Source organism: Kistimonas scapharcae, assembly GCF_039540975.1.
Lineage (GTDB): Bacteria > Pseudomonadota > Gammaproteobacteria > Pseudomonadales > Endozoicomonadaceae > Kistimonas > Kistimonas scapharcae.
The window spans coordinates 1-57,671 of sequence record NZ_BAABFL010000475.1; the positions used below are offsets into that span (position 1 = coordinate 1).

51 protein-coding genes (1 of these 51 running past the window's edge) are annotated in these 57,671 nt (G+C 52.0%); 19 read left to right on the top strand and 32 right to left on the bottom strand.

Annotated elements, in window-relative coordinates; translation table 11 throughout:
* Positions 1-158 precede the first annotated feature (158 nt).
* From ABD892_RS24685 to ABD892_RS24740, 12 genes are all read right to left on the bottom strand, one after another.
* Positions 159-935 (bottom strand): TatD family hydrolase, encoded by a 777-nt coding sequence (locus ABD892_RS24685; protein WP_345198958.1) that lies wholly within the window; start codon positions 933-935, stop codon positions 159-161.
* Between the two features lie 7 nt (positions 936-942).
* Entirely contained in the window at positions 943-1,320 is a 378-nt protein-coding gene (locus ABD892_RS24690; protein WP_425559355.1) for a PilZ domain-containing protein, read from the bottom strand.
* Positions 1,321-1,356: 36 nt separating this feature from the next.
* A complete protein-coding gene (locus ABD892_RS24695) occupies positions 1,357-2,367 on the bottom strand; it encodes a DNA polymerase III subunit delta' (RefSeq protein ID WP_345198959.1) in 1,011 nt (336 codons plus the stop codon).
* The gene (gene tmk / locus ABD892_RS24700) at positions 2,354-3,004 is read right to left on the bottom strand and encodes a dTMP kinase (protein ID WP_345198961.1); all 651 of its coding nucleotides are present in this window, start codon (positions 3,002-3,004) and stop codon (positions 2,354-2,356) included. Before tmk ends, ABD892_RS24695 begins: the two co-directional genes overlap by 14 nt.
* 9 nt (positions 3,005-3,013) lie before the next feature.
* Positions 3,014-4,075, bottom strand: coding sequence for an endolytic transglycosylase MltG (gene mltG, locus ABD892_RS24705; protein WP_345198962.1), 1,062 nt, complete (start codon positions 4,073-4,075; stop codon positions 3,014-3,016).
* On the bottom strand, positions 4,068-4,889 hold the full coding sequence (gene pabC / locus ABD892_RS24710; RefSeq protein ID WP_345198964.1) for an aminodeoxychorismate lyase: 822 nt from the start codon (positions 4,887-4,889) through the stop codon (positions 4,068-4,070). The genes mltG and pabC overlap by 8 nt, the downstream gene beginning before the upstream one ends.
* Positions 4,890-5,059: 170 nt before the next feature.
* Positions 5,060-5,293, bottom strand: coding sequence for an acyl carrier protein (gene acpP, locus ABD892_RS24715; protein ID WP_211830445.1), 234 nt, complete (start codon positions 5,291-5,293; stop codon positions 5,060-5,062).
* A 152-nt stretch (positions 5,294-5,445) separates the two neighbouring features.
* Positions 5,446-6,189 (bottom strand): 3-oxoacyl-ACP reductase FabG, encoded by a 744-nt coding sequence (gene fabG / locus ABD892_RS24720; protein WP_345198965.1) that lies wholly within the window; start codon positions 6,187-6,189, stop codon positions 5,446-5,448.
* Between the two features lie 31 nt (positions 6,190-6,220).
* Positions 6,221-7,153: an ACP S-malonyltransferase gene (gene fabD / locus ABD892_RS24725; RefSeq protein WP_345198966.1), complete on the bottom strand. Its 933-nt coding sequence runs from the start codon at positions 7,151-7,153 to the stop codon at positions 6,221-6,223.
* 136 nt (positions 7,154-7,289) lie between these two features.
* On the bottom strand, positions 7,290-8,303 hold the full coding sequence (gene plsX, locus ABD892_RS24730) for a phosphate acyltransferase PlsX (protein WP_345198967.1): 1,014 nt from the start codon (positions 8,301-8,303) through the stop codon (positions 7,290-7,292).
* A gap of 6 nt (positions 8,304-8,309) precedes the next feature.
* Complete coding sequence (gene rpmF, locus ABD892_RS24735) at positions 8,310-8,492, bottom strand: 50S ribosomal protein L32 (RefSeq protein WP_211830453.1); 183 nt, start codon at positions 8,490-8,492, stop codon at positions 8,310-8,312.
* A gap of 21 nt (positions 8,493-8,513) precedes the next feature.
* Positions 8,514-9,050, bottom strand: coding sequence for a YceD family protein (locus ABD892_RS24740; protein ID WP_345198969.1), 537 nt, complete (start codon positions 9,048-9,050; stop codon positions 8,514-8,516).
* Positions 9,051-9,193: 143 nt separating this feature from the next.
* On the opposite strand from ABD892_RS24740, the gene ABD892_RS24745 reads away from it, so the two are divergent.
* Positions 9,194-9,784 carry a Maf family protein gene (locus tag ABD892_RS24745; RefSeq protein ID WP_345198971.1) on the top strand — a complete coding sequence of 197 codons (591 nt, stop codon included), beginning with the start codon at positions 9,194-9,196 and terminating at the stop codon, positions 9,782-9,784.
* Positions 9,785-9,832: 48 nt separating this feature from the next.
* Here the strand turns inward: ABD892_RS24745 and ABD892_RS24750 are convergent, their stop codons facing one another.
* The 3 genes from ABD892_RS24750 to rluC form a co-directional block, all read right to left on the bottom strand.
* Positions 9,833-10,807 carry a S49 family peptidase gene (locus ABD892_RS24750; protein WP_345198972.1) on the bottom strand — a complete coding sequence of 325 codons (975 nt, stop codon included), beginning with the start codon at positions 10,805-10,807 and terminating at the stop codon, positions 9,833-9,835.
* Between the two features lie 79 nt (positions 10,808-10,886).
* Positions 10,887-11,540 carry an HAD family hydrolase gene (locus ABD892_RS24755; RefSeq protein WP_345198974.1) on the bottom strand — a complete coding sequence of 218 codons (654 nt, stop codon included), beginning with the start codon at positions 11,538-11,540 and terminating at the stop codon, positions 10,887-10,889.
* A gap of 72 nt (positions 11,541-11,612) precedes the next feature.
* Positions 11,613-12,575 (bottom strand): 23S rRNA pseudouridine(955/2504/2580) synthase RluC, encoded by a 963-nt coding sequence (rluC, locus tag ABD892_RS24760; RefSeq protein WP_345198975.1) that lies wholly within the window; start codon positions 12,573-12,575, stop codon positions 11,613-11,615.
* A 548-nt stretch (positions 12,576-13,123) separates the two neighbouring features.
* Here rluC and rne point away from each other — a divergent pair.
* The gene (gene rne / locus ABD892_RS24765) at positions 13,124-16,180 is read left to right on the top strand and encodes a ribonuclease E (RefSeq protein WP_425559357.1); all 3,057 of its coding nucleotides are present in this window, start codon (positions 13,124-13,126) and stop codon (positions 16,178-16,180) included.
* 55 nt (positions 16,181-16,235) lie between these two features.
* On the opposite strand, the gene murB is transcribed toward rne, so the two are convergent.
* From murB to ABD892_RS24805, 8 genes are all read right to left on the bottom strand, one after another.
* Entirely contained in the window at positions 16,236-17,264 is a 1,029-nt protein-coding gene (gene murB, locus ABD892_RS24770) for a UDP-N-acetylmuramate dehydrogenase (RefSeq protein WP_345198978.1), read from the bottom strand.
* The gene (locus tag ABD892_RS24775; protein ID WP_345198979.1) at positions 17,261-17,740 is read right to left on the bottom strand and encodes a low molecular weight protein-tyrosine-phosphatase; all 480 of its coding nucleotides are present in this window, start codon (positions 17,738-17,740) and stop codon (positions 17,261-17,263) included. Before ABD892_RS24775 ends, murB begins: the two co-directional genes overlap by 4 nt.
* Positions 17,737-18,519: a 3-deoxy-manno-octulosonate cytidylyltransferase gene (gene kdsB, locus ABD892_RS24780; RefSeq protein ID WP_345198980.1), complete on the bottom strand. Its 783-nt coding sequence runs from the start codon at positions 18,517-18,519 to the stop codon at positions 17,737-17,739. Before kdsB ends, ABD892_RS24775 begins: the two co-directional genes overlap by 4 nt.
* A gap of 6 nt (positions 18,520-18,525) precedes the next feature.
* Positions 18,526-18,705, bottom strand: coding sequence for a Trm112 family protein (locus ABD892_RS24785; protein WP_345198981.1), 180 nt, complete (start codon positions 18,703-18,705; stop codon positions 18,526-18,528).
* Positions 18,698-19,741, bottom strand: a complete 1,044-nt coding sequence (gene lpxK / locus ABD892_RS24790) for a tetraacyldisaccharide 4'-kinase (RefSeq protein ID WP_345198982.1) — start codon at positions 19,739-19,741, stop codon at positions 18,698-18,700. The genes ABD892_RS24785 and lpxK overlap by 8 nt, the downstream gene beginning before the upstream one ends.
* Positions 19,738-20,157 (bottom strand): ExbD/TolR family protein, encoded by a 420-nt coding sequence (locus ABD892_RS24795; protein ID WP_345198983.1) that lies wholly within the window; start codon positions 20,155-20,157, stop codon positions 19,738-19,740. Before ABD892_RS24795 ends, lpxK begins: the two co-directional genes overlap by 4 nt.
* A gap of 100 nt (positions 20,158-20,257) precedes the next feature.
* The gene (locus ABD892_RS24800) at positions 20,258-20,884 is read right to left on the bottom strand and encodes a MotA/TolQ/ExbB proton channel family protein (RefSeq protein ID WP_345198984.1); all 627 of its coding nucleotides are present in this window, start codon (positions 20,882-20,884) and stop codon (positions 20,258-20,260) included.
* Positions 20,885-20,956: 72 nt separating this feature from the next.
* Positions 20,957-23,194, bottom strand: coding sequence for a DNA internalization-related competence protein ComEC/Rec2 (locus tag ABD892_RS24805; protein WP_345198986.1), 2,238 nt, complete (start codon positions 23,192-23,194; stop codon positions 20,957-20,959).
* Positions 23,195-23,338: 144 nt separating this feature from the next.
* On the opposite strand from ABD892_RS24805, the gene ABD892_RS24810 reads away from it, so the two are divergent.
* Together ABD892_RS24810 and ABD892_RS24815 are read left to right on the top strand one after the other, a co-directional pair.
* Positions 23,339-23,866, top strand: coding sequence for a DUF2062 domain-containing protein (locus ABD892_RS24810; RefSeq protein ID WP_345198987.1), 528 nt, complete (start codon positions 23,339-23,341; stop codon positions 23,864-23,866).
* Positions 23,867-23,950: 84 nt separating this feature from the next.
* Complete coding sequence (locus tag ABD892_RS24815; protein ID WP_345198988.1) at positions 23,951-24,253, top strand: hypothetical protein; 303 nt, start codon at positions 23,951-23,953, stop codon at positions 24,251-24,253.
* 68 nt (positions 24,254-24,321) lie between these two features.
* Here the strand turns inward: ABD892_RS24815 and ABD892_RS24820 are convergent, their stop codons facing one another.
* The 4 genes from ABD892_RS24820 to rlmKL form a co-directional block, all read right to left on the bottom strand.
* A complete protein-coding gene (locus ABD892_RS24820) occupies positions 24,322-25,026 on the bottom strand; it encodes an ABC transporter ATP-binding protein (protein ID WP_345198990.1) in 705 nt (234 codons plus the stop codon).
* Positions 25,019-26,263, bottom strand: coding sequence for a lipoprotein-releasing ABC transporter permease subunit (locus ABD892_RS24825; RefSeq protein WP_211830479.1), 1,245 nt, complete (start codon positions 26,261-26,263; stop codon positions 25,019-25,021). Before ABD892_RS24825 ends, ABD892_RS24820 begins: the two co-directional genes overlap by 8 nt.
* A gap of 282 nt (positions 26,264-26,545) precedes the next feature.
* Positions 26,546-27,754, bottom strand: a complete 1,209-nt coding sequence (locus ABD892_RS24830) for an ammonium transporter (RefSeq protein ID WP_345198993.1) — start codon at positions 27,752-27,754, stop codon at positions 26,546-26,548.
* Positions 27,755-28,249: 495 nt separating this feature from the next.
* On the bottom strand, positions 28,250-30,418 hold the full coding sequence (rlmKL, locus tag ABD892_RS24835) for a bifunctional 23S rRNA (guanine(2069)-N(7))-methyltransferase RlmK/23S rRNA (guanine(2445)-N(2))-methyltransferase RlmL (RefSeq protein ID WP_345198994.1): 2,169 nt from the start codon (positions 30,416-30,418) through the stop codon (positions 28,250-28,252).
* 501 nt (positions 30,419-30,919) lie between these two features.
* On the opposite strand from rlmKL, the gene rmf reads away from it, so the two are divergent.
* Positions 30,920-31,129: a ribosome modulation factor gene (gene rmf, locus ABD892_RS24840; protein WP_345198996.1), complete on the top strand. Its 210-nt coding sequence runs from the start codon at positions 30,920-30,922 to the stop codon at positions 31,127-31,129.
* An 81-nt stretch (positions 31,130-31,210) separates the two neighbouring features.
* On the opposite strand, the gene ABD892_RS24845 is transcribed toward rmf, so the two are convergent.
* Positions 31,211-32,230 carry a quinone-dependent dihydroorotate dehydrogenase gene (locus ABD892_RS24845; RefSeq protein ID WP_345198997.1) on the bottom strand — a complete coding sequence of 340 codons (1,020 nt, stop codon included), beginning with the start codon at positions 32,228-32,230 and terminating at the stop codon, positions 31,211-31,213.
* Positions 32,231-32,542: 312 nt separating this feature from the next.
* Here ABD892_RS24845 and ABD892_RS24850 point away from each other — a divergent pair, with 312 nt between their 5' ends.
* Positions 32,543-33,487, top strand: a complete 945-nt coding sequence (locus tag ABD892_RS24850; RefSeq protein ID WP_345198998.1) for a DMT family transporter — start codon at positions 32,543-32,545, stop codon at positions 33,485-33,487.
* Positions 33,488-33,635: 148 nt separating this feature from the next.
* Positions 33,636-35,471 carry an aminopeptidase P family protein gene (locus ABD892_RS24855; protein WP_345198999.1) on the top strand — a complete coding sequence of 612 codons (1,836 nt, stop codon included), beginning with the start codon at positions 33,636-33,638 and terminating at the stop codon, positions 35,469-35,471.
* A gap of 68 nt (positions 35,472-35,539) precedes the next feature.
* Here the strand turns inward: ABD892_RS24855 and ABD892_RS24860 are convergent, their stop codons facing one another.
* Complete coding sequence (locus tag ABD892_RS24860; RefSeq protein WP_345199000.1) at positions 35,540-40,387, bottom strand: NAD-glutamate dehydrogenase; 4,848 nt, start codon at positions 40,385-40,387, stop codon at positions 35,540-35,542.
* Positions 40,388-40,605: 218 nt separating this feature from the next.
* On the opposite strand from ABD892_RS24860, the gene ABD892_RS24865 reads away from it, so the two are divergent.
* From ABD892_RS24865 to ABD892_RS24905, 9 genes are all read left to right on the top strand, one after another.
* Positions 40,606-41,565: an AAA family ATPase gene (locus ABD892_RS24865; protein ID WP_345199002.1), complete on the top strand. Its 960-nt coding sequence runs from the start codon at positions 40,606-40,608 to the stop codon at positions 41,563-41,565.
* A gap of 14 nt (positions 41,566-41,579) precedes the next feature.
* Complete coding sequence (locus ABD892_RS24870) at positions 41,580-42,530, top strand: DUF58 domain-containing protein (RefSeq protein WP_345199004.1); 951 nt, start codon at positions 41,580-41,582, stop codon at positions 42,528-42,530.
* A complete protein-coding gene (locus ABD892_RS24875; RefSeq protein WP_345199005.1) occupies positions 42,527-43,027 on the top strand; it encodes a DUF4381 domain-containing protein in 501 nt (166 codons plus the stop codon). The genes ABD892_RS24870 and ABD892_RS24875 overlap by 4 nt, the downstream gene beginning before the upstream one ends.
* On the top strand, positions 43,020-44,039 hold the full coding sequence (locus tag ABD892_RS24880) for a vWA domain-containing protein (RefSeq protein ID WP_345199007.1): 1,020 nt from the start codon (positions 43,020-43,022) through the stop codon (positions 44,037-44,039). Before ABD892_RS24875 ends, ABD892_RS24880 begins: the two co-directional genes overlap by 8 nt.
* Positions 44,040-45,902 (top strand): vWA domain-containing protein, encoded by a 1,863-nt coding sequence (locus ABD892_RS24885; RefSeq protein WP_345199008.1) that lies wholly within the window; start codon positions 44,040-44,042, stop codon positions 45,900-45,902.
* A complete protein-coding gene (locus ABD892_RS24890; protein ID WP_345199009.1) occupies positions 45,896-47,659 on the top strand; it encodes a BatD family protein in 1,764 nt (587 codons plus the stop codon). The genes ABD892_RS24885 and ABD892_RS24890 overlap by 7 nt, the downstream gene beginning before the upstream one ends.
* A gap of 205 nt (positions 47,660-47,864) precedes the next feature.
* Positions 47,865-48,764: a 3-hydroxyisobutyrate dehydrogenase gene (gene mmsB / locus ABD892_RS24895; protein WP_345199010.1), complete on the top strand. Its 900-nt coding sequence runs from the start codon at positions 47,865-47,867 to the stop codon at positions 48,762-48,764.
* 114 nt (positions 48,765-48,878) lie between these two features.
* Positions 48,879-49,646, top strand: a complete 768-nt coding sequence (locus tag ABD892_RS24900; protein ID WP_345199011.1) for an SDR family oxidoreductase — start codon at positions 48,879-48,881, stop codon at positions 49,644-49,646.
* 217 nt (positions 49,647-49,863) lie between these two features.
* Positions 49,864-50,289, top strand: a complete 426-nt coding sequence (locus tag ABD892_RS24905; RefSeq protein ID WP_345199012.1) for a hypothetical protein — start codon at positions 49,864-49,866, stop codon at positions 50,287-50,289.
* Between the two features lie 87 nt (positions 50,290-50,376).
* On the opposite strand, the gene ABD892_RS24910 is transcribed toward ABD892_RS24905, so the two are convergent.
* Positions 50,377-52,107 (bottom strand): amidohydrolase, encoded by a 1,731-nt coding sequence (locus ABD892_RS24910; RefSeq protein ID WP_345199013.1) that lies wholly within the window; start codon positions 52,105-52,107, stop codon positions 50,377-50,379.
* A 297-nt stretch (positions 52,108-52,404) separates the two neighbouring features.
* On the opposite strand from ABD892_RS24910, the gene ABD892_RS24915 reads away from it, so the two are divergent.
* From ABD892_RS24915 to ABD892_RS24925, 3 genes are all read left to right on the top strand, one after another.
* On the top strand, positions 52,405-54,579 hold the full coding sequence (locus ABD892_RS24915; RefSeq protein ID WP_345199014.1) for a ricin-type beta-trefoil lectin domain protein: 2,175 nt from the start codon (positions 52,405-52,407) through the stop codon (positions 54,577-54,579).
* 402 nt (positions 54,580-54,981) lie between these two features.
* Complete coding sequence (locus ABD892_RS24920) at positions 54,982-55,716, top strand: DUF2927 domain-containing protein (protein ID WP_345199015.1); 735 nt, start codon at positions 54,982-54,984, stop codon at positions 55,714-55,716.
* A 147-nt stretch (positions 55,717-55,863) separates the two neighbouring features.
* On the top strand, positions 55,864-56,160 hold the full coding sequence (locus ABD892_RS24925) for a cold-shock protein (protein WP_211830515.1): 297 nt from the start codon (positions 55,864-55,866) through the stop codon (positions 56,158-56,160).
* A gap of 723 nt (positions 56,161-56,883) precedes the next feature.
* On the opposite strand, the gene ABD892_RS24930 is transcribed toward ABD892_RS24925, so the two are convergent.
* Both ABD892_RS24930 and purT read right to left on the bottom strand, forming a co-directional pair.
* On the bottom strand, positions 56,884-57,081 hold the full coding sequence (locus ABD892_RS24930) for a hypothetical protein (RefSeq protein WP_345199016.1): 198 nt from the start codon (positions 57,079-57,081) through the stop codon (positions 56,884-56,886).
* Between the two features lie 568 nt (positions 57,082-57,649).
* Positions 57,650-57,671, bottom strand: the 3' portion of a protein-coding gene (gene purT, locus ABD892_RS24935) for a formate-dependent phosphoribosylglycinamide formyltransferase (protein WP_345199017.1). 1,160 nt of this gene lie beyond the right edge of the window; only the last 22 of its 1,182 coding nucleotides appear in the window; its start codon lies off the right edge, out of view; its stop codon occupies positions 57,650-57,652.

Below are 57,671 nucleotides of genomic sequence, written 5' to 3' on the forward strand. Positions count from 1 at the left end.
GCTCGTTTCATCCTGTGGATAATTCGGCGTTTGACGACCGGGTCGCTGGGAAGCTGACCGCAACAGGAGGCGCATTATAGGGAACAGAGATGCATTCACAATAGGTATGAACACGCAGAACGGAATTTAAAGCAATGTCTTAAATGAAATAAAGCAGCTTATTGAGCTGCTTTATTAAAGAGGGTAAAGAAGTTATTTGTCGTATGCTCGGCCAGAGTTTCGACTGAGACGCCTTTCAAATCGGCTATAAACTTTCCAACTTCCGGCACATATTTCGGCTCATTGGATTTACCGCGAAAAGGAACCGGTGCAAGGTAAGGAGAATCTGTTTCAACCAATATCCGATCCAGCGGTACTTTACGGGCAACCTCTCGTAGCTCATCAGCATTCTTGAATGTCACAATACCTGAAAACGAGATGTAGAAATTCATGTCAATGGCTTTTTTAGCCATATCCCAACTTTCCGTAAAGCAATGCATGACGCCTGCAGACTCTCTCGAACCATGAGAAGCAATCAGACTCAGCGTATCTTCACGGGCATCACGGGTATGAACAATGATCGGTAACTGCTGTTCAGCAGCGGCGGTCAACTGCACGGCAAACCACTCCTGCTGCTGTTGCTTGCGATCTTTAATGTAGTAATAGTCCAGCCCTGTTTCACCAATCGCCACGACCTTGGGATGATCAGACAGCTGCTTTAATGTCTCAACAGTCGGCGCCTGACCATCCAGATCCAGCGGATGAACGCCCACTGACGCCCAGACATTATCAAAACGGGTCATATCGAGCACAGACTGAAAATGTTCCAGATCGATACAAACGGACAGTATTCCACTGACCCCGTTAGCAAAGGCAATCTCAACAGCTTTGCTGACATCGCCTTCGTAAGGATCAAGCTTGAGACGATCAAGATGACAATGTGAATCTATAAACATACCTGAACTACATCGTACTGGTGGGGCGATCCGACGTTACCGAACCGGCCAGATAGGCTTCTATCTTGGTTCGCGCCACCTCATTAGCTTCTGTGAATTGGACACCAATACCGGGGTTACGGTTCCCCTGGGAACCTGGCGGTGTAATCCAGACCACCTTACCCGGCACAGGAATCTTCTCCGTCTCATCCATCAGGGAAAGACGGAGGAAAACCTCGGCCCCCATCGGATATTTCTTGTTGGTCGGAATAAACAGGCCACCATTCACCAGGAATGGCATGTAGGACTCGTATAAGACTGCTTTATCCTTGATCGAAACCGACAGAATACTGCCTTTAGCCATACCTACCATAATGCCCCCTCTCCCCTGCTCCGGCGTATTCATCTGAAAACTACCGAAACTCGCGCGTGATTATTCTTGTCATCCCTGTTTCATTGTAAGCTGCAACCAGCGAAATAGCACCGCTTCCATGAGCAGCTGCCGATTCAGATTGACCTGTCCACTTAAACGGCTTTTCTGCTGCAACAACCAGGCATGAAACACCAGCAACCGCTTGGCTCCGGCCTTTTTTGCAATATAGGACAGCATTTTGGCCATAGATTGAGAACGGATACAGGCATCATCCGATGTTGATACATAACCGGCCATTTCCGCAGACCAACCTGCCAACCATTCCAGCACAATGACGGGCTCAAAATCCTGCCATGCCAGCGCGACTTCGACAGGCGCTACCTCTCCACGTGTTACAGCGCCAAGGTCTTTCTGCATGCGTGCGAGCTGCTTTTCCAGACCATCCTCAAGATAAGTACGCGCGCCAAGAGGGCAACCACCGGATAGCGTCAAGAGATTTTGCGCCTGCTCTGCATCATCACATAACGGCATAAGCCAATTTAGGGCATCCTGCTCATCAGGCTTATCAAATGCCAGCAACTGGCAACGGCTACGGATTGTAGGAAGAATCGCTGAGATCTGATGGCTGACCAACATCAAGAGCGTGTTGTCACCCGGCTCTTCCAGGCATTTCAATAATGCATTCGCCGCATTGGTATTCATGCTTTCAGCGGGACTGAGTACCACTACCCTATAACCGCCCTGCTGAGCCGTCTTGGCTGAGAACTCAATCAATGCGCGAATCTGATCAACCCGTATCCCCTTTCCTGAGGATTCAGGCTCTATCAGCAGAAAATCCGGATGCGTTCCCGCAAGATTCAACTGGCAACTACGACAATGGCCACAAGACCGACCATCAGCCTTATCCTGGCATAGCACATAACGCCCAAACGCCTGGGCGAAATCCAGCTTTCCGATACCAGCAGCTCCTCGCATCAGGTAGGCGTGTGCCAGCCTTCCGTCAGCGAAACGCTCGGTCATCTGACGCCACTGAACATCCTGCCAGGCATAAGGCTCGAATAGCGATTTATTCTCCTGCATAGGCCGACAACCTGTTCTGAAGAATCACACCAATATCTGCCTGAACGCCCTCCAAGGACTGCGAGGCATCGACGATTGCATATTGATTCTCAAACATTGCTGCTCTTTCCAGATAACCTTCACGAACACGCTCAAAAAACGTCATGGCTTCCTGCTCAAAACGATCCAAATCACCCCGCTGATTAACCCTTGCCATACCAGCTGCTACGGGCAGGTCCAGCAATAGCGTAAGATCCGGCCGCAATGAGCCCTGCACCAAACCTTCAAGCGTGGCAATATCGGTTTTATTGAGCCCTCGCCCAGCCCCTTGATAGGCATAGGTTGCATCCGTGAAACGGTCACATAACACCACCTTGCCCGCCTGCAGTGCAGGAATAATCACCTGATCCAGATGCTGAGCCCTTGCCGCAAACACCAATAAAAGCTCTGCCTTTTCCGCAATGGCCTCATCCGTTTTAGCCAATAATAGTTCTCGGATGTTTTCCGCTAATGGCGTACCACCCGGTTCACGGGTATGGACAAACTCAACGTTGTGCGTCGTTAACCATTCCTTGATGTAGGCGATATTCGTCGTTTTACCGGCGCCTTCACCACCTTCAACGGTCATGAAAAAACCGGGATATTGTCTGTCAGACATGCTTGCACCTTACTCCGTGGTGACCAGGGGCGAGCTGCGATACCCCTTGCGTCGTGTTAACTGGTACTTCTTGACTGCCGCATTATGCTCAGCCAGTGTTCTGGAGAATTTGTGAGAGCCATCGCCACGGGCAACGAAATAGAACGTATTGCCCGCCTCCGGATGCAATGCGGCACGAATCGACTCACGCCCCGCCAAAGCGATAGGAGTAGGCGGCAGCCCCTTAATTCTGTAGGTGTTATAAGGCGAATAGGTTCTCAAATGCTTCCGGGTCAGGTTCCCCTGGTAGGCTTCACCCAAACCATAGATCACTGACGGATCCGTCTGCAATCGCATCCCCTTCTGCAAACGACGAACAAAGACACCGGCAATCTGCCCTCTTTCTTCGGGAACGCCGGTTTCACGTTCTATCAATGATGCCATGATTAACGCCTCATACGGCGACTGATAAGGCAGATCCGATGCTTTTCTGGCCCACTCTTTGGCCAACACTTCCTGCATACGCAAATAAGCACGTCGTAGTATAGAAGTATCAGTATCACCGGCTTCAAAATAGTAGGTATCAGGGAAGAACATGCCTTCCGCCGAAGCATCTGAAAACTCCAGTTTTTTCAGTATTTCCTGGCCATTCAGACCGGTCAGCTCAAACACCAGTTTTTTGTTCTCTGACAGCATGGCCAGATTTTCTGCCAGTGTTCGCCCTTCGATCAGGGTTGCACTATGGAGTATGACCCGTCCGGACGTTAACAGTTCCAGCAGCCCGGCGACCGTAGTTTCGGGTTTAACCAGATACTCACCGGCTCTCAATCCGGTATCTTCACCTATCACCCGGGCATAGAGCCTGAAAACATCCGGCAGACGCAAAATACCCCGCTCTTCGAGCCGACGACTGACCCGGCTGAACGATTCCCCGGCATTCACCACAAAGACCGTGCCTTCTTCCAGCGTATTCACGGGCTCATCCAGATAAGCCTGCAACCAGCGCCATGATAGAAGCACCAACAAAGCGGCTGCCAGCAGCATCAGCAGTACATAAAACAAAGGCTTTCGAGGCACATTATTTTCAGACATTCAACATCCCAGAAACGGCAGACTGCACACGCCGTGTAACAGGCCCTGGCGCCCACCGCATATCAGCATAAGCGACAACAGGCCACACACCATTCACACTATTACAGACAAATACCTCGGACACTTGATGCAATGCATCCGGCACGATATCACAAACCTGCGTTTTGATTCCGTATTGAGGCATATTATCCAGAATCCATTGCCTCATGACACCTGCCACGCCGGACATTTTCAAATCCGGCGTAGATAACCCCTCTGACGTCACCAGAAACAGGTTCGTCATCGTTCCTTCAATCAGGTTGCCATTCAGATCCTTTAGAAGCCCTTCGGCATAGCGAGAATCGTCCCACTCCGATCGCGCCACCACCTGCTCCAGACGATTGAGATGCTTGATGCCCGCCAGTGATGGCTGCAAACCAAGCTCCGTCGCACAGGCATAGAGCGTAATCCCGTCTTGCCAATACGCAGCTGGATATTCAGGAAGATCATGCCATGAAAGAATACATCGACTGCGACAACCTTTCGGGCTGTAGCCGCGCCCACCACTTCCTCTAGTGACAATCATTTTGAGGATGCCCGACGCTCGTTCTGCAAGAAAACGTGAAACAGTCTGCTGCAAAAATACAATATCAGTATCGATTCCAAGCCGATGACAGGAGTCCTGCAAGCGATTCCAATGATAGTCATCCAAGGTCATTTGACCGGACACAACTTTCACTGTTTCAAAAACCCCGTCACCGTATGCGAGACCACGATCACCCGATGGAACGACTGAACAAGGCTCACCATCAACCCATACATTAGCCGTGATCATGAACGATTCTCCCTGCCAATCATGACGGATTGATACCACAAATTGACTGAAGAGTGGACTGGACGTCTTTCAGCAGCACAGAAATAAACACGCAAAAGAAAAAAGGCAGATATAGAAAAGCCGCACTCACAAGATTGCCAGTGCGGCTTTTTCAGAAATTCTTACAGGAATTACTGGTGGGAAACGACGTAGTCGATAGCTTCCTGCACGGTAGTAATCTTTTCTGCTTCCTCGTCAGGAATTTCAGTCTCGAACTCTTCCTCGAGCGCCATGACGAGTTCTACAGTGTCCAAAGAATCCGCGCCCAGATCTTCGACGAAGGACGCATCATTGGTCACTTCCTCTTCTTTCACGCCAAGCTGTTCGCAAACAATCTTTTTGACGCGCTCTTCAATGGTACTCATGCCTTGTTGTGCTCCTGTTAACATTCCATGCAGCCTCAGCTGCGAAAAGTAAGTTTATATAAACGATTGCGAGAATTTCAAGGCCACTCAACGAGTATTTATCGCAATCAGACCGACCACTGACCGCAGTCGTCGGTATCAATCAGTGGGCATTAGCCCATATACATGCCACCGTTGACATGTATGGTTTCACCTGTGATGTAGCCACCTGCATCACCGGCAAGGAAAGCAACCACACCGGCAATCTCTTCCGGCTGCCCCAGGCGCGCCAGGGGAACCTGAGTCAACAGCATGTCACGCTGCTCGTCCGGCAGGGAACGTGTCATGTCGGTATCAATAAATCCTGGAGCCACAGCGTTGACTGTAATCTGTCGACTGCCCAACTCACGCGCCAGTGAACGTGAAAAACCTTCCAACCCCGCTTTCGCGGCGGCATAGTTCGACTGGCCCGCATTACCCATGGAACCGACCACGGAACTGATATTGATGATCCGACCCTCACGGGCTTTGGTCATACCACGAACACAGGCCTTGCTGAGACGATAAATGGATCCGAGATTGGTGTTAATGACGGAATCCCATTCGTCGTCCTTCATTCGCATAAGGATGTTATCACGAGTAATGCCGGCATTATTAACCAGAATTATCGGAGCACCAAATTCTTCAGTCACCGCTTTGACGACAGCCGTCACTGAATCATTGTCTGCCACATCCAGACATAAGCCACGACCACGGATACCCGCTTCTGCCAGTGCCTGAGAAATTGCCTCGGCACCAGCCTCGGTAGTCGCCGTACCGACAACAATGGCACCTTCAGCACCGAGCCGCATAGCGATAGCACGGCCGATTCCACGACTCGCGCCGGTCACCAGCGCCACTTTATCCGTTAAAGCCATATAAACCTCTTGGTCCCGAATTTATCCATGATCAGGAAGACAGTTCAGCATAAGCGGCAGCTGATTCAAGTGAAGTGTATGCCTGTGAACGCTCAATACGCTTACCCAGACCGGACAGCACATTACCCGGACCACACTCATACAAACGGGTAACCCCGGAGTCCGCCATCAGGCGAATGGTCTCAACCCAGCGCACAGGGCTATAAAGCTGGCGTACCAGGTTCTCACGAATCAGCTCAACATCATCGACAACCTGCGCCGTCACGTTTTGAACAACAGGAACGATTGGCGCACTGAAAGTCACATCTGCCAAATCTTCTGACAGCCGTTCTGCAGCAGGCTTCATCAACGCGCAATGAGAAGGAACACTGACCGGCAAGGGTATCACCTTACGCGCACCCGCTTCAGAAAAAGCAGCGACGGACTGCTCAACGGCCACCTTGCTGCCTGCAACAACGACCTGACCGGGCGCGTTGAAATTCACAGCTTCAAGGACTTCACCGGTCTGTGCTGCGACCTCGCTGCAGACTCGCACCACCTCTTCATCCGCCAAACCAAGGACTGCCGCCATGCCACCGATACCAGCAGGCACAGCTTCCTGCATATAGCGTCCACGGTTGCGAACCAGTTTCAAAGCATCAGCAAAGGAGATCACCCCGGCACAAACCAGTGCAGAATATTCGCCCAGACTGTGTCCTGCCATCATGGCTGGCACACCTTCCCGCTCGGCCCAAAGGCGCCATAGTGCAACACTGGACGCCAGCAAGGCAGGCTGCGTATGCTCCGTCTGATTCAGCATGTCGGCAGGACCTTCGGCAATCATTTGCCCCAGATCGTAACCAAGCACCTCAGACGCTTCAGAGAAGGTAGCGTTAATCACATCACTGCTGGCAGCCACTTCCGCCAACATCCCTACCTTTTGCGATCCCTGGCCGGGAAAAACCACCGCGAACTTGTCACTCATTATTGCTTACGCCACTCTGCCTCATGGACACCTGTCGAATTGGGCCATTATAAGGAATGATTTCCATCCAACCGTTAAAATATGTTGCACAACCATTACCGGCTGGTAACAACAGTCAAAAATATGACCGAAGCGATCAGAAATAGGATTCAAGCTTGTCATTAATGCGGTAGATGGCATTACGCTCAACTTCCATGACCGCTCGCTCCAGGGCATAGCCAAACTCGCGCTGATCAGCGCCACCATGACTTTTCACAACCACACCCTGCAACCCCAGGAAACTGGCGCCATTAAAACGACTGGGATCAATCTGTCGCACCATATGGCGAACAAACGGTAACGCCAGGTAGCTATAGAGTTTACGCCAGCCGGTCAAGCCAGTACCCTGCCGCATCACATGACTGATATAAGAAGATGCACCTTCTCCAGCCTTCAGGGCCACATTGCCGGGGAATCCGTCACAGACCACCAGATCCACAGTGCCGCGGAAAATATCATGCCCTTCGACAAAACCCTGATAATTCAGTCCGGGATTTGCAAGTATCAATTCCTGCGCCAATCTGACGCGTTCATCACCCTTGATATCTTCCTGCCCGACATTTAACAGCCCGATCGTCGGCGCAGTGATACCGATGACTTCCGACAACATCAGCGAACCCAGCACCGCAAACTGATACAGATGCTCGGAGTTGCAATCCACATTGGCACCGAGATCCAACATGAACGTATCACGACCAATAGAAGGTATCTGACCAATAATGGCGGGACGATCAATGCCCGGGTGCGTCTTCAGAAGGAAGCGTCCCATCGCCATTAAAGCGCCAGTATTGCCGGCACTTACACAGGCCTGAGCAACGCCCATAGACACTTGCTCCAGCGCACGCCACATGGAAGAATTTTGTTTCCTGCGTAACGCCAGGGAAGGACGATCATCCATGGTGACCACCTGGTCAGCATGAACCACGGTGATACGTGAACGCAGCTCTGTCGCGCTGCCAGTAAGAGAATCTCGGATAAAGTGTCGGTCGCCGACAAGAATGAAGTGGAGACCTGGATGGATGGACAAACAATCCAGCGCTGCAGCAATACGAAAGCGGGGACTTCTGTCCCCGCTCATCACATCCAGCGCAATCGTCTTTTGCTGGCTCAAGACGACTTATTCGTCGTTCTTGCCGGCAACGACTTTCTTGCCACGGTAGAAACCGTCTGCAGTCACGTGGTGACGACGGTGGGTTTCGCCGCTGGCTGCATCAACGGACAGGGCGGAAGTGCCCAGCGCGTCGTGAGAACGACGCATATCGCGCCGTGAACGGGTTTTGCGGTTCTGCTGAACTGCCATGAGTTAACTCTCCTGAATGGATTAATCGCCAGTCTTTAACTGTGCCAGCACACTGAACGGGTTAGGCTTGTCCTGCGTTTCTTCAGCAACGTCTTCACTGTAATCAGGATCCGTACTGAAGACCTGCCCGGCATGACACTGCGCATTCTCGTGATAAGCCACCAGGGGAACACTCAGCAGCAGCTCGTCTTCAACCAGCTGACGCAGATCCGTGGTGTCATCCTCAAGAATTAACGGGTCAACATCCTTCGGCAGGGCCTTCGCCTGCTCTTCGGACCAGACAACCGCCAGATTAAGTCCAGTCCGAATTTTAACATTTACAACATCAAGGCATCGCTGGCAGAGCATCGGCAACTCGGCCTCCAGTTCACCGGCAATCCTGGGACGACGATTCTCATCCAGGGAAAACGCCAGTGACAAGGCCACCTCCGCGTCCTCGCCAGCCAGCATATCCGCCAGCCGGTCAAGTTCTCTGACCGCAATGCGACCGGCAAGTTCCGTCTCATTCTGAGCAAACTTGCGCGGTGTGATGTGTTTTGGTAACTGCCCATTTAACATAAGCGCGCAATGATAGGGCCATGCTCAATGCCTGTCAAAGGGCTTCAAACGCTTTTGCGGAATATCATTAACCTCAGCCGCTCGCGCTCAAGACTACGGAACGATACACTGACCACCTTCCGCAACCAACTTCCTACCGAATTATGCCGGCAACAGCACAACCTCTCATCCTGGCCTCAGGCTCAATCTACCGACGCAGACTACTGGAGCGACTACAGCTTTCCTTCTTATGGCACGCGCCTGACATCTGCGAACAAAGACAATCGGATGAATCCCCCCAAAAGATGGCCGAGCGCTTAAGCCTGAACAAAGCAACTGCCTGCAGCAACCAATACCCTGATGCATTGATTATCGGATCAGATCAGGTAGCCGTATTGGACAAACAGATTCTAGGCAAACCCAAAACAACGGAAAAAGCCTTTGAACAGCTGAGCCTGTGCAGCGGAAAAACCGTGCAATTCCTGACAGGCCTGTGCCTTCTGGATTCTGCGACAGGAAAGCATCAATCAACGGTAATACCCTTTCACGTAACATTCAGGGAATTGAGCAATGATGAGATCACACGTTATGTAAAGAAAGATCTACCACTGGATTGCGCCGGCAGTTTCAAATGGGAATCACTGGGAATTTCGCTCTTTGAATCACTATCCGGAGATGATCCAACCGCACTGGAAGGACTGCCACTGATCGCATTAACCAAAATGCTTAGAAATCAGCAGCTACAACTACCATAATGCATATCGAAGGCCTGCCCACCGGCTGACCTTCGATACTGAGCAACGCTAGCGAACGCTCAGACCGTCCAGCCCAAGCACATTGACCATGGTATGCATGGCCCCCATACCCAACTGACGGGCAAACCGCTCAAAGGGTGTCAATTGCGGCGTAAAATCCACAATCATTTCTTCACCGACCAATTCCCGAGCCACATAACTTGAGCTACCCAAACCATCAACCAAGCCCAAATCTTCCGCCTGCTCACCTGACCAAATCAAGCCAGAGTAAAGCAGCGGATCATCACTCAGACGATCACCACGCCCCAGCTTGACGCTATCAATGAACTGTTGATGGATTGAAGCCACGGTAGACTTGATATGCTCTGCAGCCACAGGATCTTCTGGCTGGAACGGATCAGAAAAGCCCTTAAAGTCACCTGACTTATAGAAGCGGCGGGTTACACCCACTTTTTCCATCACACCGTCCAGACCAAAGCTGGCCATATAGGCACCAATTGAACCTACCAGACTGGCCTTGTCTGCATATACCTCATCCGCTGCTGATGCAATATAGTAAGCGCCCGACGCCCCGATATCGACAATAACGGCGTACACCTTGAGATCACTGCGATCCGCCTTCAAGCGGCGAATCTCGTCATAGACATAGCCAGACTGGACAGGACTGCCACCAGGACTATTGATGCGCAGAATGATTCCTTTCACATTCGGATCATCAAACGCCTCTCTCAGACCACCCACAATATTATCCGCACTGGCCTGCTCACCTGATGCAATCACGCCATCAATCTCAATCAGCGCCGTATAACCTTCACCCTTTCCCGCCGGAGCCGGCACCATGGAACGTGATGACATAAACAGGCTACCCACCACGGCAAACAACCATAGCAGCGTCATCAACTTAAAGAAGACCCCCCAGCGGCGGGCTCGCCGTTGCTCTACCAGCGCACCTGACAAGAGCTTTTCAATCAAGCGCCGATCCTCACTGGACGACGCATTGCCCCCCCACTCTTTATCCGACATATAGCTCCTCAAGCACCATCAACGATCAATCACACAATGCCAGCGGGAAACAGCATTTCACACCAGCACCCTTTCATCATTACAGCAGAGAATCTGAAATATCACTGACCCGTTCGGCGATACATACCGGCCCAAAGGATGCCAGGCGCTCACGATCATGCACCCCCCATGTTACGGCTAACCGATCAATCCCGGCATTCACTGCCATTTCCATATCGTAAATACTATCGCCAATCATCAGCACTTCTTCTGGCTGACAACGTACTTCCGCCATCAACTGATTAAGCATCATAGGATCGGGCTTGGAACGCGTTTCGTCAGCACAGCGTGTCGCATGGAACAAACAACCCATGTCACGCGTTTCCAACTCTCGAACCAACCCCTTGCGGGACTTACCCGTTGCCACCGCCAAGGCATAACCTTTGCATTGAAGCAAACTCAAAATATCCGGAACACCAGAAAAGAACGGGGAAGGCTCATGACTCCTGCCCAAAAACTCATCACGATAAGCATCACGAAACACATGAATATCCGATTCGGGCAAATCAGGATATAGCTGCCTGATCGCTTCAAACATCCCCAAACCGATGATATTGCTGTATTCACGATCCGACAGGAGCGGCAGACGTACATTTTGGGACGCGTGTCGAAGACACTCCACGATACGCTCCGCCGAATCCACCAAAGTGCCATCCCAGTCAAAGACAACCAACTTATAGGGTAGAACTTCCATCACACTCATCCCTGCATCTAGAGTTATTCGTCTTTTATTGACTCACGCAAGATAATCAGATCTGCAGGGCACTTAGCCCCGCAGCTGTTGTAACCCTTCGCACAAATCTTCTGGCAAAGGCGCCTCAAACACCATTTCACGCCGATCAGGCAACTGTACCTTCAAACGGGCCGCGTGAAGAAACAATCGGCGAACACCTTGCCGCTTCATGGTTTTATTAACTTCATCATCACCATATTTTTCATCCCCGATAATGGGGCAGCCAACATGCCGGGAATGTACGCGAATCTGATGGGTTCGCCCTGTCTCAAGACGAGCCTCTACTAATGTGCATCCATCCAGCCTCTCAAGCACCTGAAAATGGGTAACGGAGGTTTTACCCTCGGGATGAACCACAACAATCCGCTCACCGGAACGCAAGGTATTCTTCAGCAAGGGCGCCTTAACTGTCTGGCGCCTGTTTGGCCAGCGACCTGTGACCAATAACTGATAGATTTTTTCTGTTTTACCGGACTGCATCTGCAAATGCAGGTGCTTCAGCATGCTGCGCTTCTTGGCAATCAAAAGACAACCTGAAGTGTCACGATCCAGACGATGCACCAATTCCAGAAAACGACTCTCCGGACGCATGGCGCGCAGCGCCTCGATAACACCCAAAGACACGCCGCTACCGCCATGCACCGCCATACCGCTTGGCTTGTTTACCACCAACAGGGCATCGTCTTCATACATAATGCTCTGCTCAATGGCTCCACTCATGCCGGCACTGGGCGAAGGCGTGGGTGCTTTTTCTGCCATGCGGACCGGTGGAATACGCACATTATCACCGGCCGCCAAACGGTAATCGGCCGTGACACGCCCTTTGTTGACCCGCACTTCACCCTTACGAATAATCCGGTATATACGCGTCTTCGGCACCCCTTTAAGGTGCAGCTTCAGGAAATTATCGAGTCGTTGCCCGGCTCGCTCGCTATCTACCTCAACGAAACGTACCCGGACATCAACTACTGGAGATATAGGCTGTTCATTACTCATGCGGCCATCTTATCAGCTTTCAGGTCATTTGCTGCACTCGGGAATTGCTGATATATTTCAGTTACCGGCCGTAGATCATTACGTGATTGCGACGGAAAGTTATAAGCAATTGATTTAACACCCATTAATTGTCACAAGGACCACGGAGAATTTTCCCATAGACGGTGTCCAAATGTGTGTGACAAGGGTAAAAAGAGTCAGCAAGAACGGCATCATAACGTGCCGTGACTCTGACAAAAGTTAACTAGCGCTATCCTTTTCAGTCAGGCGCTCCTATTAAGATTTCAGAAGTCGGCACACAGGCACTCATGCTTCGCTGACTGCAGCAGGGTTATCCACCCACCTGCAGAAAGCACAAGATAAGACCTGTATGTCCATGTTGAGGCCAGAAAGGCCTGGCAAGCCGTTTCAGTATGGTGACCGTTACAACCATGGGCATCGCTGAATAACCGCTTGCAGCGAAATACAGCAACACAAGCAACAACAAGAATGAATAATAGGAGATACCGCGCTTGAAGAGGATGGCCGCCACATACAATCGGTAATTCATGAAAAGAATGCTTATCAATGCGACCCAGCAGGAAGAGCTGCGGGTTGCACTGGTCGATGGCCAGAGACTCTATGACCTGGACATTGAATCCGGTGCCAGGGAACAAAAAAAGGCCAACATCTACAAGGGAAAAATCACCCGTATTGAGCCAAGCCTCGAAGCTGCGTTTGTTGACTTCGGCGCTGAACGACACGGATTCCTCCCCCTAAAGGAAATCTCCAGAGAATACTTCAACAAAACCCAGTCTTCCGGCCGCCCCAACATCAAGGATGTGATCCGGGAAGGTCAGGAAGTCGTCATCCAGGTTGATAAAGAAGAACGTGGCAACAAAGGCGCCGCACTAACCACCTTTATCAGCCTTGCCGGCCGCTACCTGGTTCTGATGCCCAACAACCCCCGTGCGGGCGGCATATCCCGCCGCATCGAAGGTGACGAGCGCACACAACTCCGCGAAGCACTCAGCCAGCTAGACATCCCCCAGGAAATGGGCGTCATCGTTCGTACCGCAGGTCTGGGCCGCAGCAGCGAAGAACTTCAGTGGGATCTGGACTACCTCCTGCACCTCTGGAACTCCATCCAGGAAGCCGCATCAAGCAACCCTGCCCCTTTCCTGATCTACCAGGAAAGCAACGTGATCATCCGGGCTATCCGGGATTACCTGCGCCAGGACATCGGCGAAGTACTCGTTGACAACCCCAAGGTTCACGCAGAAGCTCTGGATTTTATCCGTCAGGTGATGCCGCAGTACCAGAACCGCATCAAACTCTACAAAGATACGGTGCCCTTGTTTAACCGCTTCCAGATCGAAACCCAGATTGAAACGGCCTTCCAGCGTGAAGTTAACCTTCCCTCAGGCGGCTCCATCGTTATCGATCCTACCGAAGCACTGGTTTCCATTGACATCAACTCGGCCCGTGCCACCCGCGGTGGTGACATTGAAGAGACTGCACTCAACACCAACCTTGAAGCCGCCGACGAGATCGCTCGCCAGCTTCGGTTACGGGATATCGGCGGACTGATTGTCATCGACTTTATCGACATGAACTCAAACAAGAGTCAGCGCGAAGTCGAAAACCGGATGAAAGACGCTCTCCAGATGGACCGCGCCCGCGTCCAGATTGGCCGTATATCTCGTTTCGGTCTTCTGGAAATGTCCCGCCAGCGTCTGCGCCCCTCACTTGGCGAAACCAGCGGCATTGTCTGCCCACGCTGCCATGGTCAGGGCACCATTCGCGATATCAGCTCTCTGGCACTATCCATCCTGAGACTGATGGAAGAAGAAGCACTTAAAGAGCGAACCTCCGAAATTCGTGCACAAGTCCCTGTCAGCGTTGGCACGTTCCTCCTGAACGAAAAACGTGGCGTTATCAGCAAAATTGAGAAGCGCAACAACGTGCGCGTTCTGGTTATTCCTAATCCGAATCTGGAAACACCCCACTTCGAAGTTCAGCGCCTTCGGGACGATCATGCCGCCGTTCAGGCAAAAGAGAACAGCTTCGAAATTACCACGGAGATTGATGAAGCCGCTGAAGAACTTGTTCAGGAAAAACCTGCTATCAAGACCAGTGAAGCAGCGGTAAAAAATATCAGGCCGGCACAACCCGCACCGGCGAAGCCTGCCACCCAAGATCAGGTTGGCCTGATCGGATCCGTGTCCCGCTTCCTGTCTGGTCTATTCAAGGGCGAAGAACAGCCTCAAAGCAAGGCTGTAGAAACCTCCAGAAGCCAGGAAAAGCCACAGGCGCGTAATAATGGTGGCAAACAACAAGGCCAGCGCCGCCAGAGCGACCGCAACGATCGTCGCGATCAACAACGCAATAGCCAGCAACAAGACCAGGGGCGCCCCAACCAGCGTCAGCGTCGTGATTCCCGCAACGTGGATCAAAAGCGCGAACGCGATACCGCCAAAGGTCCTGCTCAGCGTACTAAACAGGCGCCTAAACAGGAGCATCCGGTTCAGGATGACAACAAACCAGGCAATCGCCCAACGCGCGAAGAACGCCAACCTGACCAGGCTACTGGTTCGGATGAGCGCCGTCGCCGCCCACGCAACCTGGCCAATCGTCGCAGAAGCAATCGACCTTCACAACGCGATCGTCAGCAGTCCGAGCAGATTGAAAACAATGAGCAGGTTGTCATTTCAAACGAGCCGGCATCAGCTGAAAAGCGCACACCAGAGCAATCTCGCCAGAGCGAACCCCAACAGCAAGAAAATGTTCGCAAGGAACAGGAACGCAGTACAACTGCCCGCCCTGTGAGCGAGACTGCTACCAAAGATGCTACTGCCACTGAAACTCCGGCAACACCTGCTGAGAGCAAAGCGCCTCAGGAGTCGACTCCAGAAACCAAGGAAGCACCTAGCTCTGCGGAAAAAGCGACAGAAACTCAGGCACAAGCAAAACCTGAAGCAGCGCGTCAGCCCTCAGGACAAGCCTCTGCCCAGCAACAACCATCTGCTGCGCCAGAAGCGCCGAAAATGACCGGTTTGGCTGAAGCCATCTCTGCGAACGCAAGATCAGAGAATCACCCAAAACCTACCGGCATCGAGGCAGCAACTGCCGCCACACAGGCTGAGCCAAGTCAGGCACCGAAACAACCCATGCAGGCAACTGAAACAGCTGAGACTCCCAAGCCTCGCGCTGAGAGACCTGCCAGAAGAGAGCGGAAAGAAAGGGAAGAAAGGACTGCACAGCCAGCACACGCTGCACCTAAGGCATCTGAATCTACCCCTAAACCTGAAGCGAAGGCCACAGACGTTGCTGTAGAAGCCAATGTCTCACGCGAACAGCCTCAGACTGCACAGCCTGCAAAAGCAACGGTCGCTGACAGCACACCTGCCCCAGCTTCCGAGCCAACGCCGACCGCTGAGGTGAAAAGCGCTCAGAATGCTGAAAATACAGCATCAACAGAGGCTCCCAGAAAACGACGCAGCCGGGCGCACAATGACCCTCGGGAAATGAAGCGCAGACTGGCTGAGCAACAAACCATGAGCCAAGAGGCAGCAAGCACGTCTTCCGTGCAAGCTCAGGAGGAAACCTCTGAAGCCCAGCGCTAAAGGGTGAAAAAATAAAAAAGGGAGTCAATCGACTCCCTTTTTTATTGATTCTTACTCAATAGATTCTTGGCTCTATTTCTAGGTTCACAGAAAAACGTTCTTTAACTGTTGCCTGAATCTCCCCAGCCAACTTCAAGATTGCTTTTCCACAGGCATTACCGTGATTGACCAGCACCAGCGCCTGCTTCTCATAAACACCCGCGCCATCCGTCTTTACGCACCCCTTAAAGCCACACTGCTCGATCAGCCAACCAGCCGCAAGCTTCCAACCGTCTGACACCTGATAGGCGGGCAACTCTGCAAACTTTTCCTTTAATGCAGCCTTATGCTCATCTGAAACCACCGGATTTTTGAAGAAGCTCCCCGCATTGCCAATAACCTTTGGATCTGGCAACTTCTCCCTGCGGATATCGCAGACAGCATGACAGATATCCATGCCTGTAGGCTGCCCTCTTTCGCAAGCCAATACTTCCGCCTTTTCTCTCAGCGCACCATAATCCAGCTCAGGCATCAGGGTTTTACTCAGCCTCAGCGTCACCGAAGTGATAACAACCTGATCCAGCAAGCGGCTTTTAAACACTGAATCCCTGTACCCAAAGGCACAGTCTTCGGCTGACAATGTCATGATCTCACCGGTCTGCCGGTCAATCGCCTCAAGGCTGACAAAACGGTCTTTGAGCTCTACCCCATAAGCCCCTATGTTCTGAACAGGTGCGGCACCAACACAACCAGGAATCAACGCCAGGTTTTCCAGCCCATAAAAGCCTTGCTCAAGACTCCAGCAGACCAGCGAATGCCAATGTTCACCAGCTCCCACTTTTAACAAGACCGAGTCGTTTTGGCTTTCTACAACTACTCGACCCTTCAAGCGAATCAACAGAACCAAGGCATCCAAGCATTCACTTAGAACAACATTGCTTCCCTCACCCAGCGGGATAACTGGTAGGTTACGTTCGCGGGCAAATGCCAGCGCCTCTCGAAGCACGACCAGGGACTCAACCCGCACAAAATAACGAGCAACGGATTCAAGTCCCAGCGTATTCAATGCTTTAAGATTGACATACTCCTCAATCTTCAAACTCATGCCGCCCCTTCCAACGTTGGCTTCAATGAAGAAAGCAGCGCCTGCGATGCATCCTCGATAAAATCAAGAACCGTTTCAAAACCACCCTTTCCACCATAATAAGGATCTGGCACTTCTGCCTGCACACTTCCCTCATAGTCCAGAAACAGTCGTACCTTATCTTGAGAAGACGCCGGACAACAGGATAACAATGCCTGAAGATTGGCCTTATCCATGGCTAGAATGAGGTCAAAACGATCAAAATCTTCCGCTTGAACCTGTCGCGAACTTATATGGGACATTCGGTAGCCCCGATAGGAAGCAGCTTCAACAGCCCGATGATCTGGCGACTCACCGACATGACAGGCACTGGTTCCTGCAGAATCCACATCAATCTGATCACTTAAACCCGCTTGTTCCACAATGTGTTCAAAAACACCCTGCGCTGTCGGTGACCGACAAATATTCCCTAAACAAACAAATAAAATCCGCCTCATGCAGAAACACTCAAATCCCTTTCAATGATGAATCGTCTGATACGCTCCAGATCAGCACTGGTGTCAATGCCGGCTGGCGGCAATTCGGCGGCTTCGGCCACATGGATCGCGCGCCCATGCCAAAGCACCCGCAGCTGCTCCAGCTTTTCAAGGTCTTCCAGCGGTGAAACACCCCAGTCCACAAACGCATTGAGAAGATCGACACGATAGGCATAAATGCCAATATGACGCTGGTACAAAGGGCTGTCTGCGATTTCATCCGTTACTCCATCCGCGAAACGGTCGCGATCCCAAGGAATCACCGCACGACTGAAATAACGGGCCATGCCTCGGGTATCAGCCACGACCTTCACGACGGCCGGATTGAACAGATCATCCGCCGAGCTGATGCGATGGCTCAACGTCGCCACGGATGCATCCGGGTTGTTTGCAAGATTCTTCGCCACCTGATCAATCACGGCAGGCGGAATCAGGGGTTCATCCCCCTGAACATTCACCACGATGTCATCCGGCGTAAACCCCCGTCGGGCAACCACTTCCTGCAATCGATCTGTCCCGGTCGGATGATCCGCACGCGTCATCACCACTTCAGCACCGAAGCGGACAGCCGCTCCACGGATGCGCTCATCATCGGTGGCGATGATAACTTTATCCGCGCGACTCTTGCAGGCCTGCTCATAGACGTGCTGAATCATCGGTTTGCCACCAATATCCGCCAAAGGCTTACCTGGCAGGCGGCTTGAACCATAGCGAGCCGGAATAATCACTGAGTACGACATCGTAACTTACAGCCTCTCTTCAGTCGTCAGGGTACGCGCCTCGGATTCCAGCATAACGGGGATTTCATCCCGTACCGGATAGGCCAGCCCGCAGGGACGACAGATCAACTCCCTCTTGTCCTGATCGACCTTAAGATCGCCCTTGCACAGCGGGCAGACGAGAATTTCGAACAGTTTTTTATCCATTAGCAGAAACCGGCTGAAAAGATGATGGAAAGTCGGACAGTCTGGCAGAGACCTGCTCCCAGAAGCTGTCTGGCAATTTAGCGTCAACGGCCAGATACCACCAGTTGTCATGGGCAAAGCGGCGGCACTTAATGGCATCTTTGGCGGTCATTATAACGGGTTGCCCGCCTGCAAAAGCAAAATCATCCGGGCAATAGGCGTGATGATCCGGAAAGGCTTTCTCACCGCCCGTAAACCCCAGAGACCTGAGAGAAACAAAAAAACGGCCAGGATTACCGATACCAGCCACGGCATAAGCCGGAGTCGTAAAATTCTTCCACTCAGACAACGGTATGGCTTTGCCTGATTTCAGGTTCACCAGACGGGTTGGTACGAGTGTCATGATATTACAAGCTGTGTTGTCAAAGTCAGCAACAGGCTTCCCGTTAGAAATAATGAAATCCACGGATTCAAGGCGGTCAGCCGGCTCTCGTAGCGGTCCGGCAGGCAGACAGCGACCATTACCCAGCCATCGCGCCCCATCCAGAACAACCATCTCAATATGGCGAACAAGGGCATAGTGCTGCAGACCATCATCACTGATGATCACATCGCACTCATGATTTGAGAGCAAATAACGTGCTGCGGATGGACGATCCGGATCGATAACTACCGGTACGCCTGTCATTTCCGCCAGCATCACCGGCTCATCTCCGAGTTTGGCAGGGTCACTATCGAGTGATACGTCAGCAGGAAATGTGTCGACTTTAGCCCCATAGCCGCGACTAATAATACCGGGACTAAACCCTCGCTGCTGCAACACAGATACTAGAGTAGCTACTAGTGGTGTCTTGCCCGTTCCGCCTACCGTGATATTACCCACAACGATAACAGGAACCGGCGGTTGCCAAAGGTGCTCTTGATTTAAATGATATTGGTGCTGTCGACGCCTAACCTGCCATTCCACCAGTTTCGATAGTGGCAATAACGGCGCTAACAGCGGATTGAAATCAGGCTGGTACCATGCTGACACCAGCCTGTCGGAAAAACTGCTCACTGACTGGGCGGCTCCTGGGCCGTGATGCTGAGATGGGAAAAGCCAAGATCGCCGGCAGCTTCCATGGCGGTAACCACGGCCTGATGGGGCGTCATAGCGTCAGCCGTAATCACCAGCGGCAATTTGCTGTTACCCTGTGATGCCTGAATAAGAGCCTGCTTGAGGTTTTCCAGCCCGTCACTAGCCAGCCGCTCACCGTTGACCGCAATATGACCGCTTTTATCGATACCGATCTCGATCTGACGGGGCGGCTTCCTGACCTCTTCCCCAGTCGCCTCCGGCAAATCAATGGTCAACTGGGTTTCCCGGGTAAACGTGGTTGATACCATGAAAAATATCAGCAGCAGGAACACCACATCAATCAAAGGCGTCAGATTAACTGATACCTCCTCATTCCGCTGGCGGCGAAACTTCATGGCCGGGCACCTTCGGTGTAATCGACTTTCCGCTCGCCTTGGGTACTGTTAAGTAAACCACAATAATCCATATTGAATTCTCTATAAGAAAAAACCTAACTTAAGACTCCGAGTAATTTACCTGCCTCTCGCCCTGAACCACTTCCACCAGGCGGGTCGCTTCCTGCTCCATGACCACGACCAGCTCATCGACACGACGGGTAAAGAAACGGTGGAAAATAACCGCAGGAATCGCCACCGTCAAACCGGTCGCTGTCGTAATCAGGGCTTTTGAAATACCGCCGGCCAACACCGCCGCATTACCACTGCCCTGCAACATGATCACGGTGAAAACGTCAATCATGCCAATGACCGTACCCAACAAACCCAGCAAGGGCGCAACCGCAGCGATCGTGCCCAGGGTATTCAAATATTTTTCCAGCTCGTGAATGACCTTGCCGGCCGCTTCATCGATACTTTCTTTCATGATTTCACGCCCGTACTTGGCACTGCCAAGACCGGCGGCCAGGATCTCACCCAGCGGGGAATGCGTGCGTAACTGCGCCAGACGTCGGCCATCCAGTTCATTACCCTTGATCCACTTCCAGACCTGAGCCAGAAGATTGCCGGGCGCGACCTTGGCAGCCCGCAGGGTCCAGAAACGCTCTATCACGATCGCTGTTGCAATGATGGAGCACAGGATGATGGGAAGCATCAACCATCCGCCCGCTTTCACCAGTTCAAACACGTTTATTATTCCCTTTACCAAATGAGAAAACTTTATCACAACCGGTTTATCAGGCACACCGGTACAGCAGCTCTACGACAGGGGTTTTCGTGACCAATATCCCGCTTTCTGCAACCGATGACAATAGGGTGGTGGCAACGACTCACCGCCTACCCGAAACACCTGTGTACCTGTCACTGGCGTTTCAAGAATCTCGGCCCCCACCAGCCCCAGACGTTCCCTCACGCGCGACGACGGATGCCCAAAGCGGTTTCGATACCCTGCAGATATACTCGCATAGGTCGGGTTCACCTGCGAGAGAAAGGCATTGCCGCTGGATCCCGCACTGCCATGATGAGCCACCACCAGCACCTGACTGGCCAGCTTATCCCCGTATCGCCTTACCAGCCTCTGTTCTGCTCGAGTGGAAATATCGCCCGTCAGCAACACCGAATGCCCACCGGCCTGAATCTGCAACACACAGGAGCGATCATTACGGCTGCTCAATCTCTCCCCCGTCGACAAAAAACGAAACCGAACGCCATCCCAAAACCACTCATCCTGATCATGACACAAGGAAACGGGCAACGGATAGTCATCCGCTTCGGACACAGACAGCTGCGAAAAAGGGAAAGCGTTCAGCAAGGTCTCCAGACCACCACGATGATCCCGATCATTATGGGAAATGACAATCACATCTGGATGACTAATACCAGGATGATGGCGCAAATACGGAACAATGACCGCATCCGCTGCCGTGAAACGATCACTGAATCGATCACCGGTGTCATAGATGAGACAGTGATTGCGCGTGCAAACCAATACTGCCAGCCCCTGCCCCACATCAAGTACTGTGATTTCCGCCACTCCATCCGGCAAAGGATTATTTGCCGGCACCAGCCACGGAAGAAAACACGCCAGTGCCAACCAACGAAATCGCAAGCCTGAATGGGTTAAAAATAAAACCACGCCCGCCATCGCAAGGATCAACGCGAATCCATTGGGAACAGCCAGCGGCGGCAAATCAATCGTTAAAGCTTCAGACCACTGGAGTGCCGATACCCAAACATCCAGTATTACGCCGGCAAACTCCATTACAATGAGCCCCAAAGAGGTTGAAACAACCGATAAAGCCACACCTGCAAATAACAGAGGAACAACCAGCAAACCCACCAGCGGAATGGATACCAGATTGACCAATGGTGATAACACACTCACAGGTTGCAGGTTCAGTGCCAGCAATGGCGCCAACGCGATAAACACCGTGACCTGAGGCCGAACAAAACGTTCACTAACGCGTCGTGTAGACTGGGCACCAGAAAACACATACAACAATGCCGAAACGGCAACAAAGGAATACCAGAAACCATGGCTGATGAATGCCAGGGGATCCAGAAGCACAACTACCGTCAAGGCCACCAGGAGTAGCGTGAATGGTTTAATTTTGAGATCAAGGAGGATTCCGCCCAGTGCAACCACCAACATCACCAGAGCCCGTTGCGCAGGAATCGAAAATCCCGCCAGAAAGGCATAAAAAAGCGCAAAACCAAGACTAATCAGCGCACCAACTTTTGGCAACGGCCACGTCTCAAGAGGAATCACCCCGGATATAGCGAGCAACCGCGCAAACCACCAGCCAACCAGCGCTATAAGTCCAATGTGCAAACCAGAGATCACCAGCAGATGTGTCGTGCCTGTCTGGCTAAAGGTATCCCAAAGCTGCGGTGAAAGGTTGCGCTTATCCCCTAACAGCAACGCTTTGAAGATGGCCGCCCTGTCGCCGGCGTAATTTCTCTCAATAAACCCTGCCAACTTCCATCGCCAACGATCTACACGTGTCCATTCGTTATCCTGCAGAAGTTGGAAATTCTCATCCCGCACATAACCCGTTGCGATTACCTGCTGTCTAAGCAACCAACCCTCATAATCCATCGCGCCAGGACTGGAAAAGCCACTTGGCCGCTTCAACCTGACGGTCAGATCCCAGCGTTGTCCTGGTTTTATGTCAGGCGCCCCATGCCAGCTAAGACGAAGCCGCCCCGGATAGGGCAGTCCCCCAATCACAACATCACGCATCAGCATTGAGGCATAACCTTCACGCTTCAGGGGTAATTCATCAATTTCAGCATTGATTTGGAGATCGATTCCTTCCAGATCAGCGGGAAAAAGGCGATCCAATAGCATCAGCCCATGAAAGCCACCATAAGCAAACCCGAAAAGCACCATGGCCGGAAAAATAAATACACGGAACCTGAAGCCAGCTGCTACGGTCAAACTAAGGGCAACCAGAACCGTCAGACCCAACACCCATCGGGCAGGAAGTTCTGGCAAGAATAATGTCAGGGAAAGACCCAAAACGAGGCATATCAGTGAAAGCCGCATTTGGTGTACTTAGTAATTAAGCGCATAATTTTCCGGTTTTACGATATCCTTACTCTCGCAATTAAGCGGTACCCGGGTCACAAGTATATCTGCATGGCAAAAAAACTGTTTCAACGCTTTATGCCGGACCCTTCCCGACTTCGGGAAAACCGGTCATTGAACTTCCTGGGCGAACACATGTTCGACCCTAATCTATGGCACCTGAACCGCCGTACTGCCGCGATGGCTTTTTTCGTGGGTATTTTCTGTGCGTTCCTGCCCATACCCTTCCAGATGCTGCTGGCCGCCGTGCTGGCGTTTCTGTTGCGGTGCAATCTGCCGTTGTCCGTTGCGCTGGTCTGGATTACCAACCCCTTTACCATGCCGGTGATTTTCTACTTCACCTACAAGGTCGGTTGCTATATATTGCAGACCCCTGTCAGTCCACTGGGCTTTGAAGCCTCACTGGAGTGGCTGAAAACCGAGTTATCGCGGATCTGGCTACCACTCTATCTTGGCTCGGTCATTACCGGACTGATAGCAGGCGCTCTCAGTTATATCAGCATTCGCCTGTTCTGGCGCTGGCATATCATTCGTAACTGGCGTGAACGTCGCAAAAGGCGCAAACTCTTTCTGAACTGATACCGACGACGGTCATGCCCTTCGGCAACACCGACATCGCCGTTCTTCCTATCACTCATTCACTACAGACAGTCTGGCTGAAACATGAACAGAAACAACCGTTCATTCCAACGAAAAAAGCAGAAACTACAAGGGCGGGGAAAACTGGAAACCATTACTACCGACGGCCCCCACAGCGACTGGCTGGGCATGCCTGATTACTACATCCACACACTGACCGTAGACGGTGACGACTATAAATACCTGACGGCCGAAGCCACTCTGGAAGTGACACCTGGCGACCTGGTCTGTTTCCGTTACCAGGAAATGGGCAAAGAGAAGCGTATCGACAAACGCTCACTCGGCATTGCCATCGACCCCGCCACTTTCATGCAGCAGCAAAGCTGATGACCTGTCGACATCCGGATACTGTCTGTCCCACAGTCAGCCATCCGGATGTCGACACCCTTAACCTATCAAAGACCTGAATTGCTGACCTGTTCGACCAATCCACCGTCCTGAAGCTGCCAGATACGATCCATTTTGGCCGCCAGCGACAAATCGTGGGTGACAATAATAAAACTGGTCTGCAATCGCTGACTGAGATCCATGATCAGTCCCTGGACAACCTCTGCCGTATGCTGATCCAGGTTACCGGTCGGCTCATCCAGTAGCACCAGATCAGGTTCAGTCACCAGCGCCCGTGCAATCGCCACCCGCTGACGCTCGCCACCGGACAATTCACCCGGCTTGTGATCCAGACGTGCTTCCAGACCCACCAGCGTTAACAGCTCTTCGGCTTTCTGTGCGGCGACAGAAACCGCCACATCACGGCGCATCAACAGTGGCATGGCAACATTCTCGCGCGCAGAGAATTCAGGCAGCAAATGATGAAACTGGTACACAAAACCGAGATGACGGTTTCTCAGGGCGCTTTTCTCACGATCATTGAGTCCATTGAGAGAAACCCCACAGACACACACCTCACCACGGCTCGCAACATCCAACCCTGCCAACAGATTCAGCAGCGTTGTTTTCCCAGAGCCGGAACTCCCCACAATAGCAATCCGCTCACTGCGACCAACGGCAAAGCTGACATCCCGGATCACCTCAACATCACCGGGCCCTTCACGGTACACCTTACCCAGCTCCCGGCACTCCAGAACAACATCTTTACTCATAACGCAATGCCTCGGCAGGTTGGGTACGTGATGCGCGCCACGCAGGATACAGGGTGGCCAGGAAACTCAGCAGAAGGCTTGACATGGCAATACTGACAACATCCTGCCAGAGCAGCTCGGAAGGGAGATAGCTGATGAAATAGACATCAGGACTCAGGAAATGAATGCCCAGCAAGGATTCAATCCAACCGACAATGCTGGCGACATTGAGTGCCCCCAGAATACCGAGCACGACACCCAGCCCGGTGCCAATCAAGCCAATCACACAACCCTGCACCATGAAAATGCGCATAATCATGCCAGGCGTTGCACCAAAGGTTCTCAGAATCGCAATATCAGACTGTTTGTCCGTTACAACCATTACCAGCGTGGCGACGATATTGAATGCCGCTACCGCAATAATCAGCACCAGCAGCAGACCGATCATGGTTTTTTCCATCTGGATCGCCTGAAACAGACGGCCATGGGTCTGGGTCCAGTCACGGACGTAATAACGACCCGGCAGGGTCATTGCGGCCTCCCAGGCCAGGCGCGGCGCTGCAAACAGATCTGTTGTCTGCAGCCGCAATCCCTGCACCCCCTCACTGATGCGCATGAAGCGTGCAGCATCCTCAATATTCACATAGGCGAGACTGGCATCCAGATCCGCCCCCACCGCGAACAATCCTGTGACCGTGAATCGCTTGAGACGGGGAAAAACACCGGCCGGATTAATGGATGCTTCTGGCAGTACGACAGTGACCTTATCACCAATCCCCGCCCCCAACTGACGCGCAAGAATCTCACCCAGAACAATGCCAAATTCCCCGGGTTTTAGATCTGTTAGCTGACCACTTTCCATGTGCTCATCAAGAATGGAGACTCGCTGCTCCAATTCAGGATCAATGCCATACAACATGACACCCTTGACCTGCCCCTGGTTGGTCAACATGCCCTGGGCATCAATGAAAGGCGCCGCAGCTTCAATACCCGGCACGGCTTCCACTTTCGACTTGATGGATTGCCAGTCAGTCATGGTGCCATAGGCTGCGGTAATGGTTGCATGGGGCACCATGCCCAGAATGCGTTGACGCAGTTCCCGGTCAAAGCCGTTCATCACCGACAAAACGATAATTAACACCATGACACCCAGCACAAGGCCGGCCATGGACATGGCGGAAATAAAGGAAATAAAGTGATTGCGCCGTTTGGCCCCCGTATAACGAAGGCCGATAAATACCGGCAAAGGTCTGAACATCAGGCGCTCCTGCAACTGAAACCCTGCCCGACGACAAGCCGGGCCAGACGATCTCGATCACCATTCAGCGGAACAACAAAACCGGCAGATGAATGGCCACGTCAAAGGGATCAATTATGCCAGATAACGCGCAGAAAGGACGATTGTTTCATCCACTCATCAACATAAACCCTTGAATGACTGAAGGTTTAAGTACTTTTACATTAGCTCTATAAAAAGTCACATCCTGCATCCCAACAGAAACAGGACGTGACTGATCAACCCGAGCACTGCACTATCTACTTATTCATCAGAAATCGCATGAATCTTGTGAATAGAAAGATCCGCCCCCTGATACTCTTCTTCCTCTGACAGACGTATGCCTACCAGCGCTTTGATAGCTCCATAAACCATCAGGCCACCCACAAGCGCAACGCCAACACCAGCGAGAGTACCAATCAGTTGCGCTGTCAGGGATACACCGCCCAAACCACCCAACGCCGTCGAACCAAAGATGCCTGCCGCAATACCGCCCCAGGCACCACACAGACCATGTAATGGCCAGACACCCAATACATCATCAATTTTCCAGCGATTCTGTGTCGCGGTGAATGTCCAGACAAACAATGCACCGGCCACGGCACCAACGACCAGAGAACCCGCAGGATGCATAACATCTGAACCCGCACAAACAGCTACCAGTCCGGCCAGCGGTCCATTATGGATGAAGCCCGGGTCATTCTTACCCACCAACATGGCAGCCAGTGTTCCACCGACCATTGCCATCAGTGAGTTGACCGCCACCAGTCCACTGATACTGTCGACCGTCTGGGCTGACATCACATTGAAGCCAAACCAGCCGACGGCAAGAATCCAGGCTCCCAGCGCCAGAAACGGAATATTCGAAGGTGCAAACGCAACCAGCTTGCCATTGCGATAACGTCCCTTTCTGTGACCGAGCAACACAACCGCAGCCAGTGCGATCCAACCGCCCACAGCATGCACTACCACTGAACCGGCAAAATCATGGAACGGTGCCCCTGAAAAACCTTCCAGCCAATCCTGGAATCCATAGTTACCATTCCAGATCATCCCCTCAAATAATGGATAAACCAGGGAAACAATCAGAAACGTTGCCAATAACTGCGGGTAAAACCGCGCTCGTTCAGCAATGCCGCCAGAAACAATGGCAGGTATCGCCGCCGCAAATGTCATCAGAAAGAAAAACTTCACCAGCTCATAGCCGTGACTGGCCGTCAAGGTTGCTGCATCTGCCATGAAATCCATGCCATAAGCCACTTGGTAACCGATGAAAAAGTAAGCCAGTGTGGACACACCCAAATCTGTAATGATTTTGGATAGCGCATTGACTTGATTCTTTTGCCGCACCGTTCCCACTTCAAGAAACGCGAACCCTGCATGCATGGCCAGCACCATGATCGCCCCAAGCAGGATAAACAGGGTATTTGTCCCCTGCATCAACGTTTCAATTGCACTCCCAACGTTATCCATCAAACACCTCGTCACCCCTCTTTATCTCGCACCATATCGATTCACCAAAAGATATTGCGCACCAATAAAGATCATTTTGTATTTGTTATCTTCAGCCTCGCCTTTTCACTGTGCAGATAAAAACCTGCTCAAAACGAAGCCTCACAGGTTCTTCCGTGAATCATTAATCTAATAAGGCTACACATCAGTGCAACCTAGCCAGTCAACGCACCGCATTAAAGCAAATAAAGTGCCACGCATCAGGGCAAAGCAAACAAACGACTCAAAATAGATTCGAAGGGGCATCTGACAGGAAGGCGATAGAATCCAAAAACAGAAAAGACAAACCAGCAGGCAACAAAATGGTTTGTAAGCTGGCTATGGGGTATCTGATTGCAAGGTACAGGGACGTACCGAGAGCGACTTCATGCAGGACTGCATGACGGAGCGGCAAGCAGATGCCCCATAGCCTGCGGTGCCCCGAAGATCAGGTACACCGCATTACCTATAAAAGTTTTACAACCTGTGCTGAATCTTCCAGCACTGATGAATGCGGCGATTACGTTCGAAGTCCTTATCAAGGGTTTCGCCGGTAATATCCTTCACCTCAAACTCATCCATCAAAGATTCATCCAGTTTGAATCGTCGGTAATTATTGGAGAAATAGAGCGTCCCTCCATGCGCAAGACGCTTCATTGCCAGGCGCAACAACTCAACATGGTCACGCTGCACGTCAAACACATCTGTCATACGTTTAGAATTGGAGAATGTCGGCGGATCGATATAAATCAGGTCATACTGCCCTTTAGCATCCGTCAGCCAGCGCATGCAGTCTGCCTGTTCCAGCTGATGACGATCACTAAAGCCATTCAGTGACAGATTTTTACGTGCCCAATCAAGATACGTTTTGGAAAGATCGACACTGGTGGTTGAACGTGCACCACCTAAAGCGGCATGGACAGTGGTTGCCCCGGTGTAACAGAACAAATTCAGAAAGCGCTTTTCCGCCGCTTCCCGGGCAATCCGCAGGCGTAACGGACGATGATCCAGGAAGAGACCGGTATCCAGATAGTCGTGCAGATTGACAAGGAAACGACCACTACCTTCTTTGACTTCAAAGAATTCATTCTTGTCAGCCTGACGTTCATATTGTTTCTTACCGGACTGTTTTGCACGGCTCTTGAGGGCAATATCTTTTGGCGATATTGACAAGACTTCAGGCAGTGCAGACATAACATCCTGCAACCGCTCCGTCGCTTTTGCTTCATCGATTGATGCCGGTGCCTTGTACTCCTGCACATGCACTTTGTCACCGTAGAGATCAATAGCGACGGCATACTCCGGCATATCCGCGTCGTACAGGCGATAGCACTGGATATCCTGACGCTTGGCCCACTTGCTCATTTGCTTCAGGTTTTTGCGCAGACGGTTGGCAAACATCGTTGCACCAGCAGTGAGGGGTGCAGACTGAACTGATGTCTTATTCGCGGTTTCTTTATCTCTGGCATCGTAGCCAGCAAACCACTGTTCCTCATTGGCAAACATCAACAGCTTACATTCCAGCGCACCGTTATAGAGCGTGTACTGCTTGCGACTGCGGATACCCATGCAACGTCCAAGCCCCGGATTACCGGTGAAGACAGCCCCCTGCCACCCTTTAAAGGTGGTTCTGAACTTTTCCCCCAGGTTTTGATAGAGGTAAACAAGACTTGCTTCATCTCCAAGCCGCTCACCATAAGGCGGGTTGACGACCACCAAGCCTTCAGGGCAATCAACCTGATGCAGGTTTGCCAGCTCAGCCTGCTCGATGCGAATACGCTTTGATAATCCGGCTCGTTGCGCATTCGCCAATCCCTGTCGAACGATCCACTGATCCGCTTCATAGCCCAGAAAAACATTTTTCATGTTATCAAGCCCTGCCTGACGACGCTCACGGGCGTCCCCCATTGCATCCCGCCAAACGCTAGGGATATGACCGGGCCAGCGATCAAAACCAAAACGGGCACGCAAGAGACCGGGGGCAATATCTGCCGCAATCATAGCGCCTTCCAGCAGGAAGGTGCCGGAGCCACACATCGGATCAACCAGAGAGGCTCCCTCCCTGGCCAGTTCACGCCAGCCGGCACGGTAAAGAATCGCGGACGCCAGGTTCTCCTTCAGCGGCGCCTTACCGACATCCTGCCGGTAACCCCGCATATGGAGACTGTCACCGGATAAATCGATACCCACCTGCACCTTTCCTTTATGCAGGCGGACGTGAATACGCAAATCCGGGGATTTTGTGGCAATTGATGGCCGCTTACCGGTACGCGCAATCAGCTGATCCACCACGGCGTCCTTGACCAGCAATGCACCAAAATGGGTATTCCGAATTTCAGGGCTGCTACCGGTAAAGGTCACCGCGAGGGTTTTACCGGGATCAATATGGTCATCCCAGTCAACGGTTTGAATACCCGCATAAATGACATCGCGGTCACCAGCCGGGAAATGGGCAACCATCAGCAGGATGCGGTTGGCCAACCGCGACCAGAGACACGCCTGATAGGCAACGGCCAGGGCACCACTGAAATAACAGCCGGCAACCGTCTCCCTGACGCTGTCGGCTCCAAAACCCGCCAGCTCCTCAGCCAGCAGTGATTCTATGCCCTTGGGGCAAGAGGCAAAAAACTCCGGGGAAGTACTCATCAGTACCGGCAGCACCCATTTAATTGATTCGGTGGAAAACCATCCTCCCGGCCTCTGCAAGATACAGGCGAGTTAAGGGGAGGATTAGTGAAAGTGAAGTAATGGCGGCATTCTAGCCATGATCCCCGCTAAAAAATATGCGGAATTTTGACATTTATTGTGTTTTCCCCGGGGGGATTTTTCTTAACCCAAGCCTTACCACCCATACTTCTTTCACAATATCAATGACTTATATAACCAGCCGGCAGATCTATATAAGCACTCACACTATCAAAACATTGACGCTATTCACAAAGATTCCTCGACAGGCAGGCTCACTTCCTATAGAAATAACCTTGTAGGGTTTCTGTATGACGGAAGAGGTTCCGTTCATGCCCTGATTTTTCACTGAAGCAGTACGCAGAAAAAGGAGCTTCAGCGGCAAGACCGACTCTTTCCCACCGATCTCGCGGTCAGGATGGCCACGGGATGTAGTCACCGAAACGGGAGGCAAGACCGACCATGAAAAGACAAAAGAGGGACAAGACCGAAAGAGCCTACACGAAAGGTTATCAAAACGGGCTATCGGGACGGTCAAAGGACATCTGTCCACATGACGAGCTAAACCAGAGACAGGCATGGCTCACGGGCTGGCGAGAGGGCTGGTCGGACCATGTGGATGGTTATACCGGCGTTTCCGGTATACAAAAAAGCAATCAACATTACCTCTGAGTCGGCGTTGATCGCTCAGTATCCCAAAATAAAGTGAAATCAGGGCCCGGTTAAGGGCCCTTGTTGCATGTGGAGATTAGATTAGCGGCAGGCTGCGACAGCTTCCGAGGCTTCCCGGATCAGGTCGGGACCACGATAAATAAAGCCGCTGTAAATCTGAACCAGGCTGGCGCCCGCCTTGATTTTATCCGCCGCGGATTGTGCATCCATCACCCCGCCTACACCAATGATGGGCAGTTTGTTATCCAGCGCCTCCGCCAATACACGGATTTTCTGTGTGGAAAGATCAGTCAATGGCGCACCACTGAGACCGCCATCTTCACTGGCATTCTTGCAGCCCTGAACCGCTTCACGCTCCAGGGTGGTATTTGTCGAAATGACACCATCGATTTCATAGGCAACCAGCTGAGCAGCAATATCGCGGATTTCTTCATCCGTCATATCGGGTGCCAGTTTGATCGCCAGAGGCACGTACTTGCCGTGCTCCCTGGCCAGTTTCCCCTGCTCTTCTTTCAGAGCCCCCAAAAGCGACTTCAGCGTATCGCCGAATTGCAGCTGACGCAGACCCGGCGTATTAGGCGAAGAGAGGTTTACGGCCACATAACCGGAATAGGCATAAACCTTCCGCAGACAGGTCAGGTAGTCGCTTTCCGCTTCCTCAACAGGCGTCACCTTGTTCTTGCCGATATTCACCCCGATCACACCCTGGTAACGGGTCTTCTTCAGGTTTTCAACCAGGTGGTCAACGCCTTTGTTGTTAAAGCCCATCCGGTTGATGATCGCTTCCCGCTCCACAATCCGGAACAGGCGGGGTTTCGGATTTCCTGGCTGTGGGCGTGGCGTCACCGTACCAACCTCAACAAAACCAAACCCCAGTGAGCCGAAGGCATCAATGCATTCACCGTCTTTATCCAGCCCCGCCGCCAAGCCAACGGGATTATCAAACGTCAGTCCCATCACATCCGTGGGGACAGACGGCACCGGCTTGAACAGGCACTTGAGCAGTCCGAGACGCTGGGACGCAGACAGCATATCCATGGTCAGGTCATGGGCTGTCTCCGGGGAGAATTTGAACAGAATTTTGCGGGCCAGCTGATACATCGAAACTCCTTGATACCGGGGGCGGTGAAATCCGGGCGGATTATAACGGGACTACCATCAAAAACCAGTACAGATAAGACGCTGAAACGCTTTCAACCGACAACAGATAGTCTCCGCTCAACCCTTGTCCCTTAAGGCAACAGACACCCTCTTCTCGAAAAGCAACATTTCAAAACAGAAATCATTGAATCTCATCTCTGCAACACTGATCATGATCAATGTAATACAACGGTCAGCACCTTAGTCTCACTGACCGATACAATCCTGCATAACCAATAAACGAACCGCCCAAGCATCTGGACTGAACATTCGATGGAACAACAATCACAGCGACAGGCCATGTTATTCGGCCTTAGCGCCGTCTTGCTCTGGTCGACCGTCGCCACGGCATTCAAGCTCAGCCTGGCATACCTGACGCCGATCCAGTTGGTGCTGTTTGCCAGCCTGACATCCATACTGGCCCTGGGCGGCTGGGTTATTGCCAAAGGTCAGGGAAAGGCGCTCCTTCAGACTTTTAAACGTCGGCCGGTTTATTACCTGTTGATGGGGTTACTGAACCCCTTCCTTTATTATGTGGTTCTGTTCAAAGCCTACGATCTGCTACCGGCCCAACAGGCACAACCCCTGAATTACACCTGGGCGCTGACGCTGACCATCCTCTCTGTCGTGATGTTAGGCCAGCGGCTGACACGCATTGATATTCTCGCCTGTTGCATGGGGTATATCGGCGCACTGATCATTGCCACCGGCGGCAATGTTCTGGGCCTGTCATTTGACAGCCCGACCGGCGTGGTACTGGCACTGTTCAGCACATTGCTCTGGGCGCTGTACTGGATATACAACACCCGTAACACCGACAACCCGGTCATCGCCCTGCTGCTCTGTTTCCTGTGTGGCCTGCCTTTTATTATTGCGGCCAATATTGTTATGGGTGACCTGACCTGGCATTGGAAAGGCATTGCCGGTGCCATCTATGTGGGTCTTTTCGAAATGGGCATTACCTTTGTGCTATGGCTGACAGCACTTAAAAAAGCCACCCATATTGCCAGGGTGAGCAACCTGATCTTTATTTCACCCTTCTTATCACTGGTATTTATCGCGTTTATTCTGGGAGAACCGATTCAACCAGCCACTTTCGCAGGTTTGATTATTATTGTTTCTGCGGTTGTGATTCAGCAAAAACAAAAAACAGCCATTCAAGACGACGAGTCAACCAGAGCTGACACCAAGGTAGCATCAGTCACCATTGAACCGTAACGAAACTCTCTGACGACTAAGCCTGAAGACACTGTTGTCTGTCATTAAGGCTTAGCAAAACGAGTCCAGCCCAACCCGTTATCATCGAAAGCACAACAACCCCTGCCACGGCTAACGCGTGAGCAGTCATGAAACAAGGAGATACTGTATGAGTTTGCCGTCCATTGAAAGTATCGACGCAGCAAGTGCCACATTGGCACAACGTCTGGCGGGCATCCGTGAGTTCATGGCACGCGAAAGCCTTGATGCATTTATCATCCCCTGTGCCGACCAATTCCTTGGGGAATACCTGGGGCCTGATGTCCAGCGACTACGCTGGCTAACCGGCTTCACTGGTGAAGCGGCCATCGCCGTCGTCCAGCCAGAACGGGCTGCCATTTTTGTGGATGGCCGCTTCACCGTTCAGGTTCGCCAGCAGGTACCGGCATCACTGTTTGAATATCACCACCTGATTGAAGAACCTCACCTCAACTGGCTCAACAACACGCTGCAACCTGGCGACCGGATAGGCTTTGACGCCACACTGCATACCTATAACTGGTATCAGGATGCCATTGCCGCCTTCAGAGAAAAGGACATTCAGCTGGTCGAGCTGGCAGAAAATCCAATCGACAGACTATGGAATGACAGGCCTGCGGCCAGTGATGCGCCCGGTATACTGCTGGACGAGAAATACACCGGTCGCAGCAGTGAGGATAAGCGCCAGGTACTGTCTGAGATGTTGCAAAAGAAAGGACTGGATGCACTGGTAATCACCCAGCCCGATGCCGTCAATTGGCTGTTCAACATCAGGGGTGGCGACGTGCCTTGCCTACCGGTGGTCCTCAGCTACGCGATTGTTTACCAGGATGGCAACGCCGATCTGTTCGCCCCCACCGGCAAGCTCGATGATCACTTTTACCCACATGCCGGTGACGGTGTCCGGCTGATGGACATCGCCACCATCGAACATTCGCTGAAACAGCTCGGTGAAGACGGTGCGGATGTCCAACTGGACTATGAAAACAGCAATGCATGGATTCCTCTGACCCTGCTGCACTTTGGCGCTCAGGTCATACACGGTGATGATCCCTGCATGGTCATGAAGGCTATCAAGAACCGAATCGAAATTGAGGGCATGCGTCAGGCTCATCTGTATGCCGGGATTGCCACGACGAAATTCCTGGCCTGGCTGGATAGAGAAGTCGCAGCAGGTACACCGACGTTGGATGAAGGCGTACTCGCCGACAAAATTGAAGCCCTGCTGGAAGAACAACCCGGCTACAATGGGTGCAGTTTTGAAACCATCTCCGCCGTCGGCCCCAACGCCGCCATGTGCCATTACAATCACACACTGACCACACCACGCACGCTGGGTCAGGACGGTCTGTACCTGATTGACAGTGGCGGCCAGTTCCCCGAAGGCACCACCGACATGACCCGCACTATCAAGGTGGGTGACGTCACCGACGAAATGTGCACCCGTTACACCCAGGTGCTGCAGGGGCACATCCGGCTGGCCGCCACGCGGTTCCCGAAAGGCACTCGAGGGATTCAGCTAGATACTATCGCCCGTCAACCTTTATGGCAGGCAGGCTGTGACTATGACCACGGTACCGGACATGGCGTAGGCCACTTCCTTGGAGTCCATGAAACGCCGCTGCGGATGTCCCCCCAGGAAGCCGATTCCCGCCTTGAGGCCGGCATGATGATCACCATTGAGCCCGGCTACTACAAGGAAGACGCTTATGGCCTGCGGGTTGAAAACCTGTACGTGGTTAAACCTTCAACGATAGCGAGTGATGTGCCTATGCTGGAAATGGAGTCACTTACCTTGGCACCGATTGACTGCCGTTTGATCAAACAGGAATTGTTAAGCGCAGAAGAATTCCAATGGTTGGATGAATACCATCAACAGGTTCAGAAACTCATTGGCCCTTACCTTGATGCAGAGGAAAAGGAATGGCTTACATTAGTAACACGCCCATTGGCTGAACAGCAGTAATCTTTTCATAAAACAAAGCGGGAGACAGTTTATTCTGTCTCCCGCTTATCATTTTTAATCAAACTACTTTATTGACCACAGCTCTGGGATAAAACCGCCAACTCCTGCGCAGCCACCATATACATGGCCAGCTCATCGTTGTTACTGCCGGTCTGCAGCTCGCCAAGAATACCCATCCAGCGATCAACCAGTGGCTGATTCTCACCAATCCAGTTATCCAGGCGGGCAGGCAGGTCACCGGATGCATGTTGCATTTTCAGAAGCGCCACAGTCAGTGAACGTTGCTGGAACGATAACTCGTCACGTACACTTTCCCGCGCCAATGACTGCCAGTGGTTCCCCACATCCAACCGATTCAGCTCCTGGTAGAACCAGTTCAGCTCCAACCGGTCCCCCACTGCAAAGAACATGGCAGCGACGCGCTCCAGCGGCTGTCCGGTCTGTTCGGCGGCCTGGATAATCGACAGGAAACTGAACATATGACGCAATCCTGCAATCACCCTTGCCAAGGCTTCAGGAACGCCCTGTTGGGTATATTCCCTGACACCTTCTTCCCAGCGCTTGCGCATGGCACCGCTGAGCAGCGTATCGTGCACCTTCATCAGCACCTGGATACGAGAACCATAGTACTCCACGGCTTCCCGGGCAGGGCGTTCATGGACCTCTACACGTAGCAACCAACGCGTCGCGCGGCGAAGCAGACGCAGGAATTCCATCATCATCCGCTGCTGCAACGTGGCATCAAGCTGGTAATCCAGCTGTTCGATCTGCTGCCAGTAGTTTTCCATGCCAAAAATATCACGGGCAATCACAAAGGCCCGGGCAATGGCAGCCGCATTCGCCCCTGTCGACTGCTGCATGCGGTTTATGAACGTGATACCCATGGTATTGATGATGCTGTTGGCAACCTGGGTCGCCACAATCTCGCGGCGCAGACGGTGATTCTGGATCGCATCGCCAAACTGTTCCACCAGCGTGGCAGGGAACGCCGTTGTTACCGCCTGCGCCAGATAATCATCATCTGGCACACGGGAGTCCACCAGCTGTGCTTTCAGGTCTGCCTTGCTGTAGGAGATCAGTACTGACAGCTCAGGGCGTGTCAGGCCGGCATTTGCGGCGATACGCTCATTCAAGCCTTCATCATCTGGCAGGAACTCAATGGCTCGATCAAGCTTCCCCCGTGACTCCAGGTAATGGATGAAACGCTTGTATTCTTCCATTTTTTCCCGGGCTTCCAGCTCTGCCAGGGAGATCGCCTGCGCCTGACGGTAGTTATTACCCAGCACCAGCTCCGAAACCTCTTCGGTCATGGATTCCAGCAACACATCCCGTTGCTTGCGGGTCATATCACCACGAGCCACCACTTCATTGAGCAGAATCTTGATATTGACCTCATGATCCGAACAGTCGACCCCGCCGGCATTATCAATAAAGTCCGTATTCATTTTCCCGCCCTTGAGGGCGAAATCGACCCGGCCCAACTGCGTCAGCCCGAGGTTCCCACCTTCCCCGACAACACGGCAATTCAGCTCATCGCCGTTGATGCGCAAGGTGTCATTGGCACGGTCACCCGCATCCGCATGGGATTCAACACTGGCTTTAACATAGGTGCCAATGCCGCCATTCCAGATAAGATCAATGGGCGCACGAAGAATGGCACTGATCAATTCCGTCGGCGTCAGACGCTGTTCACTGATACCAAAACAGGTCTGCATCTGCGGTGTGATCTCAATGCTCTTGGCACTCCGGGAGAAGACACCGCCCCCTTCTGAGATCAGTGAATGGTCATAATCTTCCCAGCTGGAACGGGGCAGATCGAAGAGTCGTTTACGCTCCTGCCAGGAGGCCATCGCATCCGGATTCGGATCCACAAAGATATGCAAATGGTTGAATGCTGCCACCAGTGCGAGAGACTGGGAAAGCAGCATACCGTTGCCGAAAACATCCCCACTCATGTCACCAATAGCAACGACACTGACCCGGTCTTTCTGGATGTTGATGCCCTGTTCCCGGAAATGCCGTTGTACCGACACCCAGGCGCCTTTTGCGGTAATGCCCATTTTCTTATGGTCATAACCGGCGCTGCCACCCGAAGCAAAGGCATCGCCAAGCCAGAAGCCGTAACTTTCAGCAATTCCGTTGGCGATATCGGAGAATGTTGCCGTGCCCTTATCCGCGGCAACCACCAGATAATAATCATCCTCATCATGACGGACGATCCGGTCGGGATAGACCACGTTTCCATCCACCAGGTTATCCGTGACATCCAACAAGGCCTGGATAAAAATCTTGTAGCAAGCGATCCCCTCAGCCATGATGCCATCACGGTCACCCGAAGGCAGATGCTTGGGTACAAAGCCGCCTTTGGCCCCGACGGGTACAATGACCGAATTCTTCACCTGCTGTGCCTTGACCAGACCCAAAACCTCTGTACGGAAATCTTCCACCCGGTCTGACCAGCGCAGGCCGCCCCGCGCCACTTTTCCACCTCTCAGGTGAACACCTTCAACGCGCGGAGAATACACAAAAATCTCAAACATCGGTGCGGGCTTCGGAATATCCGGAATGGCTTGCGGCGAGAACTTAAGCGCCATGTAGTCCAGCGGTTCACCCTGAGCATCCTGGCAATAAAAGCTGGTGCGCAACGTGGCACAGATGACATCCACAAACCGCCTTAATATGCGATCCTGACTCAGGACGCTGACATGCTCCAGTGCCTCAAAGATGGACTGACGAATCGACGCTTCACGCGCATGACGCTCAGACTGGTCCAATTCAAGATCTGGATCAAAGCGTGCTTTAAACAAATCCAGCAACTGGCGGGTTATCGATATATTGCTGTAAAGCGTTTCGGCGATGTAATGCTGACTGAAACCGAACCGAATCTGTTTCAGGTAACGGGCATAGGCACGGAACATCATCACTTCACGCCATTCCATGCCGGCGGCCAGAACCAGTCGGTTAAACTGGTCATTTTCCGCCTGCCGGTACCACAGTTTACGGAAGGCTTCCTGAAACAGACTGGCCACTTTCTGAATATCAACGTCCTCAGCCCCCTGAGACAAATCCAGGGAAAAGTCATGCAGCCATATCGAATCGCCCGTCGACTTACGGATGGTATAAGGGTATTCCCCCACCACCTTAAGCCCCAGGTTTTCCAGTATGGGGATCTGGTCCGCCAACGGTAAGGCTTCACCGAAATGAAAGACCTTGAAATGCAGACGATGATCCTGATCCATCGGACGATGGAAGCTCATGGCAAGTGGGTTTTCGGCATTCAACTTGCGGATATGCTCAACATCCGCAACGGCCAGCAGAGGACTGAATACTTCCTTATAACCGGCAGAAAATCCTTTGGCGAAGTCGTTGATCAGTCGGTTGCCCAGCACTTCGCCGCGGGCTTCCAATACGGCTTCCTTGAATTCATCTTCCCAGGTGCTGGCAGCGCGAATGATTTCCTCGGTAATCACCTGCTGGTTAATCAGGGCTTCTCCACCGGGCGCCAGACGCATCACAAAATGTACGCGAGCCAGCGTTGACTCGGAGAAATAGGTGGTGAATTCACTATCGATGGCATTGAGGCGACGACAGAGGATCTCCTCCATCTTATGCCGAAGCTCAGTACTGTAAACCTCCCTCGGCACATACACCAATGCCGAACAGAACAAGCCGTTACGATCCTTACGGATAAACAGCCGGATCCGGTTACGTTCCTGTATCTTGAGAATACCAATGGCCGTATGAAACAGCTGTTTCAACGGCATCTGGAACAGTTCTTCACGGGGCAGAACCTCAAGGATCTGGGCCAGCTCCTTGCCATGATGCGTACTGGGATCCAACCCGGAGCGCGCCGTAATCGCCGCCATCTTCCGACGCAGTACTGGGATACGCCAGGGGCTTTCCTTATAAACCGGTGAGGTATAAAGCCCCATGATCCGGCTCTCACCGGTCACATTACCCTTCTCATCAAAACGCTTGATAATGACAAAATCCGGGTAGGCGGGGCGATGAACACTGGAGCGGAACGCAGCCTTACCAAAGGAGAGGACCGTTTTATCCGTGAAAAAATCCCTGTCGATATAAGGTTCGGCCGTATCACTGGCATTCTCATCCGAACGATGCGGACGCAACAAACCAATACGGGATTCCATGGGTTTGCGAATTCGGCGCTGCCCATCCTCGTTGCGAACCTCTACTTCCTCATAGGCCAGGAAGGTGAACTTGTTATCCAGCAACCAGGTCAGATAGGCGACGGTTTCGCTGATTTCCTCGTTTTGCGGCATCGCCGACAATTCATCCACCAGCGCCTTGACCTTGGCACAGATGGGTCGGTAACCGCTGACCGCCAGCTTCACATCCCTTAAAACGGCTTCCATATCCGCCCTGAGTGCATCCAGCTCTTCAGCGCTTTCCAGACGATCGACCTCAATGTAGACAAACGCCTCACGTCGTGCCGCGCCATTATCGTGATTAATGGTGCTGGTTGGCTCCAGATGAATTAACTCGTGCTGCTCATCACGGGTGATCAGAGCGACGCCATTACGAATATGATGAATCGTTGAGCCCCGTTCATTCAGTCGCATGCGCAGTGAATCAACAATGAAGGGCATATCTGGATGCACCAGCTGCACAATCGTATGTGTTGAATGCCAGCCATGGTGCTCATGATCAGGATTGAAGACATCGATCTGGGGCGTCTTGAAATCATGCGCCCGGAGAAACCGCCAGAAAGCCAGCGTACAGCCGGAAAGATCCCGTTGACGGTATGACTTCAGGTCATCCATTGACGTGATATTAAAGAAAATGTCCAGAAAGGCCGTAAAACTTGAAGCATGCTCACTGGCAACCGTGCTGGACAACTCCTTGCCCAGTGCAGCAACAAACTCCTGTTTATTATCGGCGTACAGATGGCTCATACAACTCAATCCCTGATCAGTGGCACGCTATAGAAAATTATATAGCCTGCAACAATGGCCAGCGGTTTTTGCGGGACTTATGTACACTAAATGGAACTTTTCCGTCATTCTGTTGTCGGAAATGGCTAAGACTTGAAAATTCTGCCCGCGGGACACATTAAAAAGGTATTCCGCGCTTCTACCATCTACAGGCACCATTTACAGGAAAACGCATGTCGATGTCGCCCTTCACAGCCCTGAACCAACTTAACGACTACCTCAGCAAGGTCATTATCGGCCAGGAGCATCTGCTGGAACGCCTGCTCATCGCCTTGCTCGCCGATGGCCACCTACTGGTCGAAGGTGCACCAGGCCTTGCCAAGACCAAGGCAATCAAGGACCTGGCCCGCGGGCTTGAAGCTGAATTCCAGCGCATCCAGTTCACGCCAGACCTGCTCCCGGCAGATATCACCGGAACAGAGATTTATCGCCCTGAAGATGGCAGTTTCCGGTTCCAGCAGGGACCGGTCTTCAATAACCTGGTGCTGGCAGATGAGATCAACCGGGCGCCCGCCAAAGTACAGTCCGCCCTGCTGGAAGCCATGGCTGAGCAACAGGTCAGCGTCGGCGGTACCACACACAAGTTGCCATCACTTTTCATGGTTATGGCAACCCAAAACCCGATTGAGCAGGAAGGCACTTATCCGTTACCTGAAGCTCAGCTCGACCGATTCCTGATGCATGTGCGGATCAGCTATCCAAGCATGGCTTCAGAAAAAGCGATTCTGCAGCTGGCCCGTGGCGAAGCCCTGCACCACGATATCCAGCCACCAGCCCATATCGCTCAGGAAACCATTTTTGCAGCTCGCCGCGCAGTGCTTGAACTGCACATGGATCCGGCAGTTGAGGACTACATCGTTCAGCTCATTGATGCCACCCGCCGCCCCGGTGCCTACCGGGAAGAACTGGGCAACTGGCTCGACTACGGCGCTTCTCCCCGCGGTACCATTGCCCTGGATCGCTGTGCCCGCGCCCATGCCTGGCTGAATGGCAAGGATTTCGTCAGTCCGGACAATGTGCAGGCCATCGCCCATGATGTGCTTCGTCACCGGATCATCCCCAGCTACGAGGCGGAGGCCGAAGGCGTCACTACCGACCATATCATCGACCAGTTACTGGCCCGAGTTGCCGTATCCTGAGCGGAGGACGCTTGATGAGCGGCGCTTACACCAGCCTTGAGGAACTGGCCCGACTGCATGTTTCCGCCCGCCGGCTGCCCAGCCTGCGACAGGGAACCGCACAGGCCCAGCAAAGTGGCGGTCTTGCCTCCCGACTTCGCGGTCGAGGCATGGATTTTGATGAATTCCGCAACTACCAACCGGGCGATGATATCCGCACCATTGACTGGCGGGTCACGGCACGGTCCGGCAAGCCTCACACCAAGGTATTTCGTGAAGAACGTGAAAAACCGGTCTTCTTCCTGTTGGATCAGGGGCAGTCCCTGTTCTTTGGCAGCCAACTGAATTTCAAATCCGTGACGGCCGCTGAAACCCTCGCACTGCTCGCCTGGCAGGCGCTACATCGTGGTGACCGTGTGGGCGGTTTTCTCTATAACGACACGGAACACCATGAATTCAAACCGCGTCGGGACAAAAAAGCCGTACTGCGATTGCTTCAGCAGGCAACAGACATGAATCTCGCCTTAAGCCTGAAGCCCGTTAAAAACACCTCAGGGGAAAACACGCTGGTCCACGCACTGAGGCAGACCCGCCGCATCGTAAAACCCGGTGCTTTAATTGTGATGATCAGTGATTTTCAATCCATGGATGATCATTGCCAGCGCCAGCTCTCACTGCTTCACCGGCACAGTGAAGTACTCGCTATCCAGATTCAGGACCCCATGGAATCGAGCCTGCCACGGGATGGCCTGTATACCATTACCGATGGCATCCGAACCCGTCAGCTGGACACCCGTTCAACACAGAACCGTACCCAGTATGCCCAGGAAGCCACGTCCCGGCAGGAACATCTGCAGAACACGATGAACCGACTGCACATCCCTCTCCTTTCACTGAATGCTGCGTTACCGACGGACAAGCAACTGTTTGCTGTTCTTCAAGGTACGCCGACACCTCGTCGACGCCAGGAGGAGGATGCCCGGTGAATCCAACGGATCCCCTGCAGCAGGCGCTGGAAGCACTTCGCCCCAACCATCTCCCTGATCCGGTGACCTGGTGGCCACCCGCTCCCGGATGGTGGCTGGCAGCGCTCATTGTTCTGGCTGGCGTCGGAATTTCTGCATTCTTACTTTACCGCCACTATGCCCGTAACCGTTATCGCCGGGCAGCTTTACAGGAAAGCCAGAATATCGCCGCAGCGCTGGAAAACGGCGAAGACAGCCATGCGTTTGTCAGCGATTTAAACCGGCTCCTGAAACGAGTGGCGCTGTCAGCCTGGCCACGGGACACCGTTGCCGCCCTGCATGGTAATGCGTGGCTCGATTTTCTTGATAAAACGTCTCGTTCGAACGATTTCACTACAGGACCGGGGCAGGTCTTTGGCGATGAACGTTTTGCCCCCGGTGTGCACACGCTGAACCAAACTGAGATTGATCAACTTCAGCGTCTAGTCGAACGCTGGATAAGGAAACACCATGTTTGAGTTGTACTGGCCCTGGGTATGGCTGCTATTGCCACTGCCACTGCTGGTTTATCGGTTCACACCACCAGCGGACGAGCAGCATCAGGCCGCGCTTCAGGTTCCGTTTTACCAGCAGGTGGAACAGGCGTTGCCGGGCGATAGTCCAGCCCATCTGATCCGTAACCTGTGGCGGAAAGGATTACTAATAGTCACTTGGCTATTGCTGTTACTGGCCGCCAGCCAGCCACGATGGGTAGGCGACCCTGTCAGCCTGCCGGTCACGGGCAGGGATCTGATGATGGCCGTGGATCTCTCCGGCAGTATGGAAATTCAGGATCTTGAACTGCAGGGTGAAGCGGTGACACGACTGGATGTCATCAAACATGTGGTCAGCGATTTTGTGATGCAACGCAAAGGGGATCGTCTGGGCCTGATTCTGTTCGGCACGAATGCTTACCTGCAGACACCCTTGACCTTTGACCTGAAAACCGTCCAGACGCTGTTGAATGAAGCCACTATTGGTATTGCCGGTGAAAAGACTGCGATCGGTGACGCCATTGGTCTGGCCGTTCGCCACCTGCGCAAGCGACCCGAAGACCAGCGTATCCTGATCCTACTGACCGATGGCGCCAACACGGCCGGCGAAGTATCACCCGATCAGTCCGCCGAGCTGGCAAAAGAGGAAAAGGTGCGCATTTATACCATCGGTGTTGGCGCGGATGAAATGATCCAGCCCGGCATCTTTGGTTCCAGTTTTGGCGCCCGGCGCGTCAATCCCTCTGCGGATCTGGATGAAGATATGCTGACCAAGATCGCAGACCAGACCGGTGGTCGCTACTTCCGTGCGAGAAATACGGAAGAGCTGCAAAAGATTTACGGTCTGTTGAATCAACTGGAACCCGTTGAGCAAAGCAAGGAGACCTTCCGCCCCGTGCAATCGCTGTATTACTGGCCACTGGCTGCAGCCCTGCTCTGCAGTTTTGCGCTGGCGCTGTCCTTTCTCCTGCCCACCCTTCGCCGGAGGGCTCGCTGAATGGACGCACTGGTCACGACGCTGGCGCAGTTTCACTTCATCCGGCCACTCTGGTTACTGATGCTGATTCCAGCAGCAATAACCGGCTACCTCCTTTGGAAACGTCAAACACAGTCGGGTAGCTGGCAGAAAGTTATTCCCCGGGAACTTCTGCGCCATTTGATGCCCATCAAGCCCGTTGGCACCAGTCGCTGGCCTTTGATTGGCCTGACACTCGCTTGGGTGATTGGCTCAATCGCTTTGGCAGGGCCAACCTGGCGGCAAATCTCAACACCGGTTGAAAAGAGCCTGGCACCGCTTGTGTTGGTCGTGGATCTGTCCCGTTCCATGCTGGCGGCAGATATCCAGCCAGACCGGCTGACCCGAACCCGGCACAAACTGCTGGATATCCTGAAAGAGCGCAAGGAAGGACTAACGGCACTGGTCGCGTATGCCGGTGACGCTTATACCGTAGCGCCACTCACTGACGATAATGGGACACTGGCAAACCTGGTGAAAGCACTATCGCCTGACATCATGCCGGTGCCCGGCAGCAACCCGGCCAGCGGCATTCGACAGGCTGTCGACCTGCTAGCACAGGGTGCAGGGGAATCAGGATCACTGCTGCTATTAACGGATGGCATGTCAGCCTCTGAGCTGACCGCCGTCAACAAAGTACTGACGGGTACGAACCATACACTCAACATTATCGGTGTCGGCACAGCAACCGGTGCACCAGTCCCTGATGCTTACGGTGGGTTTGTTCGCGACAGCAAGGGCGCCATCGTCATGAGCCGGCTGGATGCATCACAGCTCCAGACACTGGCTCAACAACACCATGGCCAATATCGCACCATGAGTATTAACGACAGCGATATCAATGCCCTGCTTCCCAAGCCCAACACTTTCAGTAAAACCGTTGCTGTCGATCGCCAGTTTGATCGCTGGCATGACGAAGGCTTCTGGCTGGTACTGCTATTACTGCCGGTCGCCGCACTGGCTTTCCGGCGCGGATGGGTACTCCCCATTATTCTTACGACAACGCTGATCCAACCGGATACCAGCTATGCAGATGCCTGGAACAATCTGTGGGAAACCCCGGATCAACAGGCCACAAAATTACTTCAGAACGGAAAGGCAGAAGAAGCCGCTGATCTGTTCACAGATCCACAGTGGCAAACCGAAGCCCAGTATCAGGCTAAAGACTACGAAGCCGCCGCTAAAGGATTTTCGGAATGGGACAATGCCGATGGCTTCTACAACCAAGGGAACGCGTTGGCCCGAGCCGGAAAACTGCAGGAATCCCTGGCCGCCTATGAAAAAGCACTGGAACTGTCGCCCGACATGGCCGATGCCAAGAGCAATGCTGAGTTGGTAAAGAAACTGCTGGAGCAACAGCAACAGCAACAGCAACAGCAACAGCAACAGCAACAGCAACAGCAACAGCAACAGCAACAGCAACCAGATCAGGGTGACGATCAGGAAACCTCCAGTAAACAAACCGGAGATCAGGAAGGCGATCAAAAACAGAATGAACAGGAACGTTCTGATTCATCGCAGGATCAGTCAGCCAATGACGATAAAGACACGTCAAATCAGGAAAGCGCCTCAGAGCAGGTGCAAAAACCCAGGCAAGACGAGCAATCCTCAGAGCAAGAGCAAGCTGCGCAATCTCCGACTCAACCTGCACAACAGGATGAGCAATCCCAAGACGATCAGCAGCCCTATGCGACGGATCAACGACAGGAAAACACCCAGTCACGCCAGGAAGTCGAAAACTGGCTGAGACGCATACCGGATGACCCCGGCGGTCTGCTGCGCCGGAAGTTCGAACAGCAGCAACAGCAACGCCAACCCGCTCCCCGGGGAGAACAAACATGGTAAGGAAGACTTTCATTCCCTCACTGCTGTCCGTCCTGATGACAGCGCTACTGATGCTTTCAGCCACACCGGCACTGGCTGCGTTTATCGCCAGTGTCGACCGGAGTGTTATCACCCAGAACGAAACGCTGGAACTGACCCTGCGGGTGGACAGCCAGTCGTTCCGAAGCCAGCCGGACACCACGCCGCTAAAGAAAGAGTTTGATATTCTGGGCAACCGGCGCAGCAGCCAGTTCCAGATGATTAACGGCAAAACTGAATCCTGGACAGACTGGATAATCACCCTAGCACCCAAGCGCACCGGTGCCATCACAATTCCAGCCCTTTCCTATAACGGCGAAACCTCTGAACCGATTCATATTGATGTTCGTCATGGCAACACGACCGCTGGCAGCACCAATAGCGTTTCACCGGTCTTCATGCAGACGTCATTGAGTCGTCAGGAGATATATATTCAGCAGCAAACCGTGCTGACCCTGAAAATTTATTACAACACCCAGCTAGTCGGCGACAGCAGCCTGACACCACTGGAAGTCAATGGCGCCATTGTCCAGCAGTTGGGCGAAGTCAAAAAATACGAAGAGTTGGTTAACGGCCGTCGCCACGGGGTGTTTGAAGTGCAATATGCCATCAACCCCCAGGAAAGCGGTACGCTGACGATCCCGTCGCTTAGTTTCACCTCCAGCATTGCCGCCGGCAGTGATCCATACAATAACTTTTTCTCAATGCAACGTGCCCGGCCGGTGCGCGCACAGTCGGCAGATATCAAACTGGACGTCAAACCAGTACCTAAAGATTACCCCGCTAACACCCCCTGGCTCCCCGCCAGCAATCTGCGTCTGACCCAGAAATGGAGCAGTAGTCCGGATAGCCTTAAGGCTGGCGATTCGGTTACCCGAACCCTCACGATCGAAGCGGAAGGACTTACTGCAGCCCAGCTGCCGCCTGTGACGCTACCGACAATATCCGGCCTGAAAACCTATCCGGATCAGGCACAGAATGAAGACCTTTCAGGCCCGGAGGGGATTACCGGGAAACGCACGGAAGCCATAGCGCTGGTCCCCACACACGCGGGCACTATGACACTGCCGACGGTTAAATATACCTGGTTCAACACCACCACAGGCAAAGTTGAACAAGCGGTATTGCCGGCAACAACGATTACCGTTGCCCCCGGCAATACTCTGATAACACCTTCTCAGCCAGTGCCAGCAGCGACCACTAACACTTTACCGGACAGCCTCTCAACGCCAACAAATGTCCCTCTCGATTTAGGGGCTCCCATCACCAAACAGGGGACAACCTTTCCCTGGATTATCGCGACAGCCGTTTTTGCGCTGCTTTGGCTGGTGACACTCGGCTTATATATCAGGGGTAGGAAGGTATCGATCAGTAATGGGGCTGATAGCAGCCCCTCACCAATGCCATCGGAGAACCTTAGTGAAAAAGCCGCATTCCAGCAGCTGCAACAGGCCTGTCAAAACAACGATCTGTTGCAGATCAAACAGCGATTCATTGTTTGGGCTGGCTGCTTTAACAATCTCGATAACCTTTACAGCCTGTCTGCCGCAGCAAATAGTTTTGGTCATCAGGAATTAAAGGATTTATTGAACAGCCTTGAGCAGTCGCTTTACTCTGGCAAATCTGAGAACGCATTCGACAGTGCTCGATTACAGGCGATAGTGTCCGATTTGCGTAAAACACACGCGCGGCAAAAGAGTGACCCCAAGGATACGATTCTCTCACCGATCAATCCCTGACATATCTTTGTTATCCGGATTATGAAACCACACGTCATAGTCCGGATGTTTTTTGTCTGGTTTATAGACCCTTACAAACATCCAGATAGCTGACAGGAAACAACAGAAATAGCACTGCAAAGACCATACGCTTATAGTTAGATGACGCTTGCCACAACACGGCCGCCGTTCCTGATTGATAGCAACAAGTAAAAGGAGACGCACCATGGCACAGATTGCATTTATCGGACTGGGTAACATGGGGGCCCCCATGGCGATCAACCTGATCAAAGCCGGTCATCAGCTCACGGTCTTTGATCTGAATCCCGATGCGGTGAAAACGCTGTCCGACCAGGGTGCCACGGCGGCAGAACAGGCGACAGATGCTGTCAAAGGGGCGGATGTTGTGATCAGCATGTTACCCGCAGGCCAGCATGTTGAAAGCCTGTATCTCGGTGAAACCGCTCTGCTTAATGCAATCCACACCGATGCGCTCATTATTGACTCCAGCACGATTGATGCAGACACCGCACGAAAAGTCGCTTCGGCTGCCGATGTACAGGGCAAAGCCTTTATTGATGCACCTGTTTCTGGTGGTACCGCCGGTGCTGCACAGGGAACCTTGTCATTTATGATCGGTGGAAAAAAAGCGCATTACGAGCGAGCCATTCCTATCCTGGAAGCCATGGGAAGCAATCTGTTTCATGCCGGTGACGCAGGCTGCGGTCAGGTCGCCAAGATGTGTAACAACATGCTGTTGGCTATCCATATGACTGGCACGGCGGAAGCGCTGGCACTGGCTATCCGTAACGGGCTTTCGCCGGAAACCGTCTCTGAAATCATGCTGAAAAGTTCCGGTAGAAACTGGTCACTTGAGGTCTACAACCCGGTACCCGGCATTATGGAAAACGCGCCAGCATCAAGAGATTACGAAGGTGGCTTTATGGTCAACCTGATGCTGAAAGACCTGAAGCTGGCACTGGATGCCGCAGCATCCTCCGGCGCATCAACGCCCATGGGCAGTTTGGCACGAAACCTCTATAACCTGCATGCCAATCAGACAGACAACAATGGGCAGTTGGACTTTTCCAGCATCTTCCGCCTTTACGACAAAGAACGTTCATAATCACATAACGAGAAACATTGTTGTGCTTTGCACTTAAACGCTGCTGTCACAACAGCAGCGCAGGATTTGGAACAGCCCTGCCACTCTCGATAAGAACAAAACCGAGGTACTGTTATGAGCGAAAATCCGTTCAACCTGAATGGCAAAATCGCCCTGGTTACCGGCGCCAGCCGCGGTATTGGCGAAGCCATTGCCCGACTGCTGGCCCAATACAATGCCCATGTCATTGCCACCAGCCGCAAAGTGGAAGGCTGTGAAGCGGTCAGCCAGAGCATTGTTGAGGAAGGCGGCTCCGCCGAAGCTATGGCCTGCCATATCGGGGATTCGGATGCCATCCGCCAGACCGTCAGCGCCATCATAGAAAAACACGGCCGGATCGATATCCTGGTCAACAATGCGGCGGCCAATCCCTACCTCGGCCCCATTCTTGATACACCAACCGATGCCTTGCAAAAAACCATTGACGTCAATATTCAAGGTTATTTCATGATGTCTGCAGAAGTCGGTAAGGTGATGCGTAATCAAGGCGGTGGCAGCATTGTCAATGTTGCCTCGGTGAATGGCGTGACACCCGGCCCATTCCAGGGAATCTATTCCATTACCAAAGCAGCCGTCATTGCCATGACCAAAGCCTTTGCCCGAGAATGCGCGCCAATGAACATTCGCGTGAACGCACTGCTTCCCGGACTGACGGATACCCAGTTTGCATCAGCGCTTACCCGCAATGACGCCATGCTCAAGCAGATACTGCCCAAGATTCCCATGAACCGTTCTGCCCAGCCGGAAGAAATGGCGGGAACAGTGCTCTACCTGGTATCCGATGCCGCCAGCTATACGACAGGAACCTGTATTAATGTCGATGGGGGGTATCTCACGACGTAATTTCTCAATAAAAAGGGGTCTACTGGACTCCTTTTTATTACACACACTTAAGCGGTTCCCCTTCCTGTCCATCACATTTCTGAATCGTGTCTATTTTCCAATTGATTCGACACAATACGTACTGACACGATCTATACACTTAACACTTTAATCCTTACAGTCCCGCGACAACGTTATTCGATCAATGAAAAAAGACGTCCAGGGATTAATTGAACCTATGAATAAAGTTGTAACCCTTGCACTCTGCATGGCGTTTCTTTCCGGCTGCGCGACCGGCCTGAACAGTTATCAGGAACATGAAATGCGCTATTACCATGCTAATGGCATGTCTGTTGAAGAAAAGAACCCAACAACCGCTGCTGCACTGGGTTTCCTTCCGGGTGGCGGATCATTTTATACTCGCGAACCGGGACTCGGCGTACTGAATCTTCTGACCTGGCCGCTCTCCATCTTCTGGGATCCGGTCAGCGGTTATAATGGTGCATCGTCCATTAACTATTACGCGACCAAGGCAAACATCAAGCGTCTCAAAAACAAAGACCTGCGTCGCCTGGAAGAAAAGCTGCAAACCAAAACCATCAGCATGGAACAATATATGCTGGAGAAGCGTCGCATTGATGACAAATATGATTTCGAAGTGTGATCACACTGTTTTAAAACGCTGAAACAAACGTGCGACTTTCACCCGTCGCACGTTTATTAATTATTCTGTTGACTTCGAAGACAGGGATTATTTGTTGCTGTTATAGACTGGAACACCACCGATCCATGTCTGCTCAACCGCTAATTGATGTAAGCGACTTGCATTGACTAACGGGTTATCTGATAACACAACAAAATCCGCATACTTGCCCGCTTCCAGTGATCCCCGATTATCTTTCTGAAAGACCTGCCATGCTGCATCTATCGTGATAGCACGCAGAGCCTGCATGACACCAATCCGCTCTTCAGGTCCCAGCACCTCACCACCACTGGTTTCCCGTTGAACCGCTGACCACGCCAGCAACAATGGCTGGATCGGCACGACCGGGGTATCCAGATGAATACTGTAACGCACCCCATATTCATCCGCAGATTTCAAAGGACTGATCCGTGCGGCGCGTTCTGCGCCTAAAAACAGAGCGTTATGGCGATCCCCCCAATAGTAGACATGCGCAGGAAAAAAGCTTGGCGTCACGCCCAATGACTGCATCTTTTCGAGCTGATCATGTCGGCTCATCTGGGCATGCACAATCACATGACGGGCATCCGATCGAGGCGACGCATTCTGCGCCGCTTCCACTGCTGACAGCACATTATCAATCGCAGCATCACCATTCGCATGCAACGCCAGCTGCCACCCTTTGTCATGCCATTCTGAGACCAGCCGACTCAATTCATCCGCTCTCATGACCGGTTCACCTCGAAAATCTGCAGCGCGTTGAGAAGGCGTCTGGTGATAGGGTGCCGAGAGATAACCCGTATACCCCTGGATTGATCCGTCGGTTGTCAGCTTCAATGCACCTAGGGACAACTTATCGGATTGATGACGTGCAATCTTTCCGGCATCGATTGCTTTGGCGAGGTCAAGGTCCGGCCAGACAATAACACGTTGCGGTATGACGCCCAGCCGTGACAGCAGGTTCAAGGGTCGATAAAAGGATTCCGTCGCCTTGCCACTCTGTACAGTCGTTACGCCTTGGCTCACATAGTCATCGACGGATGTCTGTACAATAGTGAGGTTCTTGAGGATCGAAAAATCAAAGGCCATATCCCGCACAGGGTCATGCGCCGTTTCAAGTAGCAGGCCAGTGAATGCACCCGAGGCATTTCGGACAATTTCACCGCCATCAGGATTAACCGTATCTTGATCGATCCCGGCGATGGTCTGCGCTTGCGAGTTGATAACGGCCATATGGGCTGAGACATGAAGCACAAAAACGGGATGTTCAGTGGATACCGTATCCAACTCTTCTCGCGTCATGAAACGATGTTCGGCCACCAGGGAATCATCAAAACCATAACCAATCACCCATTCACCCGGTGGTATCTCACTGGCACGCTGTCGGAGACGTTTCAGCACATCGCCAATCGTCAGCACTGTGCCAACTGGAGGACTACTGACATCTTCTGCAACCGCTTTCAGGCCGCTACCGGGGAAATGCCCATGTGCTTCGATGAAACCCGGTGTTACCGTTTGCCCATGCAGATCAATGATATTTGCCTGTTTGCCTGCCTGCTGCAAGATCGCCTGAGTCTTTCCGGTGGCAACGATACGATCACCTTTCAGATGCATCGCCTCAAGGACCGTATTGTCATCATCCATAGTCAGGATATGACCGTTGATGAATACCTGCTCGCCAACAGGCTGCGGGTTGAGATAGAACCAAATACTGCTTGCCACAACGGCCAGTAATGCAACCAGCCCGCCCAACACGGACAACAATCCCACCATCCAACGACGCCTCTGCATTCCAGGCATAACTCCACCTTTTTTATTATTACTTGCAGGAAAACACGCCGTCCGAGTGTAACGATGTGATGCTGCCTCGAGCAAGCAGAGACCACACCATCCTGGAGCGCTATTCGCAAGATCAGGCACCTTCCTCATGGCGCAGAACACTTTTGATCAGCAATCGAAAATCTGTAATAGTACTAACGTGCATGTTTTGCTGTTTGACACGCCACCTTGGTTGGCAACCCGAATCCCGCCTGTATCGGTCTTTCTCGCCAACCCACCCAACCATGACAAGAACAATAACATTGGAGAGAAACAGCCATGTTTCGCAATCGTTGCTGGCGCCTGCTGGCAGTTTGCCTGTGTACCTCGCTTTTTATTGCCGGTTGTAAATACAAGGCAGATAACCCTCGCTATATCACGGATGACCAGGGCCGCGCTCTGATACTCCATGGCCTCAACACCAGCTCAAGCGCCAAGGGGCATCCGGAGAGAATGCCGTGGATCAGTCAGGCTGATGTTGAGCGTGAAACCCGTGACTGGGGCTTTAATTTTGTCCGTTTCCTGATTTTCTGGGATGCCATTGAGCCCCAGCCCGGTGTCTATGATGAAGCCTATCTGGACAAGGTTGCTGAACGGGTCAAATGGTATGAAGACCAGGGGATGTATGTCCTGCTGGATATGCACCAGGATCTTTACGCATACCAGTTTGGCGGCGACGGCGCACCTCCCTGGGCCACGATTACCGATGGTCTCCCGGCAGAGCCCCAATCACCTTGGTGGATCACTTACCTGCAACCTGGTGTCAGCCGAGCCTTTGATCACTTCTGGCGCAATGATTATGGTCTTCAGGACCACTACGCAGACATGTGGATGCACGTGGCCAAACGGTTTAAAGATATCCCCAACGTCATCGGCTATGACCTGATGAACGAACCCTATGGTGGCACCTATGTCTGGCCCGGGTTTGAAACCTTTCAGCTACAACCATTTTATGAGCGGGTGATTAACCGTATCCGTACTGTTGACCAAGACACCTGGCTGTTCATTGAGCCACAGGCGCTGGGTATTAACTTTGGTGTTGCTTCGACCTTGGGCGTTATTGATGATCCCCGCGAAGGTGAAGAGCGACTGGTTTATGCCCCCCACTTTTACCCGCCCTTTCTGCATGAAGGCGGCGCTTACAGTGACGTGGACAAATGGTCGTTTGAACCCTGGGGACGGGAGCGCGTCAACGAGCTGAACAAGATGAATATGCCCATTGTCGTCGGTGAATTTGGTGTGGGAGCCAATCAGCCGGGTGCCGGTGACTTTATTGATGATGTCACCCTGATGGCTGACTACATGGGGTCTGGCTGGGCCTACTGGTCGAATGACCGTGGCGGCTGGTCGCCTACCGACGGTTCCAACAACGAAACCATCGTTGCTGAGCATTTGACCCGCACCTATCCCAGGGCCATTGCTGGCCAGCCGGTTGATTATTACTTCGAAGCTAAAAGCAAAGAGTTCCGTCTGGTCTACGATGAAAAATCCGGTGTAACCGGTCCTACTGAAATCTATATCCCGGCCAGCCGTTACTATCAGGATGGCTGGGAACTCTCGGTGTCTGATCCCGACGGCAGCTGGCACAGCGAGTGGGACAGTGAACGAGAAATCCTGAAGCTCTGGCTGGATCCGGGCCAGTCCCGTCACGAGGTTCGGGTATCCCCAAAATACAAGAACCTGTACATGAGCTATCTGGGCAAATGCATTGACGTCAATCATAGTGGTACCGAGAACGGCACCAATGTCCATCTCTGGAACTGTAATGGCTCCGACGCCCAGGGCTGGGTCATGGATGATGATGGCGCACTACATAGCAAAGTCGATCCCCGGATGTGCCTGGATGTCTCCGGCGCCCTCCAGCATGATGGCAATAACATCCAGCTATGGGAGTGCAATGGTACCAATGCACAGCGCTGGGTACTGGATACCGACAATCGCGTACTTCGAAGCGCACTCAATCAGGGTAAATGCCTGGATGTCAAAGGTGCAGGCTCTGGTAATGGTTCGAATGTGCATCTCTGGAGCTGCCACGGTGGTGAAGCCCAGCAGGTTCTGGTGAAAGCAGAACAACCTGCCGTCTACAAGCCGCTGAAGAGCGGTGAGCGCTGTATGGATATAGCCGGTGGCAATATGACGGACGGCAGTAATGTCCTGCTGTGGGACTGCCACAATGGTGATAACCAGCAATGGCGTTATGAGCCGCTCACTGGCTTCATCCATAGCAAGAAGAATCCGGCTTACTGCCTTGATAACCGGGGTATGGCCTATGATGGCGGTGAAGTCACGATCTGGCGTTGTACGGATTCCGACAACCTGCGTTTTGACTGGTATGGCAACACGCTCCGCAGCCGCCATGACAGCAATATTGCCGTGACGGCAACCAGCCATGAAAATGGTGCGGATATCCGTCAAGCCACGTTTGAAAACCACAGTACACAAAAATGGCGCTAGAACAGAAGCTTTAAGCAGTACCTTTGCCACTCAATAAGAAGCTCCTCGCATGTAGAGCTTCCCCTTTTTTCATAAGGATTAATTATAAATTCAAAGACATATAGACAATTCAATAATTAGGAAGCGTTGATTTCCCTAAAAACGCCATATCCTTTCACTGCAGAATGAAAGGATAAGGCCTTCTTCCAGAGGAGTTGAAGATATAGCAAAACAGTCCTTTCCAGAGCCTCTAAAAATCATCACCACTGAACAGCGGCATCTATAATTTCACAAAAGCTTTATTGCTTATCGGATAGGCAAAAATAAGCATATAAAGTTAAATACATTGAGCAATGGATAATACTAAACGTTATAAAAGGAATGTTGACGTAGATCTATAGAGGTCATTTTTTCAAGGTTGTAATGCTTTTGGCCGGGCTTCTTATGTCCCCAATGTCTGTTGCTCAATATCCCGTCTGGATGGAGTCCGATTATGTTCGTGATGCTTTTTACCGAGTCGCCTTCTTCAATGAGTTTAATGATGGAAAAGAACGCCGCCTGCTGAAATGGACATCACCCTTGCGGATTCATATTTTCAGCGCAATAGGCGATCCCGCACTCCATGAAAAATTGATTCAAGAACAGATGAATATCCTGTCTGAGCATACTCAGTTACCAATGTACATTGAGCCTGAACGTGAAAAAGCCAACGTACTGATCTACTTCATGAACCAGACAGAATTCAATCGGGCTATAAACACAGATAAAAACCCACACCTAAGTCACAGCCTTTGTACATTCAACATTCTGGCTAATCGTAATGGACAAATCGTTAAGGCGTGGATTCTGATCCCTGAAGACCTCGCCCGCTCGTATGGACGGTTGCAGTCCTGTGTCATCGAAGAAATGACCCAGATCATGGGCCTGACCAACGACGTTGATGACTTATATCCCAGTATTTTTAACGACAGCAGTATCTTTCAACAACTCACACCGCTCGACAAATACCTTCTGCACATTCTCTATGACAAGCGCCTCAAGCCCGGCGTTAACTGGAATGAAGTTTTAGACACTATTTATCATATCATACACTCTCAGGTTGATGCTCCACATAACCATACAGAAAAAACGTTATATCTACATACCCAACAGCAATAAGTGATATCTTTCACTTTTATTGGTTTTATTTGCCTATCCATTACTCTCATAAACACTTCCATTGAAAGGAATATCAGATAAAGTATTGCCCCATGGGAGAACTAACGTTATTGTGTTACTGGGAAGCAATAATAATGAGACAGGGATATGGAATATTTAACCGGAACGATCAAGTGGTTTAACAACGCTAAAGGCATTGGTTTTATTGAGCCTGTGGCAGCCTCCGAGAACGAAGACATTTTCGTTCACTATAGCGTCATCATTATGGATGGCTTTAAGTCACTCAAAGCAGGTGAATCTGTTCGATTCCTTATTGGCAAGGGCGGAAAAGGCTACATGGCGACGGAGGTCATTCCAGAAAGCGTATGGCCCAACCGAAACAAACCCGAAGCCGTTATCGTTCGCGAAACAAGAGAAGAGACATCTGACACCGAGGCTGGCTAACGCCAGCCCTGCTCAACAGAAACCTCTATCAGATAACAGAACGGGGTTCGCTTATGACTAAGCGTAATCTTGCAAACAAACGATTCATTCCTCCATAAAATTCAACTATGGAAGACTATACACACAACAATAGCCACTCATCATAACTAACGCGCACTACTTGCCAACTTCACGACTTGCTCATTAAACACCTGAACACATAAAGCAAACCAAAAACCCAAATCACCCGTTAATTATTCATATCAACGAAAACATCAAATTCAGACATAGCAGAACCCACTTAAAAAGCATTTACATCTGAAGGCCTATAATTCAGAAATATTGAAATGATCAACAACACCGGATACTCATAAGTTTCACACACAACAGCATTGCCCCTCAACAATTTTCAGAACCCTCCAGAAAAACAACCCGTCACCCGCCCTCACAGTTGCAAAATATAGTTGAACGTCCTATTTTTTATTTCCATCGACCACCACGTTGCTGGAGGACAAAAGTCAGTAGCGCAAAATCTAGAAGCCAGAGAACAGAACCGTTTTTAAGTACTGACGTTTTGCTTTTTAGAAGGCGAGGTGGGAGTATTTGTTTTGACTTTTACCGAACTGGTACTATGTTATCAGAGGCTCTGTGAACGACGGCTTCACATGGGCTACATGCGCATGTTAACTCTAGCGACTTTAGCCGGGACATTTGTCCCGGCTTTTTTATTTCCTCATGGACGACTCAGTAATTGCCACCACTGCTTCTTGTCAGCCTAACGGGCTTAGCGCCACCATTCTCTTCAAGCTGGTTAGGAATACACTGAACGCGCCCCCCCTGTGCCAGAAAATGCGCAATCTGCTGTTCGAGCATACGGCGCAAATTCGCTTTCTCAACATCCATTCCGAAAAATTCTGTGACAAAACCTTCTGAAACATTCATGGTAACACTCCCTAATCACAGCCTGCTGCAAGACCTCCACTGAGCGTCCGCCTCAGTTGCTCACAGCATGGTGGTAAATGAAAGCATGGATCAGCGCTCCATAACGCCTGACAATCATGCTTCGTCCTTTTGCACTTACAACTAATTCATTGTTTATGCCAAAAACGTTTCATTCCAAAAAAAAAAGCAAAGAGCGCCATAAAACAGGGGCTAGCAACAGTTCAAACAAACGTTTAAATTATTTTTTTATGGTTCACACCAGCTGATTTGTTTCCTGCTCACACGGAGCGTTACTATAGATAAGGGCTAAGTAACAGTAACGTTTACCCAAAAGAAATAAATAGAACCAACGTGCCAAATAATCGCATGACCATTCTCAGTGATAGAACGGCATATCACCACAACCATGGTGCTAAAGATAAGAAACGAAAATCAGACTCATGTATGAACAATGTTTTATTTCAAAAAACATCAGCCTTATTATTCAGTCCGCTTTTCATTTATTGAACATATAGTCAATTATAAAAATTTGACTATATCGTTTTTGCTACACCGCAATAAAGAACACCTAAAGCTCAATATGGATTCGA

Excerpts from the sequence above, each read along its gene's own strand:
- ABD892_RS24745 (WP_345198971.1), top strand. The coding sequence starts at position 9,194 with ATGCCGGCAACAGCACAACCTCTCATCCTGGCCTCAGGCTCAATCTAC.
- ABD892_RS24880 (WP_345199007.1), top strand. The coding sequence starts at position 43,020 with ATGTTTGAGTTGTACTGGCCCTGGGTATGGCTGCTATTGCCACTGCCA.
- rlmKL (WP_345198994.1), bottom strand. The coding sequence starts at position 30,418 with ATGAGTACTTCCCCGGAGTTTTTTGCCTCTTGCCCCAAGGGCATAGAA.
- ABD892_RS24755 (WP_345198974.1), bottom strand. The coding sequence starts at position 11,540 with ATGGAAGTTCTACCCTATAAGTTGGTTGTCTTTGACTGGGATGGCACT.
- ABD892_RS24910 (WP_345199013.1), bottom strand. The coding sequence starts at position 52,107 with ATGCCTGGAATGCAGAGGCGTCGTTGGATGGTGGGATTGTTGTCCGTG.
- mltG (WP_345198962.1), bottom strand. The coding sequence starts at position 4,075 with ATGTCTGAAAATAATGTGCCTCGAAAGCCTTTGTTTTATGTACTGCTG.
- ABD892_RS24860 (WP_345199000.1), bottom strand. The coding sequence starts at position 40,387 with ATGAGCCATCTGTACGCCGATAATAAACAGGAGTTTGTTGCTGCACTG.
- ABD892_RS24885 (WP_345199008.1), top strand. The coding sequence starts at position 44,040 with ATGGACGCACTGGTCACGACGCTGGCGCAGTTTCACTTCATCCGGCCA.
- ABD892_RS24810 (WP_345198987.1), top strand. The coding sequence starts at position 23,339 with ATGGCAAAAAAACTGTTTCAACGCTTTATGCCGGACCCTTCCCGACTT.
- ABD892_RS24890 (WP_345199009.1), top strand. The coding sequence starts at position 45,896 with ATGGTAAGGAAGACTTTCATTCCCTCACTGCTGTCCGTCCTGATGACA.
- ABD892_RS24785 (WP_345198981.1), bottom strand. The coding sequence starts at position 18,705 with ATGGATAAAAAACTGTTCGAAATTCTCGTCTGCCCGCTGTGCAAGGGC.
- acpP (WP_211830445.1), bottom strand. The coding sequence starts at position 5,293 with ATGAGTACCATTGAAGAGCGCGTCAAAAAGATTGTTTGCGAACAGCTT.
- rmf (WP_345198996.1), top strand. The coding sequence starts at position 30,920 with ATGAAAAGACAAAAGAGGGACAAGACCGAAAGAGCCTACACGAAAGGT.
- pabC (WP_345198964.1), bottom strand. The coding sequence starts at position 4,889 with ATGATCACGGCTAATGTATGGGTTGATGGTGAGCCTTGTTCAGTCGTT.
- ABD892_RS24915 (WP_345199014.1), top strand. The coding sequence starts at position 52,405 with ATGTTTCGCAATCGTTGCTGGCGCCTGCTGGCAGTTTGCCTGTGTACC.
- ABD892_RS24820 (WP_345198990.1), bottom strand. The coding sequence starts at position 25,026 with ATGAGTAAAGATGTTGTTCTGGAGTGCCGGGAGCTGGGTAAGGTGTAC.
- ABD892_RS24850 (WP_345198998.1), top strand. The coding sequence starts at position 32,543 with ATGGAACAACAATCACAGCGACAGGCCATGTTATTCGGCCTTAGCGCC.
- ABD892_RS24905 (WP_345199012.1), top strand. The coding sequence starts at position 49,864 with ATGAATAAAGTTGTAACCCTTGCACTCTGCATGGCGTTTCTTTCCGGC.
- ABD892_RS24740 (WP_345198969.1), bottom strand. The coding sequence starts at position 9,050 with ATGTTAAATGGGCAGTTACCAAAACACATCACACCGCGCAAGTTTGCT.
- rpmF (WP_211830453.1), bottom strand. The coding sequence starts at position 8,492 with ATGGCAGTTCAGCAGAACCGCAAAACCCGTTCACGGCGCGATATGCGT.
- murB (WP_345198978.1), bottom strand. The coding sequence starts at position 17,264 with ATGAGTTTGAAGATTGAGGAGTATGTCAATCTTAAAGCATTGAATACG.
- ABD892_RS24865 (WP_345199002.1), top strand. The coding sequence starts at position 40,606 with ATGTCGCCCTTCACAGCCCTGAACCAACTTAACGACTACCTCAGCAAG.
- rluC (WP_345198975.1), bottom strand. The coding sequence starts at position 12,575 with ATGAGTAATGAACAGCCTATATCTCCAGTAGTTGATGTCCGGGTACGT.
- ABD892_RS24830 (WP_345198993.1), bottom strand. The coding sequence starts at position 27,754 with ATGGATAACGTTGGGAGTGCAATTGAAACGTTGATGCAGGGGACAAAT.
- mmsB (WP_345199010.1), top strand. The coding sequence starts at position 47,865 with ATGGCACAGATTGCATTTATCGGACTGGGTAACATGGGGGCCCCCATG.
- tmk (WP_345198961.1), bottom strand. The coding sequence starts at position 3,004 with ATGTCTGACAGACAATATCCCGGTTTTTTCATGACCGTTGAAGGTGGT.
- fabD (WP_345198966.1), bottom strand. The coding sequence starts at position 7,153 with ATGAGTGACAAGTTCGCGGTGGTTTTTCCCGGCCAGGGATCGCAAAAG.
- ABD892_RS24815 (WP_345198988.1), top strand. The coding sequence starts at position 23,951 with ATGAACAGAAACAACCGTTCATTCCAACGAAAAAAGCAGAAACTACAA.
- ABD892_RS24795 (WP_345198983.1), bottom strand. The coding sequence starts at position 20,157 with ATGAAGTTTCGCCGCCAGCGGAATGAGGAGGTATCAGTTAATCTGACG.
- ABD892_RS24900 (WP_345199011.1), top strand. The coding sequence starts at position 48,879 with ATGAGCGAAAATCCGTTCAACCTGAATGGCAAAATCGCCCTGGTTACC.
- ABD892_RS24685 (WP_345198958.1), bottom strand. The coding sequence starts at position 935 with ATGTTTATAGATTCACATTGTCATCTTGATCGTCTCAAGCTTGATCCT.
- ABD892_RS24855 (WP_345198999.1), top strand. The coding sequence starts at position 33,636 with ATGAGTTTGCCGTCCATTGAAAGTATCGACGCAGCAAGTGCCACATTG.
- ABD892_RS24695 (WP_345198959.1), bottom strand. The coding sequence starts at position 2,367 with ATGCAGGAGAATAAATCGCTATTCGAGCCTTATGCCTGGCAGGATGTT.
- ABD892_RS24845 (WP_345198997.1), bottom strand. The coding sequence starts at position 32,230 with ATGTATCAGCTGGCCCGCAAAATTCTGTTCAAATTCTCCCCGGAGACA.
- kdsB (WP_345198980.1), bottom strand. The coding sequence starts at position 18,519 with ATGTCGTACTCAGTGATTATTCCGGCTCGCTATGGTTCAAGCCGCCTG.
- fabG (WP_345198965.1), bottom strand. The coding sequence starts at position 6,189 with ATGGCTTTAACGGATAAAGTGGCGCTGGTGACCGGCGCGAGTCGTGGA.
- ABD892_RS24920 (WP_345199015.1), top strand. The coding sequence starts at position 54,982 with ATGCTTTTGGCCGGGCTTCTTATGTCCCCAATGTCTGTTGCTCAATAT.
- ABD892_RS24750 (WP_345198972.1), bottom strand. The coding sequence starts at position 10,807 with ATGTCGGATAAAGAGTGGGGGGGCAATGCGTCGTCCAGTGAGGATCGG.
- ABD892_RS24870 (WP_345199004.1), top strand. The coding sequence starts at position 41,580 with ATGAGCGGCGCTTACACCAGCCTTGAGGAACTGGCCCGACTGCATGTT.
- ABD892_RS24690 (WP_425559355.1), bottom strand. The coding sequence starts at position 1,320 with ATGAATACGCCGGAGCAGGGGAGAGGGGGCATTATGGTAGGTATGGCT.
- ABD892_RS24825 (WP_211830479.1), bottom strand. The coding sequence starts at position 26,263 with ATGTTCAGACCTTTGCCGGTATTTATCGGCCTTCGTTATACGGGGGCC.
- rne (WP_425559357.1), top strand. The coding sequence starts at position 13,124 with ATGAAAAGAATGCTTATCAATGCGACCCAGCAGGAAGAGCTGCGGGTT.
- ABD892_RS24775 (WP_345198979.1), bottom strand. The coding sequence starts at position 17,740 with ATGAGGCGGATTTTATTTGTTTGTTTAGGGAATATTTGTCGGTCACCG.
- ABD892_RS24925 (WP_211830515.1), top strand. The coding sequence starts at position 55,864 with ATGGAATATTTAACCGGAACGATCAAGTGGTTTAACAACGCTAAAGGC.
- ABD892_RS24930 (WP_345199016.1), bottom strand. The coding sequence starts at position 57,081 with ATGAATGTTTCAGAAGGTTTTGTCACAGAATTTTTCGGAATGGATGTT.